This is a genomic window from Paenibacillus oceani (genome assembly GCF_014705615.1).
GTDB classification, from domain to species: Bacteria; Bacillota; Bacilli; order Paenibacillales; family NBRC-103111; genus Paenibacillus_AB; species Paenibacillus_AB oceani.
Map to the genome: position 1 here is coordinate 1 of NZ_JACXJA010000029.1, position 57,671 is coordinate 57,671.

The 57,671-nt window shown below is 55.9% G+C and carries 45 protein-coding genes (1 of these 45 running past the window's edge); 25 read left to right on the forward strand and 20 right to left on the reverse strand.

The genetic code is table 11. The annotated features are described in order from the left end of the window. Positions 1-181: 181 nt before the first annotated feature. Positions 182-901 (reverse strand): FadR/GntR family transcriptional regulator, encoded by a 720-nt coding sequence (locus IDH45_RS20455; RefSeq protein ID WP_190929993.1) that lies wholly within the window; start codon positions 899-901, stop codon positions 182-184. A 327-nt stretch (positions 902-1,228) separates the two neighbouring features. Here IDH45_RS20455 and IDH45_RS20460 point away from each other — a divergent pair, with 327 nt between their 5' ends. Beyond that, positions 1,229-1,786, forward strand: coding sequence for a helix-turn-helix domain-containing protein (locus IDH45_RS20460; RefSeq protein ID WP_190929994.1), 558 nt, complete (start codon positions 1,229-1,231; stop codon positions 1,784-1,786). A 37-nt stretch (positions 1,787-1,823) separates the two neighbouring features. Further along, a complete protein-coding gene (locus tag IDH45_RS20465; RefSeq protein ID WP_190929995.1) occupies positions 1,824-2,303 on the forward strand; it encodes a YbaK/EbsC family protein in 480 nt (159 codons plus the stop codon). 210 nt (positions 2,304-2,513) lie between these two features. Here IDH45_RS20465 and IDH45_RS20470 read toward each other — a convergent pair whose 3' ends face one another. The 3 genes from IDH45_RS20470 to IDH45_RS20480 all read right to left on the reverse strand — a co-directional run bounded on the left by IDH45_RS20470 (position 2,514) and on the right by IDH45_RS20480 (position 6,982). After that, entirely contained in the window at positions 2,514-3,395 is an 882-nt protein-coding gene (locus tag IDH45_RS20470; protein ID WP_190929996.1) for a C40 family peptidase, read from the reverse strand. A 103-nt stretch (positions 3,396-3,498) separates the two neighbouring features. Next, the gene (locus IDH45_RS20475) at positions 3,499-5,229 is read right to left on the reverse strand and encodes an ATP-binding cassette domain-containing protein (RefSeq protein ID WP_190929997.1); all 1,731 of its coding nucleotides are present in this window, start codon (positions 5,227-5,229) and stop codon (positions 3,499-3,501) included. Next, the gene (locus IDH45_RS20480; RefSeq protein WP_190929998.1) at positions 5,222-6,982 is read right to left on the reverse strand and encodes an ABC transporter ATP-binding protein; all 1,761 of its coding nucleotides are present in this window, start codon (positions 6,980-6,982) and stop codon (positions 5,222-5,224) included. The genes IDH45_RS20475 and IDH45_RS20480 overlap by 8 nt, the downstream gene beginning before the upstream one ends. 271 nt (positions 6,983-7,253) lie before the next feature. On the opposite strand from IDH45_RS20480, the gene IDH45_RS20485 reads away from it, so the two are divergent. Next, positions 7,254-7,643, forward strand: coding sequence for a potassium channel family protein (locus IDH45_RS20485; protein WP_190930101.1), 390 nt, complete (start codon positions 7,254-7,256; stop codon positions 7,641-7,643). Between the two features lie 364 nt (positions 7,644-8,007). Here IDH45_RS20485 and IDH45_RS20490 read toward each other — a convergent pair whose 3' ends face one another. From IDH45_RS20490 to IDH45_RS20505, 4 genes are all read right to left on the reverse strand, one after another. After that, on the reverse strand, positions 8,008-8,469 hold the full coding sequence (locus tag IDH45_RS20490) for a hypothetical protein (protein WP_190929999.1): 462 nt from the start codon (positions 8,467-8,469) through the stop codon (positions 8,008-8,010). Positions 8,470-8,655: 186 nt separating this feature from the next. After that, positions 8,656-10,899 carry an MMPL family transporter gene (locus IDH45_RS20495; protein WP_190930000.1) on the reverse strand — a complete coding sequence of 748 codons (2,244 nt, stop codon included), beginning with the start codon at positions 10,897-10,899 and terminating at the stop codon, positions 8,656-8,658. A gap of 108 nt (positions 10,900-11,007) precedes the next feature. Further along, positions 11,008-12,369: a sensor histidine kinase gene (locus IDH45_RS20500; RefSeq protein WP_190930001.1), complete on the reverse strand. Its 1,362-nt coding sequence runs from the start codon at positions 12,367-12,369 to the stop codon at positions 11,008-11,010. Next, entirely contained in the window at positions 12,366-13,046 is a 681-nt protein-coding gene (locus tag IDH45_RS20505) for a response regulator transcription factor (RefSeq protein ID WP_190930002.1), read from the reverse strand. The genes IDH45_RS20500 and IDH45_RS20505 overlap by 4 nt, the downstream gene beginning before the upstream one ends. A 156-nt stretch (positions 13,047-13,202) precedes the next feature. Here IDH45_RS20505 and IDH45_RS20510 point away from each other — a divergent pair, with 156 nt between their 5' ends. From IDH45_RS20510 to IDH45_RS20545, 8 genes are all read left to right on the forward strand, one after another. After that, a complete protein-coding gene (locus IDH45_RS20510) occupies positions 13,203-15,527 on the forward strand; it encodes a helix-turn-helix domain-containing protein (RefSeq protein ID WP_190930003.1) in 2,325 nt (774 codons plus the stop codon). Between the two features lie 162 nt (positions 15,528-15,689). After that, entirely contained in the window at positions 15,690-16,643 is a 954-nt protein-coding gene (locus tag IDH45_RS20515) for an ABC transporter permease (RefSeq protein WP_190930004.1), read from the forward strand. A gap of 21 nt (positions 16,644-16,664) precedes the next feature. Then, positions 16,665-17,531 carry a carbohydrate ABC transporter permease gene (locus IDH45_RS20520; protein ID WP_190930005.1) on the forward strand — a complete coding sequence of 289 codons (867 nt, stop codon included), beginning with the start codon at positions 16,665-16,667 and terminating at the stop codon, positions 17,529-17,531. A gap of 30 nt (positions 17,532-17,561) precedes the next feature. After that, positions 17,562-19,088, forward strand: a complete 1,527-nt coding sequence (locus IDH45_RS20525; RefSeq protein ID WP_190930006.1) for an extracellular solute-binding protein — start codon at positions 17,562-17,564, stop codon at positions 19,086-19,088. Positions 19,089-19,115: 27 nt separating this feature from the next. Then, a complete protein-coding gene (locus tag IDH45_RS20530) occupies positions 19,116-20,522 on the forward strand; it encodes a sulfatase-like hydrolase/transferase (protein ID WP_190930007.1) in 1,407 nt (468 codons plus the stop codon). A 201-nt stretch (positions 20,523-20,723) separates the two neighbouring features. Then, entirely contained in the window at positions 20,724-21,602 is an 879-nt protein-coding gene (locus IDH45_RS20535; protein ID WP_190930008.1) for an aldo/keto reductase, read from the forward strand. Between the two features lie 119 nt (positions 21,603-21,721). Then, positions 21,722-22,282 (forward strand): hypothetical protein, encoded by a 561-nt coding sequence (locus IDH45_RS20540; protein WP_190930009.1) that lies wholly within the window; start codon positions 21,722-21,724, stop codon positions 22,280-22,282. Between the two features lie 258 nt (positions 22,283-22,540). Further along, positions 22,541-23,377 (forward strand): nucleotidyltransferase domain-containing protein, encoded by an 837-nt coding sequence (locus IDH45_RS20545; protein ID WP_190930010.1) that lies wholly within the window; start codon positions 22,541-22,543, stop codon positions 23,375-23,377. An 8-nt stretch (positions 23,378-23,385) separates the two neighbouring features. Here the strand turns inward: IDH45_RS20545 and IDH45_RS20550 are convergent, their stop codons facing one another. After that, the gene (locus IDH45_RS20550; protein ID WP_190930011.1) at positions 23,386-24,447 is read right to left on the reverse strand and encodes a hypothetical protein; all 1,062 of its coding nucleotides are present in this window, start codon (positions 24,445-24,447) and stop codon (positions 23,386-23,388) included. Positions 24,448-24,636: 189 nt separating this feature from the next. Between IDH45_RS20550 and IDH45_RS20555 the strand changes: the two genes are divergently transcribed. Further along, entirely contained in the window at positions 24,637-29,019 is a 4,383-nt protein-coding gene (locus IDH45_RS20555) for a DEAD/DEAH box helicase (RefSeq protein ID WP_190930012.1), read from the forward strand. A 28-nt stretch (positions 29,020-29,047) separates the two neighbouring features. Here IDH45_RS20555 and IDH45_RS20560 read toward each other — a convergent pair whose 3' ends face one another. Together IDH45_RS20560 and IDH45_RS20565 are read right to left on the reverse strand one after the other, a co-directional pair. Next, positions 29,048-29,257: a hypothetical protein gene (locus tag IDH45_RS20560; RefSeq protein ID WP_190930013.1), complete on the reverse strand. Its 210-nt coding sequence runs from the start codon at positions 29,255-29,257 to the stop codon at positions 29,048-29,050. A gap of 38 nt (positions 29,258-29,295) precedes the next feature. Further along, a complete protein-coding gene (locus IDH45_RS20565; RefSeq protein ID WP_190930014.1) occupies positions 29,296-30,315 on the reverse strand; it encodes a LacI family DNA-binding transcriptional regulator in 1,020 nt (339 codons plus the stop codon). A gap of 92 nt (positions 30,316-30,407) precedes the next feature. Here IDH45_RS20565 and IDH45_RS20570 point away from each other — a divergent pair, with 92 nt between their 5' ends. The 5 genes from IDH45_RS20570 (at position 30,408) to IDH45_RS20590 (ending at position 35,532) form a co-directional block, all read left to right on the forward strand. Beyond that, on the forward strand, positions 30,408-31,781 hold the full coding sequence (locus IDH45_RS20570; protein WP_190930015.1) for an aldehyde dehydrogenase: 1,374 nt from the start codon (positions 30,408-30,410) through the stop codon (positions 31,779-31,781). Between the two features lie 84 nt (positions 31,782-31,865). Then, positions 31,866-32,606 carry an RNA polymerase sigma factor gene (locus IDH45_RS20575; RefSeq protein WP_190930016.1) on the forward strand — a complete coding sequence of 247 codons (741 nt, stop codon included), beginning with the start codon at positions 31,866-31,868 and terminating at the stop codon, positions 32,604-32,606. Between the two features lie 28 nt (positions 32,607-32,634). Next, positions 32,635-33,096: an NUDIX hydrolase gene (locus tag IDH45_RS20580; RefSeq protein ID WP_190930017.1), complete on the forward strand. Its 462-nt coding sequence runs from the start codon at positions 32,635-32,637 to the stop codon at positions 33,094-33,096. Positions 33,097-33,181: 85 nt separating this feature from the next. Beyond that, positions 33,182-34,111 carry an AraC family transcriptional regulator gene (locus IDH45_RS20585; RefSeq protein WP_190930018.1) on the forward strand — a complete coding sequence of 310 codons (930 nt, stop codon included), beginning with the start codon at positions 33,182-33,184 and terminating at the stop codon, positions 34,109-34,111. A gap of 344 nt (positions 34,112-34,455) precedes the next feature. Then, complete coding sequence (locus IDH45_RS20590; protein WP_190930019.1) at positions 34,456-35,532, forward strand: Gfo/Idh/MocA family protein; 1,077 nt, start codon at positions 34,456-34,458, stop codon at positions 35,530-35,532. Positions 35,533-36,347: 815 nt separating this feature from the next. Here IDH45_RS20590 and IDH45_RS20595 read toward each other — a convergent pair. From IDH45_RS20595 to IDH45_RS20610, 4 genes are all read right to left on the reverse strand, one after another. After that, positions 36,348-36,521, reverse strand: coding sequence for a hypothetical protein (locus IDH45_RS20595; RefSeq protein ID WP_223836833.1), 174 nt, complete (start codon positions 36,519-36,521; stop codon positions 36,348-36,350). A 54-nt stretch (positions 36,522-36,575) separates the two neighbouring features. Further along, positions 36,576-37,571: a phosphotransferase enzyme family protein gene (locus IDH45_RS20600; protein WP_190930021.1), complete on the reverse strand. Its 996-nt coding sequence runs from the start codon at positions 37,569-37,571 to the stop codon at positions 36,576-36,578. Between the two features lie 256 nt (positions 37,572-37,827). Continuing rightward, positions 37,828-38,346, reverse strand: a complete 519-nt coding sequence (locus IDH45_RS20605; RefSeq protein WP_190930022.1) for a DNA topology modulation protein — start codon at positions 38,344-38,346, stop codon at positions 37,828-37,830. A 49-nt stretch (positions 38,347-38,395) separates the two neighbouring features. Then, entirely contained in the window at positions 38,396-38,854 is a 459-nt protein-coding gene (locus IDH45_RS20610) for an NUDIX domain-containing protein (RefSeq protein ID WP_190930023.1), read from the reverse strand. Positions 38,855-39,357: 503 nt separating this feature from the next. Here IDH45_RS20610 and msrB point away from each other — a divergent pair. Next, the gene (gene msrB / locus IDH45_RS20615) at positions 39,358-40,329 is read left to right on the forward strand and encodes a peptide-methionine (R)-S-oxide reductase MsrB (RefSeq protein WP_190930024.1); all 972 of its coding nucleotides are present in this window, start codon (positions 39,358-39,360) and stop codon (positions 40,327-40,329) included. A 394-nt stretch (positions 40,330-40,723) separates the two neighbouring features. Here msrB and IDH45_RS20620 read toward each other — a convergent pair whose 3' ends face one another. Further along, the gene (locus IDH45_RS20620) at positions 40,724-41,401 is read right to left on the reverse strand and encodes a uracil-DNA glycosylase (protein ID WP_190930025.1); all 678 of its coding nucleotides are present in this window, start codon (positions 41,399-41,401) and stop codon (positions 40,724-40,726) included. 205 nt (positions 41,402-41,606) lie between these two features. On the opposite strand from IDH45_RS20620, the gene IDH45_RS20625 reads away from it, so the two are divergent. Then, a complete protein-coding gene (locus IDH45_RS20625; RefSeq protein WP_190930026.1) occupies positions 41,607-43,838 on the forward strand; it encodes a heavy metal translocating P-type ATPase in 2,232 nt (743 codons plus the stop codon). Positions 43,839-44,136: 298 nt separating this feature from the next. Then, complete coding sequence (locus IDH45_RS20630; RefSeq protein WP_190930027.1) at positions 44,137-46,290, forward strand: hypothetical protein; 2,154 nt, start codon at positions 44,137-44,139, stop codon at positions 46,288-46,290. Positions 46,291-46,315: 25 nt separating this feature from the next. Here IDH45_RS20630 and IDH45_RS20635 read toward each other — a convergent pair whose 3' ends face one another. Beyond that, positions 46,316-47,320 (reverse strand): LacI family DNA-binding transcriptional regulator, encoded by a 1,005-nt coding sequence (locus tag IDH45_RS20635; protein ID WP_190930028.1) that lies wholly within the window; start codon positions 47,318-47,320, stop codon positions 46,316-46,318. Between the two features lie 310 nt (positions 47,321-47,630). On the opposite strand from IDH45_RS20635, the gene IDH45_RS20640 reads away from it, so the two are divergent. From IDH45_RS20640 to IDH45_RS20650, 3 genes are read left to right on the forward strand one after another with little or no spacing between them, the layout of a single operon-like run. Beyond that, positions 47,631-48,896 (forward strand): ABC transporter substrate-binding protein, encoded by a 1,266-nt coding sequence (locus tag IDH45_RS20640; RefSeq protein WP_190930029.1) that lies wholly within the window; start codon positions 47,631-47,633, stop codon positions 48,894-48,896. Positions 48,897-48,915: 19 nt separating this feature from the next. After that, the gene (locus tag IDH45_RS20645) at positions 48,916-51,252 is read left to right on the forward strand and encodes a hypothetical protein (protein ID WP_190930030.1); all 2,337 of its coding nucleotides are present in this window, start codon (positions 48,916-48,918) and stop codon (positions 51,250-51,252) included. 40 nt (positions 51,253-51,292) lie between these two features. Further along, positions 51,293-52,261, forward strand: a complete 969-nt coding sequence (locus IDH45_RS20650; RefSeq protein WP_190930031.1) for a Gfo/Idh/MocA family protein — start codon at positions 51,293-51,295, stop codon at positions 52,259-52,261. 158 nt (positions 52,262-52,419) lie between these two features. On the opposite strand, the gene IDH45_RS20655 is transcribed toward IDH45_RS20650, so the two are convergent. The 3 genes from IDH45_RS20655 to IDH45_RS20665 all read right to left on the reverse strand — a co-directional run bounded on the left by IDH45_RS20655 (position 52,420) and on the right by IDH45_RS20665 (position 55,326). Beyond that, positions 52,420-53,757, reverse strand: coding sequence for an ABC transporter substrate-binding protein (locus IDH45_RS20655; RefSeq protein WP_190930032.1), 1,338 nt, complete (start codon positions 53,755-53,757; stop codon positions 52,420-52,422). 144 nt (positions 53,758-53,901) lie between these two features. Next, entirely contained in the window at positions 53,902-54,252 is a 351-nt protein-coding gene (locus IDH45_RS20660) for a Rieske (2Fe-2S) protein (RefSeq protein ID WP_190930033.1), read from the reverse strand. A gap of 15 nt (positions 54,253-54,267) precedes the next feature. Next, a complete protein-coding gene (locus IDH45_RS20665; RefSeq protein ID WP_190930034.1) occupies positions 54,268-55,326 on the reverse strand; it encodes an amidohydrolase family protein in 1,059 nt (352 codons plus the stop codon). Between the two features lie 297 nt (positions 55,327-55,623). Between IDH45_RS20665 and IDH45_RS20670 the strand changes: the two genes are divergently transcribed. Together IDH45_RS20670 and IDH45_RS20675 are read left to right on the forward strand one after the other, a co-directional pair. Then, positions 55,624-56,445, forward strand: a complete 822-nt coding sequence (locus IDH45_RS20670) for a helix-turn-helix domain-containing protein (protein ID WP_190930035.1) — start codon at positions 55,624-55,626, stop codon at positions 56,443-56,445. A gap of 123 nt (positions 56,446-56,568) precedes the next feature. Then, positions 56,569-57,671 carry the 5' portion of a copper amine oxidase N-terminal domain-containing protein gene (locus tag IDH45_RS20675; RefSeq protein WP_190930036.1) on the forward strand. 499 nt of this gene lie beyond the right edge of the window, so only the first 1,103 of its 1,602 coding nucleotides appear in the window; the start codon lies at positions 56,569-56,571; the stop codon falls past the right edge of the window.

The window sequence follows — 57,671 nt, forward strand, 5'->3', positions numbered from 1 at the left end:
ATTGGTTTTCCCTCCGAAATGGTCTGTTTGAACATAGTATGTCCCATTTTGATTCATTTCAAAGGTTCCACCTTTCATTTTACAGACCCGTGCTCAACTCCGCTGTCTTTGGTAAATTGTTGATTCTTTCCTTGTTGACTAGTCGTTACCACCACCAGAAACCGCAAGATCCTTCGCCCGTTCAGCTCTTCCGCTGTATCGATTTCATCAGCTCGTCTTCGACGTGGTTCAGATGGCGGCGCATCTCGGCCTGCGCCCGCTCGACCTCGCGCGCCGCTACTGCATCGAATATCGCCTTATGCTCGTGCCACAGCTGGCTTGCGATCGCTTTGTTCGCGTACAGCCTGACGCGCCGGGTCTCCCGGATCGTCAGCTCCACCTGTGCAGAGATCGTCTCCAGCAACTTAACCATGACGGAATTATGCGTCGCTTTCGCCAGCGTCAGGTGAAACCGCATGTCCTGCTTTTCCCCGACCGCTTCCGTTCCGAGCTCGCTGTCCATGTCGGACAAGACGTTCTGCAAGGCGGCCAGATCCTCGTCCGTCCGCTTCGCAGCGGCCAGGCCCGCGTTGGCGACCTCCAGGGAGATGCGCGCCTCGAGCAGCTCGGCGACCGCTTCCAGGCTCGTGAACAAAAACTCGAACCGGGGGACCTCCATCTCGATGTCCTCGATGCTGCGAACGTAGCAGCCTTCGCCTTGGCGAATCTCGATCAGTCCCATCGCCTTCAGCATGCTTAGCGCTTCGCGCATCGTCGAACGGCCGACCTGGTACCGTTCCGTCAGCTCCCGGGTGGAAGGCAGCTTATGGCCGGGCGGCAGTTTCCCGCCGACGATCTGCTGCTTAATCTGCTCGGCGATTTGTTCGTATATTTTATTTGCGGCAATACGCGTCACTTCCATCCCTGAGCCTCCATCGGAAAAATATTATTCTATTGTAGCACAGGAGAATACGGTATGGGAAAAGTACGGCCCGGCGTCTTGCTTTCCATTGCTGCACGCTCTGTCTTGGACGACTGGATCTTGCCCATTCAACCGCGCCAAGTATTCATTTCGACCTGACCCGGTTCGTTTATGCGACGACGACCGGGTTAACTCAAGTTAACCGCAGGCACAGGTACGTTCCCGCTCCCCGGTAACATTCCCTTATAACCAACTTTCCACTTGAAAATGTATCGTACAAAGTTATATTTGTATAGTATAGTACACAAAAAGGAGGGATGCTCTCCGATGGACTCCATTCACGTCCGGATCGGCCATAACTTGCAGCGCATCCGCAAGATGAGGGGATTAAGCCTGGACAAGATGGCGAACCTGACGAACGTAAGCAAGGGGACGCTGCACCAGATCGAGCGGGGAGAGCTGCAGCCCACCGTGACGACCGTATGGAAAATTGCGACAGGACTGAACGTCTCGTTCTCCGCTTTGCTTAAGGAGGAGGAGGCAGCCGTAACGATCGCGACGAGGAAGGAAGTTCCGGATGTCACGGAGGATGACGGACGATGCCGTGTGTATATGCTGTTTCCGTTCGACCCGCAAACCCGGATCGAAACGTTCACGATTACGATAAGTCCAGGCGGACGTTACACGTCGCCTCCTCATAACGACGGCGTTCAGGAGTATATTACGATTGTCTCGGGCGTGTTCCGGATGGAAGTCCAGGAGGAACCGTATACGCTGCGGGAAGGACAGGCGATCCGTTTTGCAGGGAATGTGCGGCACAGCTACATCAACGATTCCGAGGCGGACGTCGTGCTGCATGTGGTTATGCATTATTCCGATTTATAGAAACAGATTAACGGAGAAGAGAGTGGAGGGACTGGCTATGACCATTTTGCTGAAAGAGAGCGCGCAACGGGTGCAGAACCTGTTAACGGAGATGGGGTATGCCCGCCAGGTCGTGGAGCTGCCGGACAGCGCGCGTACCGCCCAGGAAGCGGCGGATGCGATCGGCTGCGGCGTGGCGCAAATCGCCAAATCGATTATTTTCCGGCTACGGAACTCGGACAAGCCCTTGCTGGTCGTCGCAAGCGGAGTGAACCGGGTGAATGAGAAACTTCTATCCGGATTGCTGAACGACAAGCTGCTGAAGGCGGATGCGGACTATGTGCGTGAACGTACAGGATTTGTAATCGGCGGGGTTGCCCCGATCGGCCATCTTCAAGAAATCGTGACGTTGATCGATGAAGATTTATTCCGGTTCGACACGGTCTGGGCGGCGGCGGGACATCCGAAAGCGGTGTTCGAGCTGAAGCCGGATGAACTGGCCGCGATGACCGGCGGTCAAGTGACCCGGATCTGTTAAGACGGGCTGTCTGCCCATCGGATAAGAAAAGCTTCTATACGAAGCATTTCCAAGGGGGAATGACCCTTGTCTACCTAAGAGGCAGCTTATCCGGGTTCAGAATGTCCCGGCTCGCTTTAAGGCCGAAAATCCATAACAAACGCCCGATCATGGCCGTAAAGCCAAACCGGGCGTTCGTCATATCGCTAGTATTCGAATCCTATAAGTCCGTTACAGTACGCGGCGAGCGCTTATGTAATGATTGGCCCAATACCCCGATTCCAGCGAAGAGATTCCGACGCCGTTAAAGGAAGGGCTGTTGTGGATGAACTGTCCGTTACCCATATAGATGCCGACGTGGTTGATCGTTCCGGCCTTGCTTGTCCAGAAAAAGACCAGATCGCCCTTCTGCAGATTGCTCTTGGATACGGCGGCACCGTCATCTTTCTGGAATCGCGTTCCCCATTTCATCGATACGCCTTCCAGACCGAACACGTATTTCGTGAAAGACGAGCAGTCCAGCACCGATGGAGCCCGGTTAGCGCCGAACTCATACCGCACTTTGCCGATCAGCGATTTGGCATGGGCGATAATCCGGTCGGCTTTGGCCGATGAAGGTACGGTAGGCGGCTGGGTGGTCGGCGGCTTTGTCGATCCGCCGTTGTATGAAACGTAGTCTGTCGATATGTATCCTTGTTGTCCGCCTACGGAAATATGTAACCAGTAATTATTGACTTTGCTTAGCACCTGAAAGGTCGTTCCGGTTTTCAGCAGCCTGTACACGGAGCTGTCTGTGGACGGCGCCGACCGGAAATTGGCCGATTTGGTAACAGTGCCGCTGCCGGTGGATGGTGCTGTAGAACCGCTTATGTAATCGGTCGATACGTATCCGACTTTTCCGTTATAGGAAACTTTCAGCCAGTACGAGTTTACCTTTTCCAAAATATCGACGGTAGAGCCTTTGCTAATCAATTGATAGACACTGCTGCCGGTGGATGGTGCCGATCGGAAGTTTACCGAACGTTCTACCGTGCCGGATGAGGCGAAGGCGCTTGTGGAAATCGTAAGGGACAGTGCTGCGATAGAAACCATACTGATAATCTTCTTTTTCATGTCATCTCCTCCTGAAGCAATTGTAGCCTTGATAGGAATACTTTTCATTGTTGAAAATATAGCATGTAAGTAAATCTGTCCCATTCTTTCATCCGATCGGCGGTTAAGCGTCCCCCAGAAACCGGGATAATGCCGGGTCAATCCGGCCTCCGGTTAAAGCGATGATTTGATCGGCATACCGCAGCGCATACGGCTTCGCGCTCACCACGAGGCAGGTGATTCCGCGTGCTTGCCGGATCGCGTCGATCCGCTCCCACAGCAAGTTCTCCGTCTCCGCATCCAGCGCGCTGGAACTATCGTCGAGCACCCACAGCTCCGCTTGGCGGTAAGCCATCCGGGCGATCGCGACACGCTGCCGCTGGCCACCCGACAACGTCAAGCCGGACGCGCCGAGCAGCGTATCCACCCCGCGCGGACAACGAGCCAAGTCGTCCTCCAGTACAGCCGTTCTTACCGCGTCGTCCAACCGCATATCCGAATCGGGATAGCCGAGCCGGATATTGTCCCTCACCGAACCACTGAACAGCGCGGGCATCTGGGGCACGTAAGCGGCTGCCGACGGAACCATAAAGCTTGCCGGATCAGCGATCCGTTCCCCGTTCCAGCTCAGCTCTCCCGCCGTTTTCGGGAGAAGTCCGAGCATCGTCCGCAGCAGTGTTGTTTTGCCCGAACCCACCGGTCCCGTCACGACCGTAAACGATCCGCGGGGCAGACGGAACGTTATATCCCGGATTCCTTGATCCGTGCCGGGATAGCTGTAGCCGATCCGGCGCACTTCAACCAGATCAAGTCGGCGGGGCGGCAGCGTCTGAAGCTGGAAAACCGGAGGTTCCCGGTCCAAATAAAGCGTGTCGTACCGCGTTAACGTCTGTACGCTGCCGTCTCCGAGCAGGCGGCCGATCCGTCCGAGCGAAACTTCCGTTGTGCGCAGTCCGGACGTAACCGTCCCGTACAGCCGGATCATCTGGGCGACATAACCCAGAAAGTAAACATACAGCGTAAATCCGCCGACCGTGAAGCCCGCTTGTTCCATCGTATACCCGATCAGCAGAAGGAATAGGGCCATGCCTACGTTCACGATGTTATCCAGCACCGATTCCATCACAACCGTAAATACCGCGTTCCGCTTGCCTGCCGCCGCGCGCTCTTTTCCCAGCTTGCCGAGTCTGTCCAATAAAGCGCCGTCGGCGTTGTTGATGCGGATCGCCTGATGGTGGCGGAAAATGTCCGTCAACTGTCCGAGATACAGGTCCGTAGCGCTCTGCTGCCGTTCGAAATAAACAGCAATGCGCGGCTTCAGCAGCCGGACCGCAAGCAGGGCGAGCAGAAGGGGAGCGAACAAGGCAAGCGTCGCCGTCCAGTCGATCAGGCTCAAGGTGACGAAACCGATCAGAGCGAAGAGCGAATAACCGAGCAGATACGGAAATTGCCACATCAGCGATTCGGGCATCGCCACGTCGGTCCGCAGCATATTCATCAAGGTTCCGTGGCTAACGGGCAACGCCGCCGCGCCCGGCTGCTCCAGCACGTGCCGGTACATGTTTCGCCGGAAGACGGCGCGTATAATTTCCGTCCAGCCGTAGCTCAGCGCCAGATCGACCGAATAGGCGAATGCCTGAACGAGCGGGACGACAATCAGCAGCGCCACGATTCCGTACAATTGCGCCTCCGTTAGACCCGAAGCGCTTGCCGCCTGATCGAAAAAACGTTTGATCAACATCCCGGACAGCACCCCCAGTCCGGCGAAGCCGACTATGCGGAGAACGGTAACTGCGGAATAATGAAACGGATAGTACCAAAAAATGTTTTTCAAAACCGTCCATACGTTACGCATCGCCGGCACCTGCTTCCCTTCGCCATTTGGCATACTCCGAAGACGGATAACGTGCGAGCAACGCGGTTTCCCCGAATTCGACCGCTTGGCCGTCCCGCAGCAGCAGCACATAGTCCGTGTTCTCGACGGCTTGCACCCGGTGGGCGATAATAATGGATGTGCGTGACCGGGTCAGCGCGTTAATCGCGTTCCCGATTGTCCGCTCTGTGGCGGAATCTAGGAGGGACGTCGCTTCGTCGAGAATAACGAGCCCCGGGCTTCTCAGAAACGCTCTGGCCATAGCAAGGAGCTGCGCTTCGCCTGCGGAAAGATTGCTTCCGTCCCGTTCGATCAGCCGATCGAGACCGCCGGGAACCGCCTTCAGCCAATCGTCCAGCCGCAGCAGCGCGATCGCCTCCATAACCCGCTGATCGGATACGCCGGAATCAAACAGGGTGATATTGTCACGCAGCGTTCCTTCGAACAGCTCGACGTGTTGGGGAACGTAGGCGATCGCCGCTCGCAAGCTGTCCTTGTCCAGCGTCCGTACATCCGTCCCGCCGAGCGCGACCGATCCGTGCTGCGCATCACACATCCGGAATAAAAGTCTCGCGACCGTCGTTTTGCCGCTTCCGCTTTTCCCGACGACCCCGAGCGACCGCCCTGCGGGAATATGGAAGCTGACTCCCCGCAAAACCGGATCGGTCCCGTCGTATCCGAACGAGACGTTATCGAAGCTCACCGGGATGCCGTCATCGCCGTTCCAACGGAAAGAACGGCCGCTCTGCTTCGAATCAGCGTTGTCCGCATCAGCCAAAAGCTCCCTGACGCGATCTGCCGAAGCGCCGGCCTGCTGCAAGTCCGACATTTCCCCGACGATATTGCGCAGAGGGACGAGCAGCAGCGTCATGTAGTAATACACTTGAAACATCGTACCCAGACTCAGTCCGCTGCCGTGAACCGAGAGCAGCCCCATCGCCAGGAGCATGGCGGCCATGACGGAAGCCAGCGTAATGTCGCCGGTATTAAGAACGACGGCCAACGTTTTTCCCGTTTGTTTGCGTACCGGATACAGCCGTCTTAAGCCCCGGTAGTAGACGGAGAAGGCGTAGGAGGAGCCGTTCAGCGCGCGGATGTCTTCCCGCCCCGAGAGAGTTTCGTCCAGGAGCCCGAGCAGGCTGGCGGATTGGGCCATATAGCTTTTTACAGTGGCGGTTCCGTAACTTCCCATCCGGTGCAAGATGAGCAGCGCTGCCGTAGAGCAGAGTAAACCAACCCAGCCGAGAAGCGGATGGAGGAAAAAAATCGCGGCGACAATGCCGGCGATCAGGAGATGATTGCCGATCACCTTCAAGAGAAAGGCGGACAAAAAGTTGCCGAGTCTGCCGACATCACCATCGATCCGTTCGACCAGCTCGCCCGGTGTGTGTGCATGGTAAAAGGCCAGCTCGCGTCTCAAGCATGCCCGGGTCAGATCAAGCCGCAGCCGGTTCGTCACTTTCCAGTGGAGATCGGAGGTGAGCGACTGAACGACAATTACAAGCAGCTGTCGACTCATCGTCAGCGTCAGGAACAGCAAGGCGGTGACGAATAGCAAGGACGATTCGGCGCCCGCAGCAGCGCGGTCGATAAAAAGTCCGATGTACCGGGGGCTGTACATGTGGATCACGATGCCTGTGCAGATTAAGGCGAAAAGTAGAAAAATACGCGTTCGGTGAGGGGACAACCGTTCCAGCAAAAACCGGACACGGCTTCGGTATGGCGGTGCCGTCATGGGGACCTCCTTGGGCGGATAAACTGTCACACCCAAAAAAGTAAAGGAAAAATAGGGAAAAGTATAGACTTATAAATATCTTTTCGTTATACTATTATTATGGATGTCGAGGACACCCTGCTTGTGTTAAGATATGTCTAAAATGCGACAACCCACAATGAATGTGGGTTTTTTCTATGTTTGCGAGCGGATCGGGCCGGTCGGTGGTCAGCCGGTCTCGACGGCTGCGAAGATTCAGTCTCATACCGATCACGGAAAGAGGACCGCCGCCATGCTTTCGTTTCTGCTTACCGTCAAAAGACTTCTGAGCGGAGTGATCCGCGCATTTAAACAGGACAATTTCCGGGTTATTTTTGTACTGATCCTGCTCATGCTGCTGTCCGGGACGATCTTTTATACCGCCGAAGAAAACCTATCCGTTTTGGACGCTTTATTTTTTTGCGTAGCGACGCTAAGTACGGTCGGCCATCCCACCTTCGTACCCCAGTCGGATTTAGGTAAAATCTTTACGATGGTGTATATCGTCGTAGGGACCGGACTGTTTCTGGCGCTCATCGCCCATCTCGCTTACGCGATCATGTTCCAGAATGAAGAGAAGAGGGACGCAACCAAGGTGTTCCTCCATAAAGCCAGACGAAAACGGTCTAACTCGGACGAATGAGCTGCCGACCTCCGCTGGAATGACTGATTGAAGAAGCGCGAACGGCAGCGAACCGAACCGTATCGTATTGATGCATATACGAAACTCAAAGAACCGCCCGGATTCACATTGTCCGGACGGTTTTTCTTAAAGAGATCGAGCCGCAGCAGTAGGCTCCGATTCCATCGCTTACTAGGCAGCAATTCCGAAGTGGGCGGAGAACAAAGAGAACGTTCATGCTCTTCCCCGTAAAGCGGGTAAAAGGCCCCCTTACTTGTCGAGTCAGCTAGTGCCGCAAGTTGATTATCGCGGCCGTTCGGCTTTCTGTCCTGCTACTAGTGGTGGGAACCAAATTACACTACAAATTATACTCCACCCTGCAACGTTACAGCCGCAGACTGACCACGAGAACCACGGACAAGATCGCCAGCATCAATACGGTAAATACCGTTACCGCCGGCAAAGCTGCGCCTGCACGCGGTGCGGCTGCCGCACTGCTCTCCGGCACGGTCAGCCGTTTGACCGCCTTGCGGCCGAACAGGGCGGTTAGCACGATTGCCGCCAGAATGATTGTCCCTCCCCCGCGTTCCATATAGGTGAGCCACAAAGGTTTTGCCGTATCGCCAAAGTCCATCTCGATAATCATCAAAATGCCGCTGACCAGCACCACGATGGAGCTTGGATGAGCCAGCCAGCCGAACAGCCGCACCGCTTTGCCAACAAGCGCCCTGGCTTCATGGGCTACGTCGCGCCTCCGTGCCATTGCGAGCAGGACGACGATGGCGAATAACGCGCCGAACCAGAGGATCAAACCTGTCAAATGTAAAAACAACATTGTTCCGAACATACGGATCATTCCTCACCTTCATTTTTTATAAATACAGATTGATTGCTAACGCGATTAAATTTCAAAACGTTGCTTCGACAAAGCTTCGATAAGCAAACGGAGAGGCTCTGCTCGCAAGAAAAGATACGCTTATGCAGAGCCGCTCATCATAGGAAATGTTCGTTTAGTCGTTTAGAAGCTTTTCTTTTAACCGGCAGGCGTTCTCGAATCGCCGATCGCGGACGACGGTCCGGTCTTCCGGCTGCCGCTCTTGCCTCCGACGAGCGTCAGGATGGAAGGCAGCAAGACGCCGCGCACGAGAAACGTATCGAGCAAGATCCCGATCGCCATCGTGAATCCGAACAAAAACAGTTCTTGCATCGGCTGCGTCGTCAGCACGGCGAACGTAGCGGCCAGGATGATGCCGGCCGACGAGATGACGCTTCCCGTAAGCGATACGCCTCTTTGTACCGCAACGTTCCACGGATGTTTGGTCGCTTCTTCGCGAATCCGGGAAATGAGCATAATGTTGTAATCGACGCCCAATGCCACCAGGAAAACGAACGTATACACCGGAATCCGGTAACTGATCGCTTCGTAGCCGAGCAGCGTATGGAAGACGAACCAGCCGAGTCCCAGCGTCGCGAGATACGAGATCAGAATCGTAGCCATCATGATAACCGGGGCCAGCAGTGAGCGGGTCTGGAACATCAGCATCATCGTGATCAGCACGGCGATCAGCGCAAATGTAACGACAGTGTCCCGCCGGTTTATGATACTCACATCCAATTGCTCTGCGGTCTGGCCGGCAAAGTGCAGCTCGTGGCTGGAATCATCCAACCCGCTGCTGCGCAGCAGGTCGGCCGACGATTGCCGCAAAGCCGATACCGTGTCCAACGCCGCAGGATCGTAAGGATTATCCGCAAGTGTCATTTGCAGCTTGATCGCGTGGCGATCATCTGCAACAAAGTTTCGTGGCAGCGGGGCATCCCGTGTTCCCATTCCGGGAACAATAGCCGGAGTAACCGAGTCGATGTGCCCGACGTTTTGAATCGCGGCTCCGAGCTTTTGGATATGTTGAAGGAACGGCTCATCAACCGCCATCTCCTTCTCCGATGTGAGCAGTACGGTTACGGGAGCGAGCTTGCCTTTCGGGAAGTTTTGCTCCAGCAGCTCGAAGCCTTGGCGGGAAGACAGCTCCTCCGGGAACGACTTCAATAAATTAAACGAATACTTTACAGTTGTGACATTTAAGGAGAACACCGTAAGCACGATCAGCAGCGCCGATGCGATAAGCGCCGGACGTTTGACGACCAGCGAACCGGTTTTGGCCCACAATCCGTCCTTGTGCTTAACGGGCCGCTCCGGCTCGAGCACCGGCACGAACGGCCAAAACGCTTTGCGGCCGACCAAGGCGAATACGGCAGGAATCAGCGTCAAGCCTGCCAACAGGATAACGACCATGGCGATCGAGAACACCGGGGCGAAGTTGTGATACGGCTTAAAGACTGCGGCAAACAACGTTAACATCGCGATCAATACGGTGCCGCCGCTGAACAAGATCGGTTCGCCCACCTGCGACATCGTCACCCTCATCGCGTCGTACTGACTGCCGAGCTTGCGCAGTTCTTCGCGATATCGCGAGAAGACGAACAGGCAGTAGTCGGTCAAGACGGCGAACAACAGAATCAGCATGATCGAGAGCGCCTGGCTGTCGACGACGAACCAGTCCATCTTGCCGGCGAAACCGATCGTCCGGTCTACTACCTGATAGACGAGACCTGCAATAACGAGCGGAATTAGAGCGAGCAGCGGCGAACGGTAAATGACGATCAGCAGAACGAGAATCAGCCCGATCGTCGCGAACAGCAGCACGAAATCCGCATTTTTGAACAGGGCGAGCGTATCGGAAGCGATGCCGGCCGGACCGGTAATTTCCGCTTGCAGCCCGGGGGAGCCGTTCGTATCCAGCCATTCCCGGATTTGCACAATCGTCTCGTACGTCCCGGCGGAATCGAGTCCTTTTCGCAGACTGAGGTGATAGAGCAGCGTCGTCCCATTGTCGGACATCAGACTGTCCTGCACCGGCCGGGGGAGTTCGTGGAACGGCAGGGCCCCTCCCGCATGCTCCGGCTTTTGCGGCGAGGAGAGCCACTGGCTCATGGCGGAGATGACCGCCCGTTCCGCTTCGCCGATGCCTGCAGGGCGATGGAACACGATAAGCGCCGGCAAGCCGTCGTCGGACGGGAAATGCTTGTCCAGCAATTGGGAGGCGATGGCCGACGGCGTATCGCCGCGTATGCTTCCTTCGCCTGCGCTCACGGCTTCTTTTTTGGCGGCGGGCGCGATTCCGCTTAACAGCACGATGACGATCAGCCAGATGGCCAGGACGATTTTGGCGCCTTTGCGGCTGCCGGCCCAGCTAGTCAGAGATTGGAGTGCATGCAGCATCGTGAAGAATCCACCTCCTGGTCGTATTTGTTCTCACAACCGAAATTGTAAAGACCGAATATGAACAGGAGATGAATGGAGCATTACAAATGGGGAAATGGTAGAAGATTATAGATGAGGCAGCCGGACGACGAAGGTGGCGCCTTCGCCCGGCCGGCTACGCGCTTCGATCGCGCCGCCGTGAAGCTGCACGATTTTCAAGGCTATGGACAACCCGAGCCCGCTGCCGGAGCGGGTCCGGTTCCGCGCTTTGTCGGCTTTGTAGAACCGTTCGAAGATGTGACCCAGCTCCGCTGCCGGGATGCCGATGCCCTGGTCGCTGACCGTAACGGCAATCTCCGTGCCCACGGTTACCTTGATCCGGATCGTCTGGCCGGGATCGGAAAATTTGATGCCGTTCGTAAGCAGATTAAGCCAAACCTGATTGAGCAGCTGCCGGTCAGCCGTAATCATCATTTCGGGAGCGTCCAGCTCGACGAGTACTTCTTTCTCGTGACGCTGCCATTCCGTCTGCAGGACGACTTGCCGGAGCTGCTCGTCGAGCCGGTAGGCCGATTTTTTGATGATATCCGCTTCCTTGTCGAGCGAAGCGAGCGTGAGCAGCTGTTTGCCAAGCGATGACAGCCGCCTGCTTTCCTCCTCGATAATTTCCAGGTAACGGTCGCGCTCCTCGGAGGTGAGAGGTTCGGTGCGCACCGCTTGAGCGAAACCTTGAATCGAGGTGAGCGGCGACTGGATCTCGTGCGAGACGCTGGATACGAACTCCTGCCGCATGTCGTCCAGCTTTTGCAACGTTTTGGCCATGCTGGAGAAGTGGCGGGCGAGATTGCCGATCTCGTCCCGTCTCAACACGTCGAGCTCCATATCGTACTGGCCTTGTACAATAGCGGTCGTAGCTTCGGTCAGTTTCTCGACCGGTTTGACGATATACCGGGTAAAGACGAAGATGAATAGCAGGCTCAGCAGAAAAGTGCCGGCCAGCAACAGCCCGGCGAGCGTCCGGACCTCTCCGAATTGCAGCTCCATATTGGGGCGCACGAATAAAGCATACGTTCGACCATACGCCTGAAACGGGATTCCTACGCTGTGCCGGATCGTATTCTCGAACAAACCTGTTACGAACTTGCTCGTCGGGATATACGTTTCCCCGGACTGAACGCGGCGGACGACGGAAGGATCGATATCGCTGTGCTTGAAGGGAGCGCCGTAAAACGTCCCCTTCATCCCCTCGTCTACGGCGTACAGCTGGAACCCCATGCTGGCGATCCCGGAGAAATAAGCGTGCAGGTCGATCGGGCCGAACTGGCCGTACAGCGAACGGATCTCTTTGGCGATGTTGGCGATTTTTTGCTCGTTATACGCCTTCAAGCTTTGTTGATAATACAGATTGACGCCGAACAACGCCACGACACCGCTGAACAGAGCGATCAGGACGAAGGTGACTACAATTCGCGAGTATAACGATTTCATTCGTCCTGTACCTCGAGTTTATAACCGAGCCCGCGCACCGTCGTAATCGTAAAATCGTCCGTCCGGCCGTGAAACCGCTCCCTCAGCCGCTTGATATGAACGTCGATCGTCCGGCTGTCCCCGTCGAAATCCGCCCCCCAGATCGCATCCAGCAGTTGCTCGCGGGTGAAGGTCATATTCGGAAAGGCGGCGAGCTGGGCGAGCAGTTCGAACTCCTTGAGAGGCAAAGCGACGGCTTCCCCTCCGACACGCACCTCGTAGCTGGTCCGGTCGATCACCGTATCGCGCATGCGAATCCGCTTCGAAGATACGGTCTGGTAACGCCTCAGCAGCGCTTTTATGCGAAACAACAGCTCTTTCGGCTCGAAAGGTTTGACGAGATAGTCGTCGGTTCCGGCCCGAAAAGCAATTTCCTTGTCGTTAATTTCCCCTTTGGCCGTCAGCATGATGATCGGAATGTTGGCGTATTCGCGGATATGGCGGCACAGCTCCCAGCCGTCCATCACCGGCATCATCACGTCGACGACAGCCAGCTGAACGTGCTCGGATTCCAGAATGCGAAGCGCTTCGGCGCCGTCCGCCGCCTCCAATACCGCATAAAGCTCCTTGCGTAAATAAAAACGCAGCAGCTCGCGAATGTGCGGATCGTCGTCCGCGATTAAGATCGTCGTCTTCACTAGAAGTCCATTCCTTCCGGTTATTTTACGCTACCCCCATTATAACCCCAACCCGGAAGCTGCCGCAAAAATCGCGGGCTCCCAAGTCCTTACATTCAGTAGTAGGGACATGCTGTGTTATAATGTAACCGCAATCATTCACAAGGGGGGCTTCCGGTGAAACGGTCCGTCTACATTCGTTTACTGCTGCACTTAACGGTTGCGGTCGTTCTGATCACCTGTCTGATCGGGGCGCTCGTCTACCGGTATACGACGGCCATGCTGAAGGAGGAAATTATCGGAGCCAACGGCGAACTGCTGCTGCAAACGAGTAAAATCGTCGACCAGTCGCTTAGCGAGGTACAGCAGATCGCCACATCGCTGGCGCTTAATCCGGACGTCGTGAAATCGGTCTGGCTGCCGTGGAACCTGGAGGAAGAGTACCGGTTTCTGAAAAGCGCCAGCGACTTGTTTGCAACCCGGATCAACTCATCCAACTATATGCATTCGATTTATTTATACAGCTCGGTTAACGGGAAGCTGATCTCCAGCTCGGGGATTACCGACAGGGTCGATTTCTCCTACCGACCGGTTCTGGAAAGGTTTATCGACCGGCCGGGCACTTGGGCGTGGGAAGCGGCCAGCGTAACCGGAGCTTCGGGAGAGCACGAGAACGTGATCAGCTTCCTGCTCAGCGTGCCGCTGAATCAATCGGAGAAAAAAGGCGTGCTGCTCATCAACCTGAAGGAGGATGTGCTGTACAACGCGGTCGTGAATACGAATAACCGCAAGCTCGGCAACGTGGCGATTCTGAATGAGGAAGGAAAGGTGCTGTCGTACAAAGACAAAAGCATGATTCTCGAGCCGTTCGGCCAGGCGGACCTCGATCAGATCCGTGATGCGAAAGAAGGATATTTCATCGAACAGATCGGCGGGGAGAAGATGTTCGTCTCGTTTATGCGAAATCCTTCGAACGGCTGGATCTATATCACGCTTAACCCGTACGGCGAGTTGTTCAAGCGCTCCCACGAAGTCATTCGCATCGCGCTGCTGATCAGTCTGATCGGACTGGCCGCCGGCGTTTTGCTGATGGTGTACGTGTCGAGACGCCATTACAAACCGGTGCGCAACATGGTGCAGTCGCTGCTTGCTTATATGGAGAAGCCGCTTCCGAAAGCGAAATACGGCGACGAATTCGGATTTATCCGCGACTCGATCAACCGGCTGCAGCACGAGAACGATGAATTTAAGACGAAATTTCGCGGACAGGAGCTTGTGGTGCGCGATCATCTGCTGCTTAATCTGCTGTCGGGCAACGTAACGGACAGCGACGGGATGAACGGGCAGATGGATTATTACCGTCTCGATCTGGAGCCTAACGGATTTATTGTGATGGTGATGCGGGTTCATATGCCCGATCCGATATTGACCGCTTCCGACGAGCAGGTGCGCAACATGATCCATTTCCATATCCGCGCCGTATGCGAGGAAGCGCTCGGCCATTACGGCAAAGGCGCTTATGTCAGCCGGTTTCACAAACGCGACGTGTTGATTCTGAACACGTCCGGCACGGATTCGCAGGAGACGGCGATCGAGAACGTGAAAGAGCTCGCGCTCCGGATCAAAAACGAAGTCGCGGAACAGCTCGAAGGCATATCCGTTACGTTCGGGATCGGAGGCCGGTACGAGCAACTCTCGGAAATCGCTCTCTCTTATAACGAGGCGAACGAAGCGCTCCTGCAGGAGAGAATCGCGGGGATCGGGAGCATCTTGTCGATTCACGATATGCAGGTGAACCGGGCGAGCCGGAACCGGTTTATCGCCTACCGGCAGACGGTGGACAAGCTGATCGGCGATCTCAAGTCTGGCCGGACCGATCAGGCGGCCGAAGCGAAGGACGAGATGATCCGCCAGTTGGAGCAGGACGGCCAGTCCGGCTTCTCCTCCAAAAGCATGATCCTGTCCTATCTCGTCAACGCTCTGGTCGCCGTCCGCATAGAGCTGGCGGGAAGCGAGGAGCCGTTCGAGCAGGAGGACCGGTGGCACCGGGAATTCGCCAAGCTGCAGACGCTGGAGCAGATCCGGCTCTGGCTCGACGGCGTCCTGGATGCGATCGACGGCGAGCTGGAGCATAAGCGCGGCAACAAAAACGCGGAAGTGATCAACAAGCTGGCCGCTTATATCCAGGAGCATTACCGGGAGCCGCTGGGACTGCAGATGCTGGCCGATATGGTGTATATGAACAGCCAATATTTATCGAAGCTGTTCAAGGAAGTGACCGGCTCGACGTTTATCGATTATTTGGCGGAGATCCGCTACCGCGAAGCTTGCCGCATGCTCAAGGAATCGAACCGGAACATTATCGAGATCGCCGAAGCGACCGGTTTCGGGCAAAAGCAAAATCTCATCCGCGCGTTTAAGAAGTGGAGCGGCTTAACCCCTACGGAATACCGGAATCGCGAGGTTTTAGGCCGTTTGGACAGCCCCGGACACACCGATTGATACCAATCCGAAAAAAAGATACCTGCCCCAAAAAGCCGGATTCCGACCGGATGTAACCGTTCACAACAATTGAATCTTGAGCGCGTTTCCCCCGCTCCCTTATGCTGAAAGTGCTTACACGAACTACACCAACCAAGCAAAAGGAAAGGGGGATTTTTGTTTATGGCGTATGTTCCGGCAACTACAAACGGGACGAAGCGACAGATCGGAAGCCGGGCGCTGTGGAAGCGAATCGTATCCAACCGTTATATGTACCTGATGCTTTTGCCCGCGGTTGTGTATTACGGAATCTTTCATTATTACCCGATGTACGGAGCGCTGATAGCGTTTAAGCAATTCAGCATTACGAAAGGAATACTCGGAAGCCCTTGGGTAGGCTTTCAGCATTTCGAGGCGTTGTTCGCGCTGGACAAGTTTTGGCAGGTATTTTGGAATACGATCGTTATCAGCTTGTACCGGCTTACGTTTGGATTCCCGCTGCCGCTGTTCGTTGCCGTCTTGATGAATGAAGTGAGAAAAATAGCGTTCAAGCGGACGGTACAGACGGTTATTTATTTGCCTCACTTCATTTCGTGGGTCATTCTCGGCGGACTGATGATTAATCTGCTGTCCGTTGACTCGGGCGTCGTTAACAATGCGATCCGCTCGTTCGGGGGAGAACCGGTCGGGTTTCTGACCGACGATACCTACTTCCGGAGCACGCTCGTCTGGTCGATGATCTGGAAAGAATTCGGATGGAACACGATCATTTATATGGCAGCGCTTGCAGGAGTCAATCCGCAACTGTACGAAGCCGCTCTGATGGACGGAGCGAACCGGTGGCAGCGCATCTGGCACATTACCTTGCCTTGCATCCGCAGCACGATCGTCATCCTGCTTATTTTGCGGATCGGACATTTAATGGAAGCCGGCTTCGAGCAGATTTTCGTCCTGTATCACCCCGGGGTATATCAATCTTCGGATATTATCGACACGTACGTATACCGGATTGGTTTAACGGAAGGACGATTCAGTCTGGCGGCCGCAGTCGGCCTATTCAAGTCGGCGATCAACTTTGTATTGCTAGTGGTAGCGAACCGGCTGGCCCGGATGATGGGCGAACAGGGGATATACTAACGGAGGGAGGAGGAATGGAACATGGTTCGCGGCAATTTGGGCAGCAAACTATTCGATGCGGCCAACACGATCTTTTTGACTCTGTTAGCGCTGATCACGTTATACCCGTTCTGGGATTCGTTGATCGTCTCGATTACGCCGATTCAGGAAAGCTTGTCGTCCAGCCTGCATTTGTACCCGAAATCCGTTACGTTCGAGTCGTATACGTATTTGCTCGGGCTGAAGCAGCTGTGGCTGTCTTATCGGGTAAGCATCATCATCACGGTAGCCGGAACGGCGATCAGCATGGCGGCTACCACGCTCGCGGCTTATGCGCTTTCGAAGAAGTCGCTGCCGGGGGGCAGGTACATTATGTTCGCCATCGTTTTTACGATGATGTTCAGCGGCGGAATTATCCCGACCTATCTGGCGGTGAAGCAGGTAGGCATGCTGAATTCGATGTGGGCGATGATGATTCCGGTCGCCATCCAGACTTATAATCTCATTATTATGCGCAGTTTCTTCGCATCCGTTCCGGAAAGCCTGGAGGAGTCCGCGAGAATCGACGGCTGCAGCGACTTCGGGATTTTGCTGCGAATCGTTATCCCGCTGTCGATGCCGGCCATCGCGACGGTGTCGCTATTTTACGCCGTATCGAAATGGAACGAGTTTTTTACGGCGATTATGTACGTCACGGACAAAGATATTTGGCCCTTGCAGCTGTTCCTGCGGTCGATGCTGATCGACAACGAAGCGTCCTTCCAGTCCGGAGGGGACAGCCCGTTTCTGCTCGGCCCGTCGATCAAGATGGCGACCATCATGATCTCGGCCATTCCGGTCATGCTGATTTATCCATTTTTCCAGCGTTATTTCGTGCAGGGCGTTACGTTAGGTGCAGTCAAGGAATAAATGGACAATTCAAACAAGGGGGATTATTCTATGGGTAACAAGAAAAGATGGCTTGCATTGCCGCTTAGCGCGGCGCTGGCGGTTACGGCTGCCGGCTGCGGCAGCGCTGACAAAGAATCGGCGTCCGGGACGGACAACGGGTCGGCACCGGTCAAGATCGTATTCCTGACGCCCGGCGATACGGCCGCCAAAGCGATTCAGCCCGGCGACCGCATTATCGCGGAGATCAACAAGCGGCTCGGCATCGATCTAGAAGTGAAGGTCGTTCCGGAAAGCGGCTTTGAGAAAATTAATGTCGCGATGGCTACAGGAGACTTGCCCGATATCGTCACGATTAATTATCCGTCGGCGTCGCTGAGCCAGTGGATTGCCGAAGGGATGCTCGTTCCTTTGAACCCTTATCTGCCGCAGTTGCCGACGATTAAGGCCAAGCTGGAGAAAGATCTGGCCTGGACCGCCGTAAACGGCATCTACTACGGATATCCGTTTATCGAGACCGAACGGACGAATACGACGCTGACATACCGGGCCGACTGGCTGGAGACGCTGGGGCTGAAGCCGCCGCAAACGCTCGATGAGCTATACCAGACTTTGAAAGCGGTCACGTTTAACGATCCGGACAAAAACGGCAAAGCCGACACGTACGGGCTAACGGCGACCAAAAGCACCGGGTTTAACACCTCTTTTAATTTTATCTTGTATGCGCACGGGCTTCCGCACGGCGACTGGGTGACGGACAGTTCAGGCAAGGTTGTGCCGATCTTCGAGCATCCGGCGTTTAAGCAAGGCGTGGAGTATATCCGGAAATTATGGAATGAAAAGCTGATCGATCCCGAGTTTTTGCTCAACGACAACCAGCAACGGGAACAAAAGTTTTACCAGGGCAAGGTCGGATTTATGCCGGCGCCGCTGTTCCGCCACGTGAACCGGCTGGAGTCGAGCCTGCAAAAGGTCAATCCGCAGGGCAAGCTGGGCTACATGCCGGCGCCGGCCGGTCCGGACGGCAAGCGGGGCATGATCAGCACTCCGAAAAACGGATTGTTTACGGCCGTTACGAAGCAGGCGAAAAATCCGGAAAAAGCGGCGAAATTTATCGAGTTTATGCTGTCCAAGGAAGGGCGCGACCTGCTGCAGCTTGGCCTCGAGGGCGTGCATTATACGAAGCAGGGAGATACCATCACTTACAACGAGGAAGAACGGGCGAAGGACGGATTTTCTTCGAGCGGCTGGTCTCATCCGCTGGCATGGGGCAGCGTCGTATGGCCGCTGACGGTCAACTATTTGCCGCAGACCGAGCCGCAGGCCGATCGTGCCAAGCAGTCGGTGGAAGTTGCCTCCAAGGGAATCGTTCCGAACCTCGTCAACGTTACGACGCCGGAGGAAGTCGAGATGGGCGGCGTGCTGGGCGAGCTGTTCAACCAGTATTATCTGGAGATGATTACAGGCAAGCGGGAAGTCGACGCGGGGATCGCCGAATTGTCCAAAAAGTGGCGAGACCAGGGCGGAGCCAAAGTGCTGGAAGCGGTCAATAAAGCGTATCAGGTGCAAAAAAAATGATTGCAGTTCGAGAGGAGCGTCGGCACGATGGGTTCCAATCCGCAACAACGACCCAACATCGTATTTATTTTGAGCGACGATCAGGGCCCTTGGGCTCTCGGATGCGCGGGTAACGGCGAGATCCGCACGCCCCATCTGGATCGTCTGGCCGCGGAAGGAACCCGGTTCTCGAGTTTCTTCTGCACCTCGCCGGTCTGTTCCCCGGCCCGGGCCTCCCTGCTGACGGGGCGCATCCCTTCGCAGCACGGCGTGCACGACTGGATACGAGGCGGCAATGTGGGGGAGCGGCCGATCGAATACTTGGCGGGACAGACCGCCTATACGGAATTGTTGGCCGCTGACGGATATACGTGCGGCTTAAGCGGGAAATGGCATCTTGGCGACAGCCGCACGCCGCAAAAAGGGTTTACGCACTGGTACGTGCATCAGACTGGTGGCAGCGCTTATTACAACGCTCCGATGATCCGCGACGGCGAGCTGATCCGGGAGCCGGGCTATTTAACCGATGTCATTACCGACGACGCGCTGACCTTTTTGGACGCGCAGCGGGACGGCGGACCGTTTTACTTAAGCGTGCATTATACGGCCCCGCACAGCCCGTGGATCGACAATCATCCCCGGGAATATGTGGAGATGTACGACGATTGCGCGTTCGACAGCTGCCCGCAGGAGCCCAAGCATCCGTGGTCGATCCGGACGGCTCCGTGGTCGGACAACCAGCGGGAAAATCTGAAAGGGTATTTCGCCGCCGTGACGGCCATGGACGCGAATATCGGCCGGATTCTCGACAAGCTGGAGGAGATGGGCGTTCGCGGCGATACGCTCGTCTGCTTTATGAGCGACAACGGCTTTAATTGCGGGCATCATGGCATATGGGGCAAAGGAAACGGCACGTTCCCGTTTAACATGTTCGACAATTCGGTCAAGGTACCCGCCATCTTCAGCCAGCCGGGACGCATCCCGCAAGGCCGCGTCTGCGACGAGCTGGTCAGCGGCTACGACTTTATGCCGACATTGCTCGAATATGTAGGCGGGTTCACGCATCCGGAAGCGGAGAAGCTGCCGGGCCGCAGCTTCTTGCCGGAGCTGCTGGGCGAGGAGAGCGGCGGCGGCCGGGACGACATCGTCATCTACGACGAGTACGGTCCGGTCCGGATGGTGCGCACGCGCGAATGGAAGTACGTTCACCGTTATCCGTACGGTCCGCATGAGCTGTATCATATTGCGGCCGACCCGGAGGAGCGTACCAATTTGATTGACGTGCCGGAAGCAGAGGAACATCGCAGGGCGATGCTGGATCGTCTTAACCGCTGGTTCGTCACCTATGCGGACCCGCGCCGCGACGGCTCGCGCGAGGCGGTTACCGGCTTCGGGCAGCTGGAACTGGCCGGACCGGACGGACAAGGCAGGAAGACTTATCAGGAGGAAGGCTGAGCGGTTCGCTTACCGGAATCGGAATCATTCATCCAGAGCTGTTCCGGCAGATCGTATGGATCTGCGGACAGCTCTTTTTGCGTTTGCAGGATAATTCTTTTTCGACAATTTCTGCGATTGCTTTAGTCCGAATAGAAGGAAGGCAGGCTCTTCCCAAGTAGGAGAACAGGGAGTATAGTGGGGGCAGAGGAGGCGTTGTTGATGCTCAAACGAAAAATGGGCCGGATCGGCTTCGACAGCTCGGTGTTGCTGTTCGGCGGCGCGAAGCTGGGTCAGGTTACCCAACTGGAGGCGGATCGCTCTATCGCTTATGCACTCGAACACGGCGTTAATCATATCGATACGGCGGCCAGCTACGGCGATTCCGAGCTTCGGCTCGGACCTTGGATGGCGCAAATCCGCGACCGTATCTTTTTGGCAACGAAAACGACGCAGCGCAGCAAAAAGGAAGCGAGAGAAGAGATTCATCAATCGCTCGAACGTCTGCGGACGGATCGGCTCGATCTGCTGCAGCTGCATGCGGTTGGCACGCCGGACGAGCTGGAGCTGTGCCTGCGCGAGGGCGGCGCGCTGGAAGCCGCGCTGGAGGCCAAAGCGGACGGGCTGGTGCGCCATATCGGAATTACGGGCCACGGGCACCAGGCGCCGGCCGTCCATCTCGAGGCGCTGCGCCGGTATCCGTTTGAAACCGTGCTTACTCCGTTTAATTATTATTTGTACTCGTTACCGAAGTACCGGGAGTCGTTCGACGCTCTGGCCGCTGAAACGGCAAAGCAGGACGCCTCGCTGCGCGTCATCAAGGCGGTCGCCAAAGGGCCTTGGGCACACGGGCAGGAGCGCAGCTTCGCAACGTGGTACGAGCCGTTCGCGAGCCGGGATACGATCGATGCTTGCGTTCATTACGTGCTGGCGCAGCCTGGAATCGGCGGTTTTGCCAGCGCGGGCGATATCGAGCTGTTTCCTCTAATCGTAGACGCGGTCGAAAGGTACGGAACGCTCAGCGATGCGGAAGTCATGGAAAGGCTCGGGGCGGTTGCCGGCTACAGCAGCCCGTTTGGTGACGCAGACTCCGGAGTATAGAGGGAAATTGGCTGTTGAACCCGGGATTGTTCACAGGATCATGTAACGGAATGCCAGTTTATTACGTCAATGATACGATAGACGACGACAACAACGATGCGACAAAGGAGAGAAGCGGATTGAAAAAAACGAAACTGTTTGTGCTGGCTGTTTGTACGATGATCGTACTGGGCGGCTGCGGAAGCAAGCCCCAGGAGACGTCGGGTAATGCGGCGGTGCAGGAGCAGAAGCCGAATACGAATACGAACCAAACGCCGGAGCCGCCGAAGCCGGACGCGTCGAAGCCTGATGCCGCCAAGCCGGAAACGTCCGAGCCCAAGACCCCGGCTGTCGACCTGGAGCTTGTGAAGACGAAGCTGAAAGATCCGATGACTAAGGAGCAGGTGACGAAGCTGCTAGGCGATCGATACACGAAAGTTACGAGCGCCTTGGACGATGCCGAGGTATGGAGATACGATATCGAGCCGAAGACGGGATACAAGTTCGATGCCAAGGAAGATATGCCGGATCTCGCCGGGATCAAAAACAAAAACGTAAAGGCCCAGCTGTTCGTGTCCTGGGACCCGGGGACGAAAAAGACGGCGTATTCCGCCTATGTGTACTACGACGAGCAAAAGAAAAAGATTTTAAGCTACTACGCCGGAGGCGAGTTGAACGGCAAAGTGGATGAAATCCAGTGAGTGCGGGCTGGTGGAGGTTCGGCCTTCATTCCCGCAGGCGAGCTGATTCTATAGGACAGGAACATGTACCCGCAGCCGTTTGGCTGCGGGTTTCCGCATGCCCGCAGCTTCGCCGCGCTTCTCCGGTCGACAACGATCCTGCCTCCGCTTCATGACGCGATCCTGTTATCATTCATCTATCAGTAGGTGAATTGCCGGGAGGGTTGCTACAATGGGGAGGAAACGGGGATCTTTCGAACTTGGGAGGAGAGTATAACCATGCTGCCATCAACTGTCGAACTTACGATAAACAAACTGACCCGCGCACTTCAGCTCCGTGTGCCGGGATTGGTTCAATCGGTTTATTTATACGGCTCTGTTGCGCTGGACGCTTATGTGGAGGGAACGAGCGACATCGATTTCGTCGCCATTGTTACGAAGCCGCTGACGGCCGAATTGCAGCAGGGCATCGCAGACGCCCACCGGGACGTGGAAGCCGAGCTTCCGAAAACCGATCTCATGGGAGCGTACCTGCAGCAGGAACAGCTGGGACTTCCGGCATCGGTCATCCGTCCGCTTACCGTGTATTACGAGAAGGCGCTGCATACGGACGGACACGGGGCCGATCTGAATCCGGTCACCTGGTACACGCTGAAGCATTACGGTCTCTGCGTATACGGTCCTGCCGCCGCCTTGGAATACGACGCTTCGATCGGGCCGTTACTCCACTATGCCATCCGGAATATGAACGGTTACTGGCTGGGGTGGATACGCCGGCTGGAGGAGCGCCTCGGCGACCCGAACTTGTCGTGCTGCGACAGTCTCGTCCAGGACATGATGGACGAGGCGGTCGAGTGGTGCGTGCTCGGCATGCTGCGCCAGTTGTACACGATCCGGGAGCATGGCATTACGAGCAAGCTGGGGGCGGGCGAATACGGTCTGCGAATCGTTCCGGCTCAGTGGCGAGGGCTGATCATCGAGGCTCTGGCGATCAAGCGCCGCGAGCCTCTGCGCTTGTATGAATCTCAGCAGCAAAGGCTTCGCGAGCTGGTGGAGCTGCTCCGGTACGTACATGCCGAGAGCAACCGCCTGTACGAGGAGCTCCCTGCGGAATAGGCCGGAAGCTAATCTCGTCTTATCAGTAGAGGGTGTGATTCCGGCAATTCGCCGACAAAATAAACGCCTGCTGCTTCATAAAAATCTCCCGCTTGTGCCGTATAATGATCGAACACTTGCGGATACAGCTTCTGGATCTGCTCGTTCCGGTGCTCCAGCCAGACAACCGGATTGTTTCTCCGACGTCCTTCCTGGCCGTAACGCAGCGTGGAGCTGATATCGTGAATCGTCATCGCCGCGACCGTATTCGATCTGCCGTCTTCGGCGCCCGGCCGGTGGAGGAATGCGTAGCTGACCGCCTGGTCGTCGTCCAGCAGATTCGTGCGGCTGCGGTCCGTCGCGGTGGCGTCATAGACGCGGCCGAGGCTGGTCACGAGCTTATAAGCAAACGAGCCTTCGATCGGAACCATCATGCCGTACCCGGACCCGATCGATACCGGATACAGCCAGATGATCTTAGAACGTACGGTCACGCCGCGGCGGTCGACCGTATGCGAACAATCGATCTCCGCAATCGGGCGGGAACGATCGTCTGGGTGAATGCCGATCATGCGCTGGACGAGACGTACCGATTGTACGGGGCGAAAGCCAGTCTGCCCGCTCCAATCCGTCACTTCCTCGTCGTCGATAAACAAGTGCTGGGATACGGCGAATACGGTTCCCGTCCGGTTATGCTCGGGCAGCCATTGGTGTGGATGTCCGGAGCCGGCCGGCGAGACGCTAAGGGCATACTCCTTGTTGCTCCACGGCTTCAGCACGTCATAACGTTTGCCAGCATCGATATGCGGCGCTCCGTCAGGCTGGCCGGAAGGCTTGACTACGAGCTCGGAGACGGCTCCGCCGCGAAACAGCATAAAGTCGTCGTGAAGATTTTTGCCGAAGTCGTAGTGGGCGCATCTTGTTCCCTTGTACGGAACAAGCACCTCCAGCCGGCGATTTCCGGTTATTTTGGCGTACAACGTTTCAGGGCTGTCGCTGTTGTCCCGGAGCAGCTGGACGAAATCCGTCTGCCGGCCGGATTCCGGCGATGCCTCGCTTGGCCCGGTCAAGGGCCCGCTCGATTCGTTCACGATATCGATCCATCCTTTCTGTAAGCGCACCTTTAACTATTCATCAAGTCCATCATATATGCGTCCGCCCGTTATTTCTACTAAAAATTAGGCGGCAGCCAGGAAAATACGTTCTTTTTCAATTTTCAGTTTTTTCATGGTATACTCGGAACATATATTCGACCTATTCGACGAAAGGCGAGTGCCGGTATGGGAGACAAGCAAGAGTGGGACGGTGTGCCCGGGCGGGATTGTCATCCTGTGCTTGCGGAATGGTTCCGGGATAAGTTCGGTCAGGCCACCGATATTCAGCGGAGCGTATGGGACCCGATCACGTCGGGCCGGCACGTTCTGCTGGCTGCGCCAACCGGCTCGGGCAAAACGCTGGCAGGTCTGCTTCCATGCCTGAACCGGATCGTCCGAAGGCGGAATGAACCGGAACAACGGGAAGGCGGCGTCCGGCTGCTGTATGTAACCCCGCTGAAGGCGCTGAATAACGATATCTACGATCATCTGCTCGGCTTTATCCGCGAGCTGGAGCTGTACGGCAGACGGCATGAAGAGAAGACGGGAGAGCCTTGGACTCCGATCCGGACCGGCGTCCGGACCGGAGATACGACCCAGAGCACAAGGGCGTCGATGCTCCGCAACCCGCCCGATGTACTGGTCACCACGCCGGAGTCGCTGTATATTCTGCTTGCCTCGGAACGGGCCAGACAAACGCTGAGAACGGTCGAGCAGATCATCGTCGACGAAATTCACGATCTGGCCGAAGACAAGCGCGGGATGCATCTGTCCGTTACGCTGGAGAGGCTGGAGCATTTGTGCGGCCGGCCGGTTCAGCGGATCGGGGTATCGGCTACGCTTAACCCGATGGAGCGGGTAGCTCAGTACTTGGGCGGATGGAGCGGGAACGGTCCGGACCTTACCCCGGCTGGAGCATCACCCGGGAATCGCCCGGTGACGATCGTCCAGAGCGCGATGGCCAAGACGTTCGACGTTTCGGTGACGATGACCGAAGTCCAGTCGATGCCGGGCCGCCGGTCGGACATTTGGACCGTGATCGCCGGCCGGCTGCTGGAGCTGATGGAAGACAGCCGGTCTGTGCTGATTTTCGTGAACAACCGCAGGCTGTGCGAGAGGGTGACGCTTCATCTGAACGATATGGTCGGCCTGGAGATGGCCAGATCCCATCACGGCAGCGTATCGCGGGAGAAGCGGCTGGAGACGGAGCGGGCGCTCAAGTCGGGCGAGCTGCGCTGCCTGGTCGCGACCTCCTCGCTGGAGCTGGGCATCGATGTCGGGCATGTCGATCTGGTCATTCAGATCGACTCGCCGCTGTCGGCCGCTTCCGGCATTCAGCGGATCGGCCGCGCGGGCCATTCCGTAGGCGACGTCAGCCGGGGCGTTATCCTCGCCCGCCATCGCGGCCAGCTAGCAGAATGCGCCGTGCTGGCGAGAGAAATTACGGCCAGGCGGATCGAGGCGATTCGTATCCCCGAAGGGACGATCGACGTGTTCTGCCAGCAGGCTGCGGCGATGGTCGCCGTCCAGGAGTGGCAGCTCGATGAGCTGCTGGCCGTTGTGGCCCGGAGCGACAGCTTCCGGAACGTCTCCCGCGAGCGGATGACGGAGGCGCTGCGGATGCTGGCCGGCTATTACCCGCACTGCCGGCCGTTAATCGAATGGGACCGGGAGAGCGGAACGCTTCGTCCGCTGCGGCAGACGAGCTCGGCGGTGCTGACCGGTGCGGGGACGATCCCGCAAAGCTCGGCTTATCCGGTGTATCATGCCGATTCGCGCGTCCATATCGGCGAGCTGGACGAGGAATACATACACGAGAGCCGGGTCGGAGACGTATTTCAGCTCGGGACGGCTTCGTACCGGATCGCTTCGATCAAGGGAGACCGGATCTATGCGTCGGAAGTGACGGGCAATGCGTTCAGCGAGATTCCGTTTTGGCGGGGAGACGGGCTGGGCCGCTCCTACGAGCTGTCCCGCAAGGTCGGCGCGCTGCTCGGCGAGCTGGACGAGCGGGCGGGCAGGGAAGCGGGCTCCGCGACGGCTTCATGGCTGACGGCGGAATACCGGCTGGACCTGCATGCCGCGGAAGCGCTTGTCCACTATGTGGACGCACAGCGGTCGGCCTGCGCGGTACCGAGCCACCGGAAGATCGTCGTGGAGCATTACGAGGACGAACTGAAGCGGCATCATCTGGTCATCCACACCGTATTCGGCCGTCAGACGAACCGCACCTGGATGCTGGCGCTCCAAAGATGGATGGAAACCCGCGTTACGACGAAAATCAGCTCGACCGTGCGGGATAACGGCATTGAGTTTATGTTCCAGGATTGGGACCCCGCTTTCGAGAGAGTATGGATGAGCGTAGGTGAGGATAATCTGGAGGAACTGCTCGGCGAATCGATTCCCTCTTCGCCGCTATTCGGCGTCACGTTCCGGCATATGGCGCAGACGTCGCTGTTGCTCGCCCGCGGCTTTAGCCGGATTCCGCTCTGGCAGCAGCGGTTGCGCAGCGAGCGGCTGCTGGAGGAGTCGCTGCCGTATGCGGCGCGGTTCCCGCTCGTACAGGAGACGATGCGCGTCTGCCTGCAAGAAACGCTGGAGCCGGAGAGAGTGAGGGAACTGTTCCGCGGCATCCGCGACGGCGCGCTGGAGGTGGAAGTGAAGCGGTCCGGCTACCCGTCGCCGTTTGCGGCCCAGTTTACGTGGGATTTCGTGAATGTGCTGATGTACGAATCCGATGCGGTCTCCAAAGATATCCAATACCGGCTGCTGTCGGTGAGCAAGGAGCTGGCCGGTCAATTTTTCGAGCCGTCCGCGTTCCAGTCGCTGATGGATGCGGAGGAGGCCCAAGCGTGGATCGACGACGGCGGTTACGGAAACATCCCTTCGGCAGACCGGCTGCAGCGTCTGCTGAAAAGGCAGGGGGATTTGTCGCAAAGCGAGATTCGCAGCAGACTGGGCGACGACAATCCCGCCGAGGAGGCGCTGGCCGAGCTGAAGCGCCGGGGAGCGATCCGCGATGTGAAGATCGGCGGAGAGCGGCGGTGGATTAGCTCAGACGAAGCGGATACGTACCGGTCGTTTCCGGAAGATCCCGAGTCGGCGTCCTTCGTGCTCCGCCGTTATGCGGAGCGGCAGATCGCCTTTACGGCGGAGCAGCTTCGGGACCGGTACGCGATCGGGCTTGCGGAAGCCGCAAGCTGGATCGGCCGCTGGGAAGAGGACGGCACGATCGAACGGTCGCCCTTTGCCGGCTCCGAGGACGAGAAGCTGTATACGAGCCGCAGCGCCGCGTCCCGGCTGCTGCGGTTTACGATCGGGCAGATGCGGCAAAGGACCGAGCCGGTCGGGCAGGACCGCTATTGCCGGCTGCTGCTCGACTTGCAGTTCGTCACGCCGGGCAGCCGGCAATCCGGAGGCGCGGGACTTCGCGAAGTGATCGGCAAGCTGCAGGGTGTGTTTTTGCCGGTGTCCCACTGGGAGTCATTCGTCTTCCCTTCGCGCGTGCCCGACTACAAAAAAGAGATACTTGATTTGTTGTGTGCTTCCGGGGAAGCCGTCTGGTTCGGCCGGAAAGAGGAAGGGGACAAGGAAGGGAAGGTGGCTTTTTTCCTGACCGAGTCCAAGGAGCTGTATGCGGCTCTGGCCAGCCGCCCGGAACCGTCCGCCGAACCGGAGCTGCTGGAGCTGCTCCGCGGCAAGGGGGCGAGCTTCCTCACCGCACTGAGCCGGGATACGGGTCTTGCCCCCTCCCAGCTAATGGAGAAGCTGCTGAGCCTCGTCTGGGAAGGCCGCATCTCGAACGACCAGTTCGCTCCGATCCGGATGCACGGATCTAGCTCGGGTTCACGCGCTTCGGCCCGCAAAGGATTCCAGTCCGGACTGGGGCGCTGGTATGCGATCGCGGAGGAGGAGCGGGTCCCGGAGGCGGGGGAGGCGGAGAAAACGGTCGTCGCCTGGATTCATCATCTGCTGCAAAGCTACGGAGTAATCACGCGCGACATCCTGGCCAGGCATCTGCCGGGAGAGACCGACCGTTTGCAGGATACGATCCGCAAGCTGGAAGACTGGGGGATGCTGGCCAAAGGGTTTTGGATCGAAGGGATTCCGTATATGCAAGTGTCGACCACGGATACGATCGACCGGTTAAGGCAAGCCTCCGGCAGCCGTGCCGGGGAGACGCTCGTCCTGTCGTCTGTCGATCCGGCGAACCCGTACGGGGCGCTGCTCAAGTGGCCGGAGGAACCGGCCGCCGGCTATGCGCGCAAACCCGGCAATTATTTGGTGTTTCAGGGCGGCAGATGGGTGCTGTGGATCGAGAATAACGGGAAACGGTTCATAACCATGGTTCGGGGAGAAACGGGCGAAGCGGGCGGAGTCGACAGCGGACTTCTGCTGGAGACGGTGCGGGTGATGCTGAAACAATCGGGTCTACGGAAAATCGTCGTGGACAGCTGGGACGGAACGGCCGCCCCGCAAGCGGAGGCGGCCGAAACGTTCAGGAAGATCGGGGCGGAGACGGACCGTAGCGCCTTCGTCCTCTGGCCGAGCAGCCTTAGAAACGGTTAGGCACTTCCGCGGATCAAAAGCGGGCTCATTATGTGGCCGGCACCATGCCGGACGCCAATATGTAGCTGAATACGGCGATCCCGGTGACTCCCAGTACGAAAAATACGATTCCCGAACGTTTCCTCAGTTGGAACATGCGGAGTATGCCTAGCGAGAGCATGGATAGGATAAACATCAGAAAGACGGCAACCGTGATAAAAAAGGCCGGCGACAAGCCGGAAATGTTGACAACGCTCATGAAGAAACATCCTTTCAGGGTTAAGTGCGAAAATGGGGTCAAGAGGACGGCTGACGCGGCTTGCCGGTCGACTTGCGGACGATCATCTCCGAAGGGAACCGGACGACCTGCCGCTCCTCACCGTCTTTACGGTTAATCCGGTCCACGAGCAGTTGAATGCCGCGGTAACCGAACTCGTAGGCAGGCTGAACCGCAACGGTAAGAAACGGGTCGAGTCTGGAGGCGAGTCCGACGTCTTCGAAGCAGGCGACGGACATCTGTTCCGGAACGCCGATTCCTTTGTCCCGCAGACAGGCGATGACGCTGACCGCCAGCACGTTGTTGGCGGCGAATATGGCGGTTGGCGGCTCGGACAGCGCCAGGATACGGTCCAGGAGGTCGGAATCGTCAAAATGGTTGAACCTGCATTCCATCACCAGTTCCGGATCGTAGCGGATGCCATGCTTCAGCAGCGCTTCCCGGTAGCCGGAGCTGCGTTCCCGGGCCGTAGACACCGTAGAACTGCCGTTGACGAATGCGATCCGCTTGTGGCCGAGCGAGATCAGATGCTCGGTCAGCCGGAGCGCTCCGTCACGGTTGTCGCCCAGCACCATATCGGCTTCCACGCCGGGCACTTCGCGGTCGATCAGCACGAAAGGGATCTGGTGCAGCCTCAGCATCGCGAGATGTTCCGCTGACGCATCCGACGACGGAGCGAACAGCAGCCCGTCCACCCGCGTAGAGAGCACCATGTCCACATACTCTCTTTCCTTGGACAGGTTTTCGTCGCTGTTGCCGAACAAGAGCTTGTACCCGAGCTTCAGAGCGGCGTCCTCCGCGCCGCGCGCAAGCGTCGTGAAGAACGGGTTCGTGATATCGGTAATCAGGAGCGACAGCATCTTCGTCTCCTGCTTCACCAGACTGCGCGCCGTCGAATTCGGGACGTAGTTCATCTCCTGCATGATTCGTTTGACCTTTTCCCGTGTATTGGCGCTGATTCTTCCGGAGTTGTTGATCACCCGGGACACCGTCATTGCGGAAACGTTCGCTTGCTTGGCGATATCGTAAATCGTTACCATACGACCGTCCTTCGATTTATAGTCTCTATTATTGTAGTGAATTATTGAAGCTGCGGCAAGGCTTCAATCATCTCTTGAAAGGAAGAAGCGCGATGGAAATCACCATAGAGGAGCTTGTCAGCCGCCAGAAGTCGTATTATGACAGCGGTATTACGAAAGATATCCGTTTCCGTCTCGATATGCTGCAGAAGCTGAGAGAGGCGATTCGAGGGGCCGAAGACCGCATATTCGAAGCGCTCAAACACGATTTGAACAAACCGAAGGCGGAGGCGTACGGTTCGGAAATCGGCTTCCTGCTTGCGGAGATCACGTTCGTAATGAAGCGTGCGGCGGCCTGGGCCAAGCCGAAGAAAGCCAAGACGCCCTGGTTGCTGCTCGGCAGCAAAAGCAGCATCGTCCCGGAGCCTTACGGAACGGCGCTTATCATATCGCCGTGGAACTACCCGGTTCAACTGACGTTCGCCCCGCTGATCGCGGCGATAGCCGCAGGCAATACGGCGGTGCTGAAGCCGTCGGAGCTTACGCCCGTGGTATCGTCGCTGATCGCCGATATCGTGCGGAATACGTTCGATCCGAGGTATGTCGCGGTCGTTGAAGGGGACGCCGAGGTTACCGGCCGGCTGCTCCGGCAGCCGTTCGACTGTATGTTTTTTACCGGCAGCACGCGCGTCGGGTCGATCGTCGCCCAGGAGGCGGCCAAAAGGCTGATCCCCGTAACGCTGGAGCTTGGCGGCAAAAGCCCCTGTATCGTGCATCGCGATGCCGATCTGTTGCTGGCTGCCCGCCGGATCGCATTCGGCAAATTTACGAATGCCGGCCAGACGTGCGTCGCTCCCGATTATGTATGGGTCCACCGGGAGGTGAAGGCGGAGCTGATTGACCGGCTGCGCCAGACGGTCGAGCAGTTTTACGGGAAAGATCCGGTCCGGAACGTCAACTATCCGAAAATTGTAAACGAGCGGCATTTCCAGCGCTTAAGCCGTTATTTGCAGCAAGGAACCGTCGCCTTCGGCGGGGAAACCGATACGCTGCTGTATAAGATTGCGCCGACCGTGATGGAAGACGTTCCCCTGGATGCGGAGTCGATGCAGGATGAAATATTCGGCCCGATTCTTCCGGTCTTCGAATACGGGGAGCTGGATGAGGCGATCCGTTTCGTTCTCGGCAAGCCGAAGCCGCTTGCGCTTTATTTGTTTACCGGGGAAGAAGCGGTCCAGAACAACGTTCTCTCGCGAATCTCGTTCGGCGGCGGCTGCATCAACGATACGCTGATGCATTTGTCCAGCCCGTATTTGCCGTTCGGCGGCGTTGGGGAGAGCGGGACGGGGAGCTACCACGGGGAATACGGCTTCCGCGCCTTCTCGCATTATAAGAGCGTGCTGAAGCAGACGACCGCGTTCGATCTGCCGTTCCGTTATCCGTCATCGAAGACCGGCTACCGGATGATGCGCAAATGGATGAAATAATTTAAAATCAGTCTGGAAATGAGAACATTTGTACGCTATAATGGGATATATTGGTTGACGACCCGTTATGGAGGCGGATACATATTGGATACGAAACGACTTGAGCGTTCCGGCTTCGGACCGTCTGCTCCGATGGAGCGGTTCGATCAGCTTAGGCCGGAACTGATGAGGTATTGTCTGAAAATAACGCGCTGCCGCTGGGACGCCGAAGATTTGCTGCAGGAAGCGACGATCCGGGTGATCCGTTCGCTTGAGGCGAATCCGGGCCGTGCGCTGTCCAAATCGTTTCTGTACCGGATCGCCGCGAATATGTGGATCGATCAGCTGCGGAAAAAGCGGCTTGTTTCTGAGCCGCTGGACGAGGAGCACGACCGTCTCGCCGTCCCGGAGACCGAGTTCGATACCCGGGAGCTTCTGGAGGTGCTGGCCGATCGGCTGTCGCCCAAATATTTGGTCATTTTGCTGCTGATGGACGTATTTGATTTTACCGCCAAAGAGACGGCATACCTCCTGACCGCAACGGAAGGCTCGGTCCAGATTACGATCAGCCGCGCCCGCTCCAAGCTGAAATCGCTTTCTTGCGACCGCTGCGGGGAGCGGGGACACGTCGCGAAGAGACGCTGCGGAGAAGTTCCGATTGCGGGAGGGCGCGGCTTCGAATCGCTTGTCGAGGCGTTCCGCAACCGGGACCCGCTGGCGATTTATTCGGCATACGTCGAGCTGTCGGGCAAGGGGAACCGCGTACCCCACGTCAAGACGACGGCAGGGAAGCTGTTTTTGACGTTCGGCCCCTCTGACGGCAGTAGGCGGATTGTAAGTTCCTGATGGAAGCACGGGGGAGAGGAGGAGTCATATGGCGGAAGTGAAGCTGTACGAGGCGGATTCGCCGGTTATCGGAACAAAGTGCGACTATGTCGTCATAATCCCCAGGCACAACGGCAAGTGGCTGTTGTCGCGCCACGCCCGGCGGGATACGTGGGAGTTCGCCGGAGGCCGGATCGAACCGGGAGAGACGCCGGAACAAGCGGCCCGCAGGGAATTGTACGAAGAGACGGGCGTTGTGAGCTGCCGGCTGTTTACGATAGCCGCGTATTCCGTTACGTTCTCGGGCAAGCCGGAGAGCTTCGGGATGCTCTACTACGCGGAAGCTTCGGCGCCGGGACCGCTGCCACCCTACGAGATGGCGGAAGTTGCGCTGCTGGAGCGAATTCCCGAGCGGCTCACATATCCGGCTATCTATCCCGTCCTTCTTCGCAAAGTGCGGGAAATGCTGGAGAGCGCCGGACCCCCCGAGCTTGGCGGCACCGTTTATTAGAGACTATTTATGGACTTGTCCCTTGTTCCCGTTTGGTTGTTAGAATGTCCGTTTTGTAATAGACTAAGAAGTAGGAGCTGCGGGATTGCAGCGATTATGGCCGTTTTACGGGAGGATCGTCATGAACGCCCATCTGTTGCATTTTAAAGATCAATTGACGGACGATTTCCAATTCAAGTTTATCAGACACAAAGGACTCAAATTCCAGCAGTCGCTTCATATGCACGATTACATTCAGATTGCGTACGTCGTCAGAGGCGTGGGCAACCATCACTTTCTCGATAAAACGCTTACCGTCGGAAAAGGCGATCTGTTTATTATTCCGCCTTTGAAAGCGCATAGCATTAATACGATAGACGGTAAAGAATTGGAATTTGTCCTGCTGGACTTTATGCCGGCGTTTCTCGGTGACCATCTGAGACCGTTTTCACGTTCCGTTTTCCATCATGTCACCCAGTTCGAGAAGTCGGGAACTTCTTCGGAATGGCTGCAGCCGTGGCTGCACATCTCCCAGGACAAGCAACTGCTGGTCGAACAGCTGCTTCAGGATATTCAGGAGGAGATTGAGGAGCGGGAGGAAGGCTATGAGTTTTCCGTTCAGATCAACGTAGTCAAGCTGCTGATCCTGATCGACCGCGAATTCCGCAAAACCGAGCGCCAGCGTCATCAAGCCGCCTGCCAGAAGCCGCAATATCAGCAGTTCCAGGATGTGGTCCGTCATATTCATGAAAATTACGGACAGGATATTCCGCTCGAACAGGGCGCTTATATTGCCAATATGACGCCGGCCTACTTCAGCCATCTGTTTAAGAAGGCGACCGGGCAGACATTCGTCGAATATCTTCACGAGGTACGGATCGAGCGGGCCAAGGAGCTAATCCGGCTTGGTGTGCATACGATGACGCAGATCTGCTTCCAAGTCGGCTTCCGGCATCTGAGCCATTTCATCCGTACGTTCAAGAAACGGACCGGCCTCACTCCGACCGAATACAAAAAATCGGTGATGAATAACTAAAAAATGCGAGTTTAAAAAGTCCGGTTTTCAGCACCCAGAAGATGGGATGAAGCTAGGAGATGAGGAGCGGAGCGCAGATGGAAGCTTTTGTGAGCACCGGAAGTTCCGGCTGAATTTCATATTTGATGTCGAGTAGGCTTCGTGATCAAAAGCGGATTTTTTGAATATCCTCTAAAAATAAATCAATCGTAATAATAAAATAGTGCAAGAGATGCCAGCCGTTACGCGTTATAGTACGTGTAGCGGTGTTGTTTTTCGATAAGGAATTGTGCTTTGCCGGTTTGAAGGGGCGAATGAGCTTTCCTTACCAATTTTGTCAACTTAAAAGGAGTCGAACTCAAGCCATGAGTATTTTAAAGGTGGGTATTATCGGACAAGGTCGTAGCGGTCGCAACATTCACGGCAACCAGCTGATCCGGATGTCTGACAAGTTTAAGATTACTGCAGTAGCTGACGGAATGGAAGACCGCCGCATCCGCGCGGAGAAGGAATATGGCTGCAAAGCGTATGCTAGCTATGAGGAAATGGTTGCGAACGAAGACTTAGATCTCGTCGTAAACGCTTCCCCAAGCGATTTGCACTATCCGATCTCGCTCGACCTGCTCCAAAAAGGATTCAACGTGCTTTGCGAGAAGCCGCTTGCCAAAACGCCTGAAGAAGTGGACAACCTGATTGCCGCTTCGAAAGCATCCGGCAAAGTATTGGCTGTATTTCAGCAGTCCCGCTACATGCCGGCATTTTTGAAAATGCGCGAAATTATCGATTCCGGCGTGCTCGGCCGCATTGTACAAGTTGACTTTACGAATAACGGATTTGCCCGCCGCTGGGACTGGCAGACGCTGCAAGAAAATAACGGCGGAAACCTGCTCAACACGGGCCCACATCCGGTAGACCAGGCGCTGCAACTGTTCGGAACGGACATCATGCCTCAGATTACTTGCATCATGGACCGGGCGAACACGTTCGGCGACGCCGAAGATTATGTGAAAATCATTATGCGCGGACAGGGACGTCCGACGATCGATCTGGAGATCTCGTCCTGCTCGACATATCCGAGACCGCAATTTACGATCCAAGGAACGAACGGCGGCTTGACGGGCAATACCCAGAAGCTGCAATGGAAATATTTCAAGTCGGAAGAAGCGCCTCATCAAGAACTGACCCGCGGTCCGCTGTTTAATGCCAATGGCGATCCTGCTTATTGCAGCGAGACGCTGACTTGGTACGAGGATTCGTGGCAGTATGCGGCGGTTGAAGGTCTGTCGATGTTCGACAACAACACGGCGTCGCTGTATTCGATGCTTCACAATTCGCTGACGACTGGTGCAGAGCTCGAAATTACGCCGGAGCAAGTTCGCCAGCAGATGGCTGTTATGGCAGAATGCCGCCGTCAAAATCCGCATGTTTATGCGAACGGCTAAATCGAGATAGAAGGGCCCCAGACCGCTTGATGAAGCGGATCTGGGGCTTTTTGAAATCTGCAGAAAGTTTAAGTTCTTTATCGTGTTAAAGGGAAGGGTTGTCTTACTTGGCGTTAGTGAACGTATATTCAGGTTCGACGACTAACGACTAACGACTAACGAATCGTATCGCGCTTATGGCTGGAAAACGGCGTTATTCCGGGCTTAACGAATCTGGGGATCGTTATCGAACCCGAAAGCGGAAAATAACGATCCGAATTGAGGGAATAACAATTCAAGAGTTCGTTACAAATTCAAACGTTCGCATCCGGCTCTGATAACGAATGCTGGGTTCGTTAGCCATACAATCGCATGCGAAGGTACCGATCCCTTCCAACCTGCAAACGTAAGGGGTTGCACGTCAAAGAGGGGCTGTTCGAAAGTGTTTATAATCAGGGGGAAGGTCCCCCTTTTCTTCCGAAGTGGACTTGGAGCCGACGGGAACGGTTCGAGCCGCCAATGAGTTCAAGCGGGTTTCAAGCGAGACAACCAGTGAAAGGTGAGCAAGCAGCCTTTTGATCGTGCGGGACCTGTATCCTGACTAAAAGATGCCAAGAAGCAGGTTGTTGGCGCCACGGAAGAGCTATGGCCGATTAGGCTGAGGAATAGCGGCTTCCGCGTTGGAATTTGATTCCGCCGATATTACGAAACAAAGCCTGCAGTTTCGCAGGCTTTGGTGTTTCGTGCACAGCACAACCGGCGCAGGATGGTTTATCGCACGCCGGTTGCCTGTTACCCTTTGAGGCTGCTTGCTTCTGGCCTTGCCGCCGCTCCGTTCAGCCGCCGCCTGTCCGTCTCTTCAAAGTACTCGTCTTCTTATGTGTTTGACTTTTCATATGCGGCTGCTGGCCAGCATTAGGTTTATGCGAATTGTTGGCATTTGCTGACGCCGCTTTTTTCTCCGCCAGCTTTTGTTTGACTGCATCGGCGAGCGACACTTTTTTGGTCATAGTCCACATCTCCTTTATTAGTAGATATTCCTATTGTATAACGAAATCGTCCGTTTAGCAGAATCGGATGTCCAGATACGGCAAATCATACTCCAGATTGCGGCAAGTAAACGCGATCATCTCCTTGGACCACGGGTGCAAATGGTCCAGATCCAGGCTTCGGAAAGCGCCCGAGAGCACAAGCAGCTCCCGCAACCGGAGAAAATGCGGCAGACGCTGCAGCCATTGCGGGGACAACGTATGCTCCGTGCAATAACCTTCCATGAATGCGTCATAGAACCGTTGAGCGACAAAGTGACGGCGATCGGTCCCGTCGCTAGGAAGCGGCGTCGCATAAAATAGCGGATTCGCAATGTCGCACGCAAACCAGCTGTACTCGCATTCGTCGAAATCAAATAATGTCAGCATGCCGCCATCCACATGAAAATTGTTCATATGAATATCGCCGTGAATGAGGCCATAACTATCGGGACATCGCGGCAGTCCGCTCAGCAAGGACACAAACCGTTCCACCGGCGGCAAAATAGACGCATAGGATTCCGGCACATATTCGTGCAGCTGGGTTACATACTGGTTGTTCTGCCAAGAGCCGCGTACCGGAGCAGATTTCGGAACCGTATAGGATCGGGACAAGGCATGGATTTTGCCGGTCAGCCGGCCCAGTTCCCGAATCAGCTCGCCGTCTTCCGTATACGAACGGTGATCCGGCTTGCTGCCCGGCGCACGAGCAAACGCCGACGCGATGAAGCAGCAATCTCCCGAGCCGATGGTGACGATTAGCTCGCCGTCCGGAGTACGGACCGGTACAGCCGCATTAACGCCGTGTTCGGTTAAATAGCGAAGCCAGTCCAGCTCGGCCTGAACTTGTCCGGCGCTCCGGTGGGAGCTGTGTATGACTCGCAGGATATAAGGCTTGCCGCCGCGGCTGGAGGCGTACACAAAGTTTTGGAACCCGTGCAGGTTGGTCAAGTCGTTCGGATCAAATCCGAACCGGACGGCACACTGATGGAGCAAGGTATCGTTAAATAACATGCGAATTTGTTGATGCAAGCGAACGTTTCCTCCTTCTATTCGGATTACGAACAGATCGGGGAACCGCTTGTCTCTTCCGGCATCAGCAGCAAAAGCAAGCAACGCTTGAATCGTTGCACGGCAGCACCTCCTTTACATGATTTGAAGCTGTATAAATGGAGACGAGGGGAGTCGGGCCCCTGTCCGAGATATCGCGCGGGTACAGGGACATGGTGGCTGTCACCCTACAGTCAGTCGCCCCGTCACCGTCTGCTCTTCCGACCAGCCGGCCTTGTCATCGCCCGGACTCCCGTAACGCCGCCAAATACTTGCGAACTTCTTTGGGGGTTCTGAAGATAACCACCTGGTGGCTGGCGCGAACTTCGTCCAGCTTGGCAAGCAGCTTCGGTCTGTTCCGCTTGCGGAAATTCCAGACCCAGCGCAGGAAAGCGAAGTCGAGTTTCTCTTCGCATCCTGCTCCCATATCGGCACGGGATCGCCCGTGGTACTGTACCCTTCGCTTGATGACGCGGTACAAGCACAAATAACGGGGGAAGTCGAACAGGAAAACCGTATCCGCCCGGTCTAGCCGCGTATCCAGTGTCCGTGAGTAGTTGCCGTCCATGATCCAGCTGTCCGTCTGCATCACTCGCTCCAGTTCCCGGTCAAACGATTCCGCTTCAGTGGCGACCCAGCCGGGCTTCCAGTAATACGCATCCAGATGAACGACCGGCAAGCCTGTACGTTCACCGACCTGCCTGGAGAAGGTAGACTTGCCCGACCCGGCGCATCCGATTACGAGGACTCGTTTCAATGTCCGGCTCCTTTCCTGGTCTGCCTGCGTGAAAAGTGTTCGTTGTGCGTCAGTTGGTATCTCCCAAGTAACATGGACCATTCTTCCCGGCTTGCAGCAGCTTCGATATCGTATCCGGATACAGCCTGATTTCATCCAGCTTTGCAATCTCGACCCATTCGGCGCCCACCTGAGCGGAATCCGGGCTGGAACCGGAGAAGTGGCCAGTTTCTTCGCCAATCAGCTCGCAGCTGAAGTAAAACTCCACCTGATGCACATCGGCGTCCCATTCGGCGAACTGATGGTTTTGTCCGATATATTCCCTCACATGAAGCAGCTCGCCTACTTGCACCCGCCGGCCGATCTCCTCCAGACATTCGCGGACGACGGCGTCTTTCAGCTCCTCCTTCGGCTCCTGACCGCCGCCCGGAAACAAATAAAAATAGCCTTCGTCGTCTTTGTTTTTGGTCAGCAAAAGATGTCCGTCACGGATCAGGACTGCCTTTGCGGAATTGCGAATCGGTTTCATCGGTGATCCTCCGTTTTCTGGTTCGTTGGCTGAAATGAGAAGACGAATCGGCCCGGCCTATTCGCTCCGGGTGCCGTATAAGTCCAGCATTAATGGGACGGCTCGCCATTACGGTCGATTGACTTGAATGGTTCTGCGGCCTCCCGGCTGAGCAGATCGGAATAGCTGCTGCCCCGGTGTTTTAGATGCTGGTCCAGAAAGGAGCCGGCGAGCCGGTTGATCGTAACGTGGGAATAGGTGGATACATCGTCCGATGATCATGTTGCCTCCTCCGATGCCTGTACTAATGTTATGATCAAGAATAGCATACATAAGACAAAGGGGAAACGGAAAAGTCGGCTATAGCCGGACTATCGGATCATGGTACAATGGCCGGGAACGCGCAGGAGCCAGATCGTCGCCGCCTCGCGGCAGGGGGACGAACAATGGTATAATGTTGTTAGAATATGCACACAACCCATCACACGGCGGGAATCGTCGTTTGTACAAAGGAGTGATCAGCAATGAGCGCCGATGTAAACTCTTATCAGCTGGCAACTTTCGCCGGAGGCTGTTTCTGGTGTATGGTGAAGCCGTTCGACAAACAGCCGGGCATCATCCAGGTCGTATCCGGTTATACGGGCGGCCATGTAGAGAATCCGACCTATGAGCAAGTATGCTCGGACCGAACCGGCCATGTCGAAGCGGTGCAGATCACGTTTGATCCCGAAGTGTTTTCGTATGAGCAACTGCTTGACCTGTTCTGGCGGCAAATCGATCCGACGGACGACGGCGGGCAGTTTGCCGACCGCGGCCATTCGTATACGACGGCCATTTTCGTCCATAACGACGAGCAGAGGAGGTTGGCCGAGCAGTCGAAGCGCAGTCTGGAAGAGAGCGGACGGTTCGACAAACCGATCGTTACCCCGATTTTGCCGGCCGCGCCTTTTTACTCGGCTGAAGATTACCATCAGGGCTACTACAAGACGAATCCGCTCCGCTATCAGGCTTATTATACCGGTTCGGGCCGCGCGAAGTTTCTGAAGGAGCGCTGGAAGGATGGCAATCGCGACAGCGAGCTGCAGACCCGTCTGACCCCGATGCAATACGAAGTTACCCAAAACAGCGGAACCGAGCCGCCGTTTCGCAACGAATTTTGGGATCACAAGGATGAAGGCATCTATGTCGACATCGTATCGGGAGAACCGCTATTCAGCTCGCTCGACAAGTTCGATTCGGGCTGCGGCTGGCCATCGTTCACGAAGCCGATGCTCGATGAGCAAGTGACCGACCATGTCGATGTCAGCCATAATATGATCCGGACCGAGGTCCGCAGCAAAGAGGCCGATTCGCATCTCGGCCATGTGTTCCATGACGGACCGAAGCCGACCGGTCTGCGGTACTGTATCAACTCCGCAGCGCTGCGCTTCATTCCGAAGCACAAAATGGAGGAAGAAGGCTACGGCCGGTTTCTTTCCTTGTTCGGACAGGCGTAAAACTCACTGATACAGATATGGATGAAGTCGGGCTTTTAGGGTCCGGCTTTTTTTCTTTCGATTGGAGCGATAAGAGCGATTTGCACTCCTTATTTGTTCTAAAACGAGGCTTGTTGCGAAAATAAGAGCGGTTAGCAGCTGCTAAATCGCCCATATCAGAGGATTTCCCCCGAATCTGCAGAAATAAGAGTCGCAAACCGCTCTTATCCTTGGACTGTAGAAGGCAAAGCGCAGAATAAGAGTTGCAAACCGCTCTTGTCCTTGGACTGTAGAAGGCGAAGCGCAGAATAAGAGCCGCGAACCGCTCTTATCGCACGACAGCACGTACAAACCGCCGAATCAGAGACGCTGGCCCCAGCGTCTTCACACCATCAAGAAGCAAGATTAGCCTCGCTCACAAATCAGGAATTTGCCAATCGATCTCGTCCATCCCGCGTTCGCGCAAAAACTGGTTTGCTTTCGAAAACGGCTTGCTGCCGAAAAAGCCACGGTAGGCCGACAACGGACTCGGATGCGGAGAACGGATAATAAAATGGCGCGACGTATCGATATGCTGCATTTTCTGCTGGGCGGGACTGCCCCACAAGATGAAGACGACAGGCTTCTCGCGTTCATTAAGCAAGGCGATGATCCGGTCGGTAAAAGCTTCCCAGCCTTTGCCCCGGTGCGAATTCGCGTTGTGGGCCCGGACGGTGAGCACCGTGTTGAGCAGCAGCACCCCTTGCTCCGCCCATTTGACCAGATGGCCGTTGTTCGGAATCGTACAGCCGAGATCGTCCTGCAATTCCTTATAAATGTTTTGAAGCGACGGCGGGGCGGGTACGCCGGGTTTGACCGAAAAGCTCAAGCCGTGGGCTTGTCCGGGACCGTGATACGGGTCCTGACCGAGGATGACGACCTTCGTATCCTCATAACCGGTCAGATGCAGCGCAGAGAAAATATCGTACATATCCGGGTAAACGGTGCCGCTGCGGTACTCCTCGGCGAGAAAGTACCGAAGCTCGGAATAATAGGGCCGGGCGAATTCCGCTTCGAGCAGCGGAGCCCAGTCGTTCTGTAGTTGAACAGCCATAATCTCTCTCCTGATCGTAGGTTGGTTTCTATTAGTTTATCATAGATTGGCCGCCAGTTTCATGCTATATAAGTAGAACTATCCGTCTTTCAGGTTGCAAATTCAAAGCGCATACGCCGCGAAAACGGCCCGAACGAGCCAGCATGAAACGCGGACCGGATCATATATATGGGATGTAACGCTTGTCAAGATCGGAGTGGATACGATGAGCCTCAACAGTCCGTATGTGGAGCGGTCCACGTTCCGGGTGACCGGGATGACCTGTGCCGCCTGTGCCGCGCGGATCGAGAAAGCTTTGGGCAGGATGGAAGGCGTCGACGGGGTGACCGTCAATCTGGCGATGGAACGGATGGCCGTGGCGTTCGACAAGGAAAAGATCGGCGTTCCGCAAATCGGGGAGAAGGTGCGGCAGCTCGGGTACGGGATGCAGGAGCTGGCGCGCGAAGGAAGCGAGGGAGGGGAACTGAGCGGGGACGAGGAACGGAGGCGGCTGCGCAACCGGTTTTTGTGGTCGGCGCTGCTCACGCTGCCGCTGTTGTGGACGATGTTTACGCATTGGTCGTTCACTTCTTCCGTTTGGGTGCCGGAGCTTTTTATGGACCCGTGGTTCCAGTTTGCGATGGCGGCCCCGGTGCAGTTCTGGTTCGGCAGACAGTTTTATTTCGGCGCATACCGCGCGCTTCGCGGACGGTCGGCGAACATGGACGTGCTGGTCGTGCTCGGCACTTCCGCCGCTTTTTTCTACAGCCATTATTTGACGACGACGGGAGCCGCCGCTCACGGGCATCATGACGGACATACGATGCTGTATTACGAAACGAGCGCCATGATCATTACGATCGTTCATCTCGGCAAATGGCTGGAGGCGCTGGCCAAGAAACGGACGTTATCGGCGATCCGCAGGCTGCACGAGCTGCAGGCGAAAACCGTCACGCTGTGGGCCGGGGGTTCGACCCGCGAGGTGCCGCTGGAGCAGGTGAGCGCGGGTGATATCGTTCTGATCCGTCCCGGGGAGCGGGTGCCGGTGGACGGGAGAGTCGTCGCAGGGAGCTCGGCCGTGGACGAATCTACGGTGACGGGGGAAACCGACCCGGCCGACAAGCGCGAAGGCGACCGCGTGCTGGCGGGTTCGATCAACAAGACGGGGGCGCTGCGGGTCCATACGAAGGCGGCCGGAAGCCAATCGACCGTAGCCAGAATGATCAAGCTGCTCGAAGAAGCGCAAAGCTCCAAGCCGTCGATTCAGCGGGTGGCGGACCGGATTGCCTCGGTTTTCGTGCCGGTTATTGTCGGGCTGGCCGCGGTCACCTTTGCCTACTGGTATTTCGCCGCCCCCGGAGACCCCGCCGCTCCGCTTATTCGCGCCATCTCTGTGCTGGTCATCGCTTGCCCGTGCGCCATCGGTCTGGCGACGCCGACATCGATTCTGGTCGGTACGGGTAGGGCGGCAGCCCGCGGCGTCTGGTTTAAGGAAGGCCGGCATCTGGAACAGATGCACTTGATCGATACGGTCGTGCTCGACAAAACCGGCACGATTACCGAAGGTAAGCCGAAGCTGATGGAGACGGCGGCAGCCCCCGGGATTCGTCCGGAGGAGCTGCTGCGTATAACGGCGGCGGCCGAATGGAATTCTGAGCACCCGCTCGCGCAAGCGATCGTCTCCGAGGCCGTCCGGCAAGGTATAACGGTGCCTCAGCCATCCCGGTTCGAGGCGATTCCCGGCTACGGCATACTTGCGCTAGTAGGCGACAGCGAAGTCGTCGTCGGAACCCGGCAGCTTTTGCAGCAGCACGGGGTACCTATGCAGGAAGACCCGAAGCGGATCGGCAAGCTGGAAGCGAAACGAATGACCGTGCTGTTCGTCGCCGTAGCGGGCCGCTACATCGGCTTTCTCGCCCTGCAGGACGCGATTCCGGTTTCGTCGAAGGAAGCGGTGAAGCGTCTTGGCCGGCTCGGCCTGGACGTGATGATGATGACGGGAGACAACGAGCGGACGGCGAAAGCGATAGCGGGGGAGATCGGTATACGCGAAGTGTATGCGAATGTGCTGCCCGAAGAGAAGGTGGCGATCGTGCGCAGACTGCAGCAGAAAGGGCGCCGGGTGGCGATGGTCGGAGACGGGATGAACGATGCCGCCGCGCTTGCCGCCGCCGACATCGGTATCGCCGTCGGTTCGGGCACCGACATCGCGATCGAAGCGGCGGACGTGACACTGCTGCGTCGCGATCTGACAGGGGTTGCGACGGCGGTCCGGATCGGAAGCAAAACGATCGCCAACATCCGCCAAAATCTGCTGTTCGCGCTCGTCTATAACATGCTCTCGATTCCATTTGCGGCGGCGGGCATCCTCGAGCCTTGGATGGCGGGAACGGCGATGACGCTCAGTTCGATATCCGTCGTATGCAACTCGCTCCGGCTTCACCGGGCGTCGGTGTAACGATTTGGCTGTCATACAGGGTAAGGAGGTCCCGGATTACCGCAATCGGGGCTCCTTACTTGTATTTCGGCATAGATGAAGGATTCTCTCGTAAAAAACAGTTGTATAACGAAATCGCGTATGATATGATTTGATTGAAATTTACACGAGTAAATTTATGGCGAAGATGTTGATCTTACCTAATTTTCAGGCTCTCTTCCCCCTCAAGAAACAACGCCCGAGTCTGAAAGTCGGAAATTTCCGTTGATGGAAGCGCAGAAATGGAAACGCTGTCATTATTACAAAGGAGGTATATGTCATGTCAACCAACGGGCAACAGGACTCCACTCCAACATCCGCTGCAAAGATGAGCAGAAGAAAACTGATCGCTTCAATTGGCCTTACCGGAATGGCCCTTGCCACAGGAGGGAACGTCACACAAGCTCTGGGCGATCCGCCGCAAGGATCGCCCGGCGGCACGAATAACGGCGTTTCCGGCAAAGGGGGAACGATGCGCAAACGAAACGGGAATCGCTTCTTGACTGCCACAGTAACGGCAGATACTATCGATGACTTGCGTGATTTAGCGGGCGTTAGCGACGGTGATACGGTAATGATCACGTCGGGCGGACGCGCCGGATTGTTCCGCTGGGATTCGGGCGATCGGTCGGCTGATTGCGCGAACGACCCGCTGATGGGAATGTATGTGCCGCTGAATGGGAACAACGGGAGCGGCGGCGCATTTATCCGCATACTCGACTCGGAAATAACGCCGCAAATGTTCGGGGCGAGCGGAGACGGTACCGGCGACGATTCTGGAGCCATCAACGCTTTTTTTGCCGCGATCAACACCTTCGGCCTGCGAAGCGGCAAATGCGTCGGACATTTTAGAGTCGGTGCGCCGCTTGTCGCACAGCTCGGGGCTTACAAAGGACTTACGATGGACGCAACGTTCACGTCTTCCTTCGCGGATGAAGGCTATATGCTGAGCATCACAAACAGTTATCGTCTAAATATTGTCGGCAAGCTGGCGCTCATCGGAAACGGTTCAACAATCGCTACAAGGACCAACGGAAAGGGGCTGCTGCTTGACGGCGTATTTCAAGGTTCGATTACGAAGATCGATGTCCGCCAATTTCAGCATAACGGTATCGAGATCCGAAACAATACCGGATTTTCGTCCTTTCTGAGAATCGGTGAGGTGCTGACGTATTTATGCGGCTCGGCAAAAGTGACCGGATCGAACGGGATTTCCGCAAACTGGAGCAACCGGATAGACGCTGGAGGGTCCAGTTTGCCGAATCAGCGGTCCACGATAACCGTCGATACACTCCCTCCTATACTGGATATCACCGATTATGTCTCTATCAACGGTAACCCCTATGCGGTAACGAATGTGGACCGTTCGGCGATGACGTTATCCGTTTATCCGTGGATCGATATCGGACTGAACGCGGGAACGCTAGATTACTTCGTCGGATCGGGAATATTTATCAGGGGCGGGGACAGTTCGGGCGTAAGCTTCGGTACTTTGAATACATCGGCTTGCGGAATTGGCGCGAACATATGGGCCTTGTATCCCGGCGAGGTCCAGTATTTCTCCAACGAGAGCTGTGGAATCGGCTATATCCTTGGACGAGCACCAGATTTTGCAACGGTGGGGGGAGGAATAGGCACCCATTACTGCGAAAACTGTGCGGTGAATTTCCTGAAGGCGTCTGTTTACGGACAAGGGTCGTTCCGTATTGATTCGACGGTGGATCAAGCGCAAGGCTCGAAGCATCGTGCCTTGTCCCCGCGGGACACCATGGGCGCTTTCAGTGAGCGATACCTGCTGATGAGCGGGCTTCGGATGGGGGCGGCCTACGGCTATGAGACCGAGGCGATGCAAAGCGCCAGCGCTCCGGCCGGATTTTCCACCCTCCTCTTGCGGCTTGGCGGTGGCGGTTATCCGGTCCACTCGATCCGGAAAGATTCCGCCACGATCCGCCTGCAGGATGTGTCAGGTTTGCGCACCGGGTTTGGTCATAACCAGATGTTCCTTTATGCGAGCGGGACGTCCGCGACCGGAGCGCCTGCCGGTACACTCACTTTCCAGCCGCAGGACAGCGGGTACACGGTGAACGGAAGCGGCGCCGCGGCGTTTTCCAATCTGGCGGGACCGACGATGTTCCATTGTTACTTGTCCGGAACGGCCTGGGTCGTCCAGCAGGCGGGAGGGCCCGTATTCAAGGCTGTCCAAGCCGTAACGAGCGTCAGCGTCGCCGCAGGGGATTCGCATACGGTCGATGTGTCCGTATCCGGCGCGGCTATGGGTGATTTTACGCAGAGCTCCTATTCGGTCCATATCGAAAAACTGCTTATGTCGTCGGCGGTCTCGGCACCGGGAACAGTCAGATTGAGCTTTTACAATCCGTCCTCGTCCGCGGTCACCCTTCCCGCGGGTACAGCTCATATCCGAATATCCCGTTAAGCGGCGTTTTGCTTAGTCTTCTAACTTATCCGGGAGCTTGTCCGGTCGAGGATCGTTCGTATATTTCGTGCTTCAAGGTGCGGCTCGACAACGGAGCGCCCGTATTCAGATGGTTCATCACTTCCTCGATCGTCGCAACGCCGATCTCCGGGCGGGGATAATGAACCGTGGTAAGCGGCGGCGATGTATGGCTGGACATGAGAATGTTCTCGCTGGATGCGATGGACAGCTGTCCGGGCACGGACACTCCGTTATCGCGGCAGGCGGACAGGACGCCGATAGCCATCAGATCGTTGGCGCAAACGATGGCGGTAAACGGCAAGTCCGTCCCGCCGGACAGACGTTCGGACATTTGTTTGTAAGCCATCTCAAGCGATCCGAAGGAGCCGTGCACCAGCCACTCGTCGCGGAATTCGAGCCCTTGCGCCAGCAAAGCCCGGCGAAAATGCCGGAAACGGACGTTCAGGTACGATTCTCTGTTCAATGCTCCCATAAATCCGATACGGGTATGGCCGAACCGAATCAGGTGCTCGATCATCGCCCGATAGGCTTCATACCAGTTGATGTCCGCACATGGAACGATATCGTTCGGCTGATCGGGTGTCATGACCGAGAAGAGGGGGACGCCGATTTTGGCGAAATGGTCAACCGTATCCGTTTTTAATGATTGTCCAAGCAATATAATGGCATCGACGCGTCCCGAGAAGAGCGTTTTCAGGTGGTCTTCCTCGAGCGGATCGTACGTTTGGAAGATTAAAGACTGGCCGTCTTTCCTGGCCCGATGCTCCAGTCCAAGCGCAATTCCCGTCTCAAACGGATTACCAATATGATTAAATAGCACGCCAATCTGGTTCGTTCTTCTTGTCTTTAAACTGCGCGCCGTCAAATTCGGACTGTATCCGAGCTCGCGGATCGCCTGAAGCACCTTTTGGCGGGTTGCTTCTTTCACGACCGGTTTATTGTTGATGACATAGGACACGACGGCGACGGATACGCCTGCGTGTTTGGCCACTTCGTCTCTCGTAACCATGCGTTATTCTCCTTGTAGAGCCGTCTGTTGCACTCGTTTTCAAGTTAACGATATAGAGGCCGGCGGGTAAAGTCAAGCTTTACGCAATTGCGCACAGGTTCGGAAAGAAAGAGTCACGGGTAGTTTCTTAATGTCTATTGACACAAAGACGTGGGCAATCGTAGAATAAGTTTAACTAAAATTTACACGAGTAAATTAAATCTCTTGTACAATAAAACGGAGGGGTGCCTATGGGATTGAAAATAACTCGATGCGAATAAAGAAACGATCGGGAAAGCAGTGAATCGAGGATGAAGGAGGAACAGGGGGCATGAACAAACGTTCTTGCATCATACCGGCACTTACCGTGCTTGCGATAGTGAGCGGCGGCTGCAGCCAGGCTACCACAAATGATATGCCCAAACAGGAGCCGGTCCGGAACGATCCGGTCACGTTGAAGCTGTTTAATCAAGGAGCCTACTTATTTCCGGAGCTTCAGCAGAAAGTCGAGCAAGTTATAAAAGCCAAGTATCCTCACATTACGCTCCAATACATAACCGGGGCAAAGCTCGAGGAGACGGTGGCAAGCGGGGAAGTGCCGGACCTGTTTTTTACGTTTTGGACACAAATCCCGAGGTTAGCTAAAGATTTTGACATTGTGGAAGATATGACCCCTCTCATCCAGAAGCATCAGATCGACTTGAACCGGTTTAGTCCGAACTTTATGGAAGATGTCAAGAAAGCGTCCGGCAAAGGGGAACTATTGGCGCTTCCGTACTATGCGAACTTTTTTGCGATTTATTACAACAAAGATCTATTCGATCGTTTTGCCGTTCCTTATCCGACCGACGGCATGACGTGGGACTCGATGATCGACTTGGCGAAACGGATGAGCCGCATCGAGGGCAACACCGCTTATCCGGGACTGGATCCGTCCAGTTTGTTATGGGTATCGCTGCAGTTCGGAGCTTTCCATATCGATCCCGCCACCAACAAGGCTTCCATTCACACGGAAGTTTGGAAAAAACCGTTTGAGCTTATGAAAACGATCTTGACGCTCCCCGGCAACGAAATCAACACAGCCAGCCATTTCATCAAAAATCAGAACGTGGCGATGCTGCTCAATCCGAATATTCTGGATCAGATGGTGAAGGTGAATTTCAACTGGGATCTGGTGCAATATCCGATATTGAAGGAAAATCCGAACAAATACCCGGCGATATCCGTTCACAGCTTGTTCGTCTCCAAAACGAGCAAGCACAAAGACCAGGCAATGCAGGTGATCGATGTGTTTACGTCCGAGGAAGTACAAATGTGGCTGTCGAGGCAGGGCAAAGGCTCGACACTGAAGTCCGAGGCGATCAAAGCCGCTTTTGGAGCAGACGTGCCGCTGCTGAAAAATAAAAACATCGCAGGCGCATTAAAAAGCCAGCCGCTCGCCATGCCGGCCGTCCATCAATTGGAAACGAGCGCGTCAACGGTTACGAACAAATATTTCGGTTCCTATTTGTCAGGGGAAATGGATTTGAACAGCGCGCTGCGTCTGGCGGATGAGGAAGTCAACAAGCTGATAGAAGCCGAAATGCAAAAAAAATAACAAAACAGGTGATTGTGTGATGTCAAGCATTCAATCTTATAGCGGCATTTACCCGCATCTCGCCGTAACGAACGGGGATACGGAAATGGAGTGCGGAATCGGAGCTGTTGCCGCCTGGGCGGGCAAGCTGTGGTATTTGACTTATCCTCCTTCATCACCGAATGGAAGCTCCGGCGACCGATTATACGCGTTAAATGAAGACATGTCCGTCGAGGCATATCCCTACAGCGTGGGAGGCACTCATGCGAACCGGATGATCCATACCGAATCGAAGCAGCTTATTATCGGCCCGTACTTTATCGATGAGAAAGGCGGAGTCCGAGTGATTCCGCCCGACAAGATGAAGGGAAGGCTGACCGGCGTCGCGCGCCATCTGACAGACCCGGCGAATAAAGTGTACTTTTTCGCAATGGAATCCGGCTTTTACGAGGTAGATGTTCACTCGCTGGAAGTGTCGGTATTTTTCCTCGATCCGAGTCCGGTGCTGTCGAGCCGGCCGTATCCGTACCTGCTGCCCGGAGAGCATGCCAAAGGCGCCTATACGGGTCAAGGGCGATTTGTCATTACCAACAACGGCGACGGCGGCGCTTTGGCGGAGTGGAACGGCAAGGGGGATCCCGGCAAGACAGAGAGCTGGACGATCGTCGACCGCAACAAATATACCGACGTTACCGGTCCCGGCGGAATCTGTGGAGCAAGCGACGAGTCGTCGCCGATATGGTCGGTCGGCTGGGATCACAAATCCGTCCTGCTGTCCTTGTGCGAGGGCGGAGTCTGGTCCCGATACCGGCTCCCCAAAGGAAGTTATACGCACGAAGCGGACAACGGCTGGTATACGGAATGGCCGCGTATCCGCGAAGTTGGCAAAGGCAAATGTCTGATGGGAATGTTCGGCATGCTTTACGAATTTCCGTCCCATTTTCGCAAGCGGTGCGCAGGGGGATTACGTCCTCTGGCCGTTCACCATAAAATGATCGTCGATTACGCCGAATGGAACGGCCGGATCGTGATGGCTTGCAACGACGCATCCCGATTCGACAATCCGATACTGGGACGCTCGCAATCCAATCTATGGTTTACCTCCCAGGACGAACTCCGTCATCTAGGCAAGCCCCTTGGCTGGGGAGGCGTATGGGTTAAAGAACACGTAGAGGCGAATGAGCCTTCAGAGCCGTTCCTGCTTGCCGGTTTCGAGAAACAGGTCCTGCATGTGTCCCATAACGAAAAGTACGACGTGACGTTCCAACTGGAAGTGGACCGGAACGGCAGCGGAACATGGGAGCTGCTCGATGTCGTACAAGTATCGGGTCAAGGGTACGCCTATTATATCGTCCCTGATCACGTGCAGGGCGAGTGGATCCGGCTCCGCTCCAATTCCGCGCTCCGGGAAGCGACCGCCTATTTCCACTACATGCCGTCCGAGGGAAAGGAGCAGGATGCGTCGCTGGTAAGGGGCATTACCGGCATCGGGGAACGCGGTCCGATCTCAGCCGGCATAATCCGGCCCGGGTCGGGAAGCGATTTGAAGCTTCAAATGGCCGCTGCGGTGATCGAAGACGGAAGGGTAAGCGGGACAGGTTATTACGAGATGGGCCCGGACATGATGCTGGTGAAGTGCGACCGTCCCGGCGATGAAGAACGGCTGCGCAACGATTATGCGCCAAGCCTTGATTTTGAAATCGATGAAGCATCGGTCGTATGCACCGACAAGCAAGGCAACCGTTACCGGCTTCCGAAAGGCGACGAACTCTACGGCCAGCCTACTGCGTGCGGTTGGACACGCGGCGTACGAGAAGTCGTAACCGAGCGAAGTCTGATGAATATTCACGGAACGTTTTACGAGCTGCCGCGAGATTTGTCCCGAGGGTTCCTTACCATTCAACCGATATGTTCGCATGAGCGTCTGATCTTCGATTATGCTTCGTGGAGAGGGATGCTTGTCATTTCCGGCTGCAAGCTGGACTCGGAGGAAGGGGGGCACTGCGTCAAGTCGGCAGACGGGCAGGCGGCATTATGGCTGGGCAATGTTGACGACTTGCGGAGATTCGGCGCTCCGCGCGGAGTCGGCGGACCGCTCAGAAACACGCCGGTTCAGCCGGGTATCGCTTCGGACCCGTATTTGATGGCTGGTTACGTTCACAAAACGCTTAAGCTGCGTCACGACTGCAGCCGTGCTGTACAATTTTCGATCGAGGTCGATGTGCTCGCGGACGGCAGCTGGCTCGGTTACGATCAGATCGAGGTGCCTGCAGGCACCGAAATCGTTCACCAGTTTCCTGACGGGTACAGCGCTCATTGGATTCGCGTCAAGGCGGACTCGGCTTGCCGGGCGGATGCGGTATTTATTTATGAATAAATAAGGGCGAAACCTGCGAACGAGAGGAGCTTAGGTCCATATGAACAAAGTCAGAGTTGGATTTATCGGTGTCGGAGGGATGGCGGAGGGGCATATCCAAACGCTGCAAAGCATCGAGCAGGCGGAGCTGACGTGCGTATACGACGTCAATGCGGAACGGGCCAATCAGGTGGGAGCCCGGTATGGGGCGAAAGTATACGACAGTGCGGATGCTCTACTGGATTCGGGTCTTTTGGATGCGCTGTTCCTCTGTACCCCACCGTTCGCGCGCGGGGATCTCGAGGAAAGGGCTGCTGCAAGAGGCATTCATCTGTTCGCGGAAAAACCGGTCGATCTGTCCGTAGAGGCGGCGAGGCGGAAAAGCAAGGCCATCCGCGAATCGGGCATCATTCATTCGAGCGGATACTGTCTGCGCTATATGGACACAGTGCAAAAAGCGAAATCCTACTTGGCGGGCAAACCCGTTCATATGGTGATGGCGTACCGGATCGGTAGTCTCCCGGCCGCAACCTGGTGGCATCGGATAGACAAGCCCGGTGGTCAGTTGGTGGAGCAGGGCACCCATCAGGTCGATCTGATCCGCTACATCGTTGGAGAGTTCCGGGAAATGAACGCCATGGGCACACAGCGGCTCATCCGGACAATCCGGCCGGACGCGACGATTCCGGATGTGGGCGTCGTCTCATTCGATATGGAATCGGGCGCGATCGGATCGATCGCAACATCGTGCATTTCCAATCGGATGGGCCGGGGTGACGTAGAAGTATTCGGAACTGATTTTTATTTATCGATCAACGGATATTCGTTAAAGATCGTTGATGAAAACGGGGCGGTCGAAGAGAAATCGCAAATGAACGTCGTTCTGGAGCAGGACCGGGCCTTTGTCGAAGCGATTCGGACGGGGCGGCAAAGTCTCGTGCTGTGCGGCTACGACGACGCGATCGAGACACTGCGGGTAACCGTCGCCGCGAACGAATCGATGGAGTCGGGCCGGACGGTTGTTGTGTAGGGCCGGCACCAGCTATAAATGGAAGGAATGAAGCCTCCGTCACCGCAGCTTATAAAGCCGGCGGTGATCGGAGGCTGTGTTGTAAACTTAAGGTGTTATAGTCGGTGGGGTCAAGACAGACGCTCGAATAGGTTCGTTCAACATGCGAACGCTTCTATTTACTTGCCGCGGTTCCGTTTGAACACCTCGATCTGTTTGTTCGCCAGCTCCTCGGCTTCGCGGAACGCCGTGTTCATATCCTTCACTCCGGTCGCGATCGGCAAGGCGGTCCCGGCGTACACATTGTTGACGGAGAACGTATAGTCAGCCGAAGGCGGAATCGGCGCGTTTTTGTATCGGAACAGAGCGGCGTAGTTTTTATCGGGAAATACGGTTTCCTTCCCGTACTCTTTTTTCGTTTCGTCCGTCATCAGAGTCGGGATGAAGCCGCGCCGGGATACCCAGCTCTGGTATTCATCCGAAATCATAAACTTCAGTACTTCCATCGCCGCGTCTTTTTCTTTGGCCATGTTCGTCAGTCCGAAGTAGAAGGGGGTCGTTTGTGAGCCGACGCCCGGGGCTTCAGCGAAAATGGGCATCGTCACCATGTCCCAATTGAACTTCTGCATGGCCGGGATCAGGCTCGGGCTGATATAAATCGCAATATTGTAGGCGTACATCGCCAAATCCTGCTTATTGACGAACGCGTCGTTATTCGGGATCGACTTCGTCGATTCAAGCTTGCTGCGGACGCCGGCATCCTGCATTGGCTGCACGAACAAGGCGTCGAACAGCTTGCGCCAGCCGGCGTTCGAATAAATCGTCGGCTGGTCCGTCTGATGGTTGACTAGCGGAATCGACAGCTGGTTTTGGGAGATGAATTGGCTCGGAGACGTACTGAGACCGACATATTGGACGCCGTCTTCCGTTCTCGACAGCTTTTTGCCGAGCGCGATCGCCTCATCCCAGGTCATCCCGTCCTTCGGGTAGGCGACCCCGAACTTATCGAAAATATCTTTATTGTAAAAGAGGACGAATTTCATATCGGTTACAGGAACGCCGTACGTTTTGCCCGCAGAGAACTGCTTCATCGCTTGAATCGATTCCTGCTCCAGACGGCTCAGATCGACGTTGTGTTTTTTCATCAGCTCGGTCATGTCGTATTGAAGCCCTGCCCAGAACAAGGTGTTTTCGAAAATGCCGATGTTGTTGTAGAAAATGTCGAACCGCTGGCCTTCGGTAAGCAGCTTGGTCGTGGCCTCCTGAATGGTCCCGGCCGGCATCTGAATATATTTGATCGTATGCTGCGGAAATTTTTTGTACAGCAGCTCTCCGTACTGTCTGTCGAAGAAATCTTGAGGCTGGGTGGAGCCGCCGTAAAAGATGATTTCCGCAGGCGCGGTTTGTGTTTCTGTCGGCTGCTGGACGGCATCGCCTCCGCCGGATTTGCCGCAAGCGGTCAGCAGCAATACGAACGCTAACGGCACCACTGTTATTTTTCGGGATGTCATGGACATGCTTGTTCTCCCCCTTGAGATAGAATCGGTGTACTCAATCCAATAAAGGAAGCGTTTACAAAACATCCCCCTCCAATCCGCCGCTTGCAAGCCCGCCCCGTTCCGGAGCGGTATACCGATTGTTGCATCTTGACTGCATCATAACTATATCTTGACGACGATCATGCCGCCCTCAATGACAACCTCGTAACATTGCAGCTTTTTCTTGATCGGGGCGAGCGCTTTTCCGGTTTTGATATCGAACTCCCAGCCGTGCCATGGGCAGCGGACGATTTCGCCCTTTCTGCCGAAATTGTACTCGTACACTTCGGAGGGGATATTCGTTCCGCACACCGGCCCTTTGCACATCTGCGCTCCTTGATGAGGGCAGTAGTTCAGGAGAGCGTAAAACTCGTTCCCGATATGGTAAACCACGACGGACCGGCCGGCGATCTCATACACTTGATGCTGATCTTCGGAAATCGAGTCGGCTCTTCCTACCACATGTAAGGTCATCGCTGTTGTTCCTTTCTACAGCTTATACAACTGCTTGGCGTTTTCGTAAAAGATGCGTCTGCGATGCTCCGGCGTCAGCCACTTCAGGATATGATCCGGGGAATCGAAATCCCAGTGCGGATAATCGCTGGAGTAAAGCAGAATATGCTCGGCGTCGATCATCTCGAATATTTGCTTCAAATGGGCGATATTGTTCGGTTCCTCGATCGGCTGCGTCGTAAAGTAGCAATGGTCGCGGATGTATGCGCTCGGCATTTTTTTCAGCCACGGGACTTGAGAACGCAGCGCCGTGAAATTTTTGTCGAGCCTCCACATCAGATGCGGCAGCCAGGAGACTCCACCCTCGATGAACACGAATTTCAGACGCGGGTATTTCTCGAATACGCCTTCGCAAATCAGGCTGGTGAGCTGGGCCATAAACGTGGTCGACAGGCACGTATGCCACTCGATGTACCATGTCGGATATCCGGCGGCCGTCGGCGGATTCGCCTGGCCTGCGCCTTCGGCTCCGGGATGGATCGCGACCGGCAGTCCGTTCCGCTCCGCCGCCTCGTAGATCGGGTGGAAAAACCGCTGTCCAAGCGGCATCCGCGAGGCGCTGCTGGTTATGACCTGGACGAAGCCCGGATGAGAGCCGAGACGGTCGATTTCCTTCGCAGCCAGCTGGGGGTCCTGCAAAGCTACGAAGATGGAGCCTTTGAACCTGGGATCTTTGTTCAGCCAATGATCGAGCTGGTAGTCGTTGTAAGCGCTGGCCGTAGCGGCGGCAAAATCGGGATCGTGGCCGACGGACACGCTGAACAGGTTGCCGGTCAAGACCGCAGCTTCCATATGGTACGGGTCCACCAGCTGTTCGATCAGAAAATCCGGGTCCGATCCGACGGCGCCGCCCCCGGGAGGAGTGGCGTCCTTTCTGCCGACCCCGACAGGGGAGTAGTATCCGGAGTACATGAGGCCGAGTCCCCCGCGTTTGACCCGGTCCTTCCAAGTATCCGTCAAGTAGGGCAGCAGGTCCCGGTCGCTTCGTAAGGAATTGTGGACGTCACAGTCGATAATTTTCAACGTTTCATTCAAAATGGGTGTCTCTCCCTTGCTGGAAGATGGGGCTGAATTAGCGTTGCTTTTCCGGAAAGGTCGCTCCGCGCGTACATTCAATTTATCATGATTGCGTTTTCATATCCATGAACGATAGCGATTCTTTTTGAACGATTCAACCATTTCCGCGCGCGGTCTGCCCGGCGGTAAGTCGGAAAAGCGTTAGCGGTCCGTTCCGCAGTCTTCGAAAAGGACATCGGCGCCGGACGTAGAATGGAATAAGCACGATCCAAGGGGATGGACAGACCCGCTGTGAATCGAAGGAGGAAGAAAACCGTGTACACGCTGAAGTCGGTTTTGTACGACGATCGCATCGAGAAGTGGCAAATCCGGGAGGAGAGGGTGCATCATCATATCCTGATCTTCATCACAGGCGGTCAAGCGATCTATCATTCGGCCGGAGAAGTGTTCGAGCTTCATCAGGGGGACGTGCTGTTTATTCCGGCCGGTACGATCCGCTCGTGTCATAACGACGCCAAGGGACCTCATCAGAAATATTCCGCGCACTTTACGACGGCCGGGGAAGCGGACAAGACGGTTGAGGCGCTGCGCCAGCGCGGCATGTTCAAATGGAACATCCATAACGCCGACTATTTCCGGCAGCGGTTCTCAATGCTGCTGCTCCAATGGTTCGATCAGACGCCGGGCGGGCTGCTCATCTGCCAAGGGATTTTGCTGGAGCTAATCGGGAGACTGATCCATGATACGCAGCAGCAGATCCGCTCCGCCGTCAAGAAGGATCTGATTCACAAGTTGCAAGCTTATATCGTCCACAACAAGTCCAAGCCGATCCAGCTGTCCGATCTCGCGCGCCATATCGACCGCTCCCCGAATCATGTCACAAGAATTTTCAAGGAAGTGCTCGGGCAAACCCCGATCGACTACATTCACCAGGTCAAAGTATCGGTAGCTTGCGAAATGCTGAAGAGCAGCGGCATGACGATCGCGGAAATCTCCGATTATCTCGGCTATTGCGAACAATCTTACTTTCACCGCATCTTCAAAAAGTTTACCGGTGTCGCTCCCACGGCCGTGCAGAAAGGGCATCCGATCGCTTTCGTCCCGCTTCCGGGAGTGAGCGGTGCGGCTCGCAGATGAAAACTCTTTACAGAACTAGCAAATGGTTAACGTTTTTTCGGATTTAACCGAGCCGGCAGGCAGGAAAATGTTGTCTTTCAGAGAATGAAAGAAGGGAGAACATCAATACATAGAAGTCGGGAGATGAGGAACATCCGGAAATTTCGTGTTGGGGGCTGGGCCAAATGGCTCATTCTTGCTCTGCTGGTCGTAGTAGTAGGTTGTCAATCGTTGGGCGGGTTGGATCTGAACCGCGCACTGATCACCGGGATGGATACGGAGTCCATGCAGCAAAGCGTTACCGTGTCGCTGCATATGAAGACGGACCCGTCCAAGCTATCGGAAGAAACAAAAGCTATGGTCGACTTGTGGAACGACGTCAAGCTCGAAATTCGCAATATGAAGATGGAGAACTGGGACCGGATGTCGCTGCAAGGCCAGCTGACGTTGGCCAAAGGCGCGATTCCGTTCCAGGCGTTTATGAACAGCGAGCATCTCGTGCTGAAAGTGGACGGACTCTCCAAAGCGATCGTCATTCCGCTTACGGAGACGGACGGTTTGACAGCCGCATTTGCGGCGGTGACCGAGAAGCTGCAGAAGGAGTACCAGGCCAAAGGAATCGACAAATCGATGGCTTCGCTGATCGTCTCGAACTTGCCGAATCCGAAATCGATCCAGGTGACGTCCGGGACGGAGAAGATTCATAACGAAAACGTCAACGTGTACAAGGTGGAGACGAGCCTTGACGGAACCGAGCTGGTGCCGCTCACCAAAACGTTTATCCGCAACTTGACGAAGGACGACGCCAACTTCAAAAAGTTTATCGGCGAAATGTACGATGTGCTGTGGCCGGTGCTGAAGCCGTATCTGGAGAAGGAAGACGAGGCTTCGCCCTTGCTCCCGGGTTCGCCATTCGGATCGCCATTCGGCAGTTCGATGGACGGCTTGAAGGAAAGCTTGATGGAAGCGGCGTCCGACAAGGAGCTCGCGGTTGATATGATCCATACGACGGCCAAGCAGCTGCTGTATATCGCGCTGATCGGCATCGATAGCGCCAGCAGGTCGGATGAGCCCGGGATTCAAGCGATGCTCAGCAAGCAGACTCAGGTGAAGGCGCGGCTCGCGTTCGATCAAAGCTTCAACCTTCGCAAATCGGAGCTTGATCTCGCATTTCCTGCGCCGGACGGCGGGGATCAGGGAATTACCGCTCTGCAGTTCAACATTCAATCGGAAACGTGGGATATTAA

Coding starts and splice junctions, on each gene's coding strand:
- IDH45_RS20455 (WP_190929993.1), bottom strand. CDS start 901: ATGGAAGTGACGCGTATTGCCGCAAATAAAATATACGAACAAATCGCC.
- IDH45_RS20460 (WP_190929994.1), top strand. CDS start 1,229: ATGGACTCCATTCACGTCCGGATCGGCCATAACTTGCAGCGCATCCGC.
- IDH45_RS20465 (WP_190929995.1), top strand. CDS start 1,824: ATGACCATTTTGCTGAAAGAGAGCGCGCAACGGGTGCAGAACCTGTTA.
- IDH45_RS20470 (WP_190929996.1), bottom strand. CDS start 3,395: ATGAAAAAGAAGATTATCAGTATGGTTTCTATCGCAGCACTGTCCCTT.
- IDH45_RS20475 (WP_190929997.1), bottom strand. CDS start 5,229: ATGCGTAACGTATGGACGGTTTTGAAAAACATTTTTTGGTACTATCCG.
- IDH45_RS20480 (WP_190929998.1), bottom strand. CDS start 6,982: ATGACGGCACCGCCATACCGAAGCCGTGTCCGGTTTTTGCTGGAACGG.
- IDH45_RS20485 (WP_190930101.1), top strand. CDS start 7,254: ATGCTTTCGTTTCTGCTTACCGTCAAAAGACTTCTGAGCGGAGTGATC.
- IDH45_RS20490 (WP_190929999.1), bottom strand. CDS start 8,469: ATGTTCGGAACAATGTTGTTTTTACATTTGACAGGTTTGATCCTCTGG.
- IDH45_RS20495 (WP_190930000.1), bottom strand. CDS start 10,899: ATGCTGCATGCACTCCAATCTCTGACTAGCTGGGCCGGCAGCCGCAAA.
- IDH45_RS20500 (WP_190930001.1), bottom strand. CDS start 12,369: ATGAAATCGTTATACTCGCGAATTGTAGTCACCTTCGTCCTGATCGCT.
- IDH45_RS20515 (WP_190930004.1), top strand. CDS start 15,690: ATGGCGTATGTTCCGGCAACTACAAACGGGACGAAGCGACAGATCGGA.
- IDH45_RS20520 (WP_190930005.1), top strand. CDS start 16,665: ATGGTTCGCGGCAATTTGGGCAGCAAACTATTCGATGCGGCCAACACG.
- IDH45_RS20525 (WP_190930006.1), top strand. CDS start 17,562: ATGGGTAACAAGAAAAGATGGCTTGCATTGCCGCTTAGCGCGGCGCTG.
- IDH45_RS20530 (WP_190930007.1), top strand. CDS start 19,116: ATGGGTTCCAATCCGCAACAACGACCCAACATCGTATTTATTTTGAGC.
- IDH45_RS20535 (WP_190930008.1), top strand. CDS start 20,724: ATGCTCAAACGAAAAATGGGCCGGATCGGCTTCGACAGCTCGGTGTTG.
- IDH45_RS20545 (WP_190930010.1), top strand. CDS start 22,541: ATGCTGCCATCAACTGTCGAACTTACGATAAACAAACTGACCCGCGCA.
- IDH45_RS20555 (WP_190930012.1), top strand. CDS start 24,637: ATGGGAGACAAGCAAGAGTGGGACGGTGTGCCCGGGCGGGATTGTCAT.
- IDH45_RS20560 (WP_190930013.1), bottom strand. CDS start 29,257: ATGAGCGTTGTCAACATTTCCGGCTTGTCGCCGGCCTTTTTTATCACG.
- IDH45_RS20565 (WP_190930014.1), bottom strand. CDS start 30,315: ATGGTAACGATTTACGATATCGCCAAGCAAGCGAACGTTTCCGCAATG.
- IDH45_RS20570 (WP_190930015.1), top strand. CDS start 30,408: ATGGAAATCACCATAGAGGAGCTTGTCAGCCGCCAGAAGTCGTATTAT.
- IDH45_RS20580 (WP_190930017.1), top strand. CDS start 32,635: ATGGCGGAAGTGAAGCTGTACGAGGCGGATTCGCCGGTTATCGGAACA.
- IDH45_RS20590 (WP_190930019.1), top strand. CDS start 34,456: ATGAGTATTTTAAAGGTGGGTATTATCGGACAAGGTCGTAGCGGTCGC.
- IDH45_RS20595 (WP_223836833.1), bottom strand. CDS start 36,521: ATGACCAAAAAAGTGTCGCTCGCCGATGCAGTCAAACAAAAGCTGGCG.
- IDH45_RS20610 (WP_190930023.1), bottom strand. CDS start 38,854: ATGAAACCGATTCGCAATTCCGCAAAGGCAGTCCTGATCCGTGACGGA.
- msrB (WP_190930024.1), top strand. CDS start 39,358: ATGAGCGCCGATGTAAACTCTTATCAGCTGGCAACTTTCGCCGGAGGC.
- IDH45_RS20620 (WP_190930025.1), bottom strand. CDS start 41,401: ATGGCTGTTCAACTACAGAACGACTGGGCTCCGCTGCTCGAAGCGGAA.
- IDH45_RS20625 (WP_190930026.1), top strand. CDS start 41,607: ATGAGCCTCAACAGTCCGTATGTGGAGCGGTCCACGTTCCGGGTGACC.
- IDH45_RS20630 (WP_190930027.1), top strand. CDS start 44,137: ATGTCAACCAACGGGCAACAGGACTCCACTCCAACATCCGCTGCAAAG.
- IDH45_RS20635 (WP_190930028.1), bottom strand. CDS start 47,320: ATGGTTACGAGAGACGAAGTGGCCAAACACGCAGGCGTATCCGTCGCC.
- IDH45_RS20640 (WP_190930029.1), top strand. CDS start 47,631: ATGAACAAACGTTCTTGCATCATACCGGCACTTACCGTGCTTGCGATA.
- IDH45_RS20645 (WP_190930030.1), top strand. CDS start 48,916: ATGTCAAGCATTCAATCTTATAGCGGCATTTACCCGCATCTCGCCGTA.
- IDH45_RS20650 (WP_190930031.1), top strand. CDS start 51,293: ATGAACAAAGTCAGAGTTGGATTTATCGGTGTCGGAGGGATGGCGGAG.
- IDH45_RS20655 (WP_190930032.1), bottom strand. CDS start 53,757: ATGTCCATGACATCCCGAAAAATAACAGTGGTGCCGTTAGCGTTCGTA.
- IDH45_RS20660 (WP_190930033.1), bottom strand. CDS start 54,252: ATGACCTTACATGTGGTAGGAAGAGCCGACTCGATTTCCGAAGATCAG.